The 55,771-nt window shown below is 62.5% G+C and carries 56 protein-coding genes and 4 tRNA genes (1 of these 60 running past the window's edge); 38 read left to right on the top strand and 22 right to left on the bottom strand.

Annotated elements, in window-relative coordinates:
* The first annotated feature begins 19 nt into the window (after nt 1-19).
* The 9 genes from PQV96_RS06095 (at nt 20) to PQV96_RS06055 (ending at nt 6,209) form a co-directional block, all read left to right on the top strand.
* The gene (locus PQV96_RS06095; RefSeq protein ID WP_273624822.1) at nt 20-664 is read left to right on the top strand and encodes a cation efflux transmembrane domain-containing protein; all 645 of its coding nucleotides are present in this window, start codon (nt 20-22) and stop codon (nt 662-664) included.
* Between the two features lie 159 nt (nt 665-823).
* On the top strand, nt 824-1,459 hold the full coding sequence (locus PQV96_RS06090; RefSeq protein WP_207373208.1) for a YitT family protein: 636 nt from the start codon (nt 824-826) through the stop codon (nt 1,457-1,459).
* An 84-nt stretch (nt 1,460-1,543) separates the two neighbouring features.
* On the top strand, nt 1,544-1,942 hold the full coding sequence (locus tag PQV96_RS06085; RefSeq protein ID WP_273624821.1) for a hypothetical protein: 399 nt from the start codon (nt 1,544-1,546) through the stop codon (nt 1,940-1,942).
* 178 nt (nt 1,943-2,120) lie between these two features.
* Nucleotides 2,121-2,327 (top strand): hypothetical protein, encoded by a 207-nt coding sequence (locus PQV96_RS06080; protein WP_337931728.1) that lies wholly within the window; start codon nt 2,121-2,123, stop codon nt 2,325-2,327.
* Between the two features lie 14 nt (nt 2,328-2,341).
* Entirely contained in the window at nt 2,342-2,836 is a 495-nt protein-coding gene (locus PQV96_RS06075; RefSeq protein ID WP_273624820.1) for a cupredoxin domain-containing protein, read from the top strand.
* Between the two features lie 20 nt (nt 2,837-2,856).
* Nucleotides 2,857-3,390: a DUF411 domain-containing protein gene (locus tag PQV96_RS06070; protein ID WP_273624819.1), complete on the top strand. Its 534-nt coding sequence runs from the start codon at nt 2,857-2,859 to the stop codon at nt 3,388-3,390.
* Nucleotides 3,387-3,752, top strand: a complete 366-nt coding sequence (locus PQV96_RS06065; protein WP_273624818.1) for a copper-binding protein — start codon at nt 3,387-3,389, stop codon at nt 3,750-3,752. Before PQV96_RS06070 ends, PQV96_RS06065 begins: the two co-directional genes overlap by 4 nt.
* A 52-nt stretch (nt 3,753-3,804) precedes the next feature.
* Nucleotides 3,805-4,812 (top strand): P1 family peptidase, encoded by a 1,008-nt coding sequence (locus PQV96_RS06060; RefSeq protein WP_273624817.1) that lies wholly within the window; start codon nt 3,805-3,807, stop codon nt 4,810-4,812.
* A 74-nt stretch (nt 4,813-4,886) separates the two neighbouring features.
* Nucleotides 4,887-6,209 (top strand): TAXI family TRAP transporter solute-binding subunit, encoded by a 1,323-nt coding sequence (locus tag PQV96_RS06055; RefSeq protein WP_273625229.1) that lies wholly within the window; start codon nt 4,887-4,889, stop codon nt 6,207-6,209.
* A gap of 60 nt (nt 6,210-6,269) precedes the next feature.
* On the opposite strand, the gene PQV96_RS06050 is transcribed toward PQV96_RS06055, so the two are convergent.
* On the bottom strand, nt 6,270-8,654 hold the full coding sequence (locus PQV96_RS06050) for a DUF1631 family protein (protein ID WP_273624816.1): 2,385 nt from the start codon (nt 8,652-8,654) through the stop codon (nt 6,270-6,272).
* Between the two features lie 63 nt (nt 8,655-8,717).
* Complete coding sequence (gene ettA, locus PQV96_RS06045; RefSeq protein WP_044401746.1) at nt 8,718-10,379, bottom strand: energy-dependent translational throttle protein EttA; 1,662 nt, start codon at nt 10,377-10,379, stop codon at nt 8,718-8,720.
* A 246-nt stretch (nt 10,380-10,625) separates the two neighbouring features.
* Here ettA and PQV96_RS06040 point away from each other — a divergent pair, with 246 nt between their 5' ends.
* The 23 genes from PQV96_RS06040 (at nt 10,626) to PQV96_RS05930 (ending at nt 27,147) form a co-directional block, all read left to right on the top strand.
* Nucleotides 10,626-12,374, top strand: coding sequence for a DEAD/DEAH box helicase (locus tag PQV96_RS06040; RefSeq protein ID WP_207373215.1), 1,749 nt, complete (start codon nt 10,626-10,628; stop codon nt 12,372-12,374).
* 261 nt (nt 12,375-12,635) lie between these two features.
* A complete protein-coding gene (locus tag PQV96_RS06035; RefSeq protein ID WP_066697671.1) occupies nt 12,636-14,504 on the top strand; it encodes a M14 family metallopeptidase in 1,869 nt (622 codons plus the stop codon).
* Nucleotides 14,505-14,694: 190 nt separating this feature from the next.
* A tRNA-Arg gene (locus PQV96_RS06030) sits at nt 14,695-14,771 on the top strand.
* A 528-nt stretch (nt 14,772-15,299) separates the two neighbouring features.
* Complete coding sequence (locus PQV96_RS06025) at nt 15,300-16,646, top strand: tyrosine-type recombinase/integrase (protein ID WP_207373216.1); 1,347 nt, start codon at nt 15,300-15,302, stop codon at nt 16,644-16,646.
* 56 nt (nt 16,647-16,702) lie between these two features.
* Nucleotides 16,703-16,858: a BrnT family toxin gene (locus tag PQV96_RS22315; RefSeq protein ID WP_337931724.1), complete on the top strand. Its 156-nt coding sequence runs from the start codon at nt 16,703-16,705 to the stop codon at nt 16,856-16,858.
* 109 nt (nt 16,859-16,967) lie between these two features.
* The gene (locus PQV96_RS06015) at nt 16,968-17,249 is read left to right on the top strand and encodes a BrnA antitoxin family protein (RefSeq protein WP_207373217.1); all 282 of its coding nucleotides are present in this window, start codon (nt 16,968-16,970) and stop codon (nt 17,247-17,249) included.
* 52 nt (nt 17,250-17,301) lie between these two features.
* Nucleotides 17,302-17,472, top strand: a complete 171-nt coding sequence (locus PQV96_RS06010; protein WP_273624815.1) for a hypothetical protein — start codon at nt 17,302-17,304, stop codon at nt 17,470-17,472.
* Between the two features lie 38 nt (nt 17,473-17,510).
* Nucleotides 17,511-18,551: an IS630 family transposase gene (locus tag PQV96_RS06005; RefSeq protein ID WP_044395424.1), complete on the top strand. Its 1,041-nt coding sequence runs from the start codon at nt 17,511-17,513 to the stop codon at nt 18,549-18,551.
* 236 nt (nt 18,552-18,787) lie between these two features.
* The gene (locus PQV96_RS06000; RefSeq protein ID WP_207373219.1) at nt 18,788-19,516 is read left to right on the top strand and encodes a hypothetical protein; all 729 of its coding nucleotides are present in this window, start codon (nt 18,788-18,790) and stop codon (nt 19,514-19,516) included.
* 108 nt (nt 19,517-19,624) lie between these two features.
* Nucleotides 19,625-19,885, top strand: coding sequence for a hypothetical protein (locus PQV96_RS05995; RefSeq protein ID WP_207373220.1), 261 nt, complete (start codon nt 19,625-19,627; stop codon nt 19,883-19,885).
* Nucleotides 19,882-20,283, top strand: coding sequence for a hypothetical protein (locus tag PQV96_RS05990; protein WP_207373221.1), 402 nt, complete (start codon nt 19,882-19,884; stop codon nt 20,281-20,283). Before PQV96_RS05995 ends, PQV96_RS05990 begins: the two co-directional genes overlap by 4 nt.
* Complete coding sequence (locus PQV96_RS05985) at nt 20,280-20,738, top strand: hypothetical protein (RefSeq protein WP_207373222.1); 459 nt, start codon at nt 20,280-20,282, stop codon at nt 20,736-20,738. Before PQV96_RS05990 ends, PQV96_RS05985 begins: the two co-directional genes overlap by 4 nt.
* On the top strand, nt 20,735-20,929 hold the full coding sequence (locus PQV96_RS05980) for a hypothetical protein (RefSeq protein WP_207373303.1): 195 nt from the start codon (nt 20,735-20,737) through the stop codon (nt 20,927-20,929). The genes PQV96_RS05985 and PQV96_RS05980 overlap by 4 nt, the downstream gene beginning before the upstream one ends.
* Before the next feature lies 1 nt (nt 20,930).
* On the top strand, nt 20,931-21,734 hold the full coding sequence (locus PQV96_RS05975; protein ID WP_207373223.1) for a hypothetical protein: 804 nt from the start codon (nt 20,931-20,933) through the stop codon (nt 21,732-21,734).
* A gap of 11 nt (nt 21,735-21,745) precedes the next feature.
* Nucleotides 21,746-22,195, top strand: a complete 450-nt coding sequence (locus PQV96_RS05970) for a hypothetical protein (protein ID WP_207373224.1) — start codon at nt 21,746-21,748, stop codon at nt 22,193-22,195.
* 10 nt (nt 22,196-22,205) lie between these two features.
* Nucleotides 22,206-22,517, top strand: coding sequence for an HGGxSTG domain-containing protein (locus tag PQV96_RS05965; protein ID WP_337931718.1), 312 nt, complete (start codon nt 22,206-22,208; stop codon nt 22,515-22,517).
* 139 nt (nt 22,518-22,656) lie between these two features.
* Nucleotides 22,657-23,088: a hypothetical protein gene (locus PQV96_RS05960; protein WP_207373225.1), complete on the top strand. Its 432-nt coding sequence runs from the start codon at nt 22,657-22,659 to the stop codon at nt 23,086-23,088.
* 513 nt (nt 23,089-23,601) lie between these two features.
* The gene (locus PQV96_RS05955; protein ID WP_273624814.1) at nt 23,602-23,733 is read left to right on the top strand and encodes a hypothetical protein; all 132 of its coding nucleotides are present in this window, start codon (nt 23,602-23,604) and stop codon (nt 23,731-23,733) included.
* Nucleotides 23,734-23,764: 31 nt separating this feature from the next.
* Entirely contained in the window at nt 23,765-24,805 is a 1,041-nt protein-coding gene (locus tag PQV96_RS05950; protein WP_044395424.1) for an IS630 family transposase, read from the top strand.
* Between the two features lie 121 nt (nt 24,806-24,926).
* Nucleotides 24,927-25,154 (top strand): hypothetical protein, encoded by a 228-nt coding sequence (locus PQV96_RS05945; RefSeq protein WP_207373226.1) that lies wholly within the window; start codon nt 24,927-24,929, stop codon nt 25,152-25,154.
* 127 nt (nt 25,155-25,281) lie between these two features.
* Entirely contained in the window at nt 25,282-25,464 is a 183-nt protein-coding gene (locus PQV96_RS05940) for a hypothetical protein (RefSeq protein ID WP_207373227.1), read from the top strand.
* A 3-nt stretch (nt 25,465-25,467) separates the two neighbouring features.
* On the top strand, nt 25,468-26,265 hold the full coding sequence (locus PQV96_RS05935) for a hypothetical protein (RefSeq protein WP_207373228.1): 798 nt from the start codon (nt 25,468-25,470) through the stop codon (nt 26,263-26,265).
* A 3-nt stretch (nt 26,266-26,268) separates the two neighbouring features.
* Nucleotides 26,269-27,147: a hypothetical protein gene (locus PQV96_RS05930; protein ID WP_207373229.1), complete on the top strand. Its 879-nt coding sequence runs from the start codon at nt 26,269-26,271 to the stop codon at nt 27,145-27,147.
* Nucleotides 27,148-27,780: 633 nt separating this feature from the next.
* Here PQV96_RS05930 and PQV96_RS05925 read toward each other — a convergent pair.
* From PQV96_RS05925 to PQV96_RS05880, 10 genes are all read right to left on the bottom strand, one after another.
* Nucleotides 27,781-27,856 (bottom strand) — tRNA-His (locus PQV96_RS05925).
* A gap of 60 nt (nt 27,857-27,916) precedes the next feature.
* Nucleotides 27,917-29,830, bottom strand: a complete 1,914-nt coding sequence (locus PQV96_RS05920; RefSeq protein ID WP_207373230.1) for a SurA N-terminal domain-containing protein — start codon at nt 29,828-29,830, stop codon at nt 27,917-27,919.
* 61 nt (nt 29,831-29,891) lie between these two features.
* Nucleotides 29,892-29,967: transfer RNA gene (locus PQV96_RS05915), tRNA-Val, on the bottom strand.
* Nucleotides 29,968-29,981: 14 nt separating this feature from the next.
* Nucleotides 29,982-30,254: an HU family DNA-binding protein gene (locus PQV96_RS05910; protein ID WP_044396762.1), complete on the bottom strand. Its 273-nt coding sequence runs from the start codon at nt 30,252-30,254 to the stop codon at nt 29,982-29,984.
* Nucleotides 30,255-30,569: 315 nt separating this feature from the next.
* A complete protein-coding gene (gene pgsA / locus PQV96_RS05905; protein WP_044396763.1) occupies nt 30,570-31,136 on the bottom strand; it encodes a CDP-diacylglycerol--glycerol-3-phosphate 3-phosphatidyltransferase in 567 nt (188 codons plus the stop codon).
* Nucleotides 31,137-31,334: 198 nt separating this feature from the next.
* The gene (gene uvrC / locus PQV96_RS05900) at nt 31,335-33,329 is read right to left on the bottom strand and encodes an excinuclease ABC subunit UvrC (RefSeq protein WP_273624813.1); all 1,995 of its coding nucleotides are present in this window, start codon (nt 33,327-33,329) and stop codon (nt 31,335-31,337) included.
* Nucleotides 33,330-33,440: 111 nt separating this feature from the next.
* Nucleotides 33,441-34,421, bottom strand: a complete 981-nt coding sequence (locus PQV96_RS05895; protein ID WP_273624812.1) for a Bug family tripartite tricarboxylate transporter substrate binding protein — start codon at nt 34,419-34,421, stop codon at nt 33,441-33,443.
* A gap of 50 nt (nt 34,422-34,471) precedes the next feature.
* Complete coding sequence (locus PQV96_RS05890; RefSeq protein WP_273624811.1) at nt 34,472-35,449, bottom strand: Bug family tripartite tricarboxylate transporter substrate binding protein; 978 nt, start codon at nt 35,447-35,449, stop codon at nt 34,472-34,474.
* A 42-nt stretch (nt 35,450-35,491) separates the two neighbouring features.
* Entirely contained in the window at nt 35,492-36,472 is a 981-nt protein-coding gene (locus PQV96_RS05885; protein ID WP_273624810.1) for a hydroxymethylglutaryl-CoA lyase, read from the bottom strand.
* Complete coding sequence (locus PQV96_RS05880) at nt 36,469-37,695, bottom strand: CaiB/BaiF CoA transferase family protein (protein ID WP_273624809.1); 1,227 nt, start codon at nt 37,693-37,695, stop codon at nt 36,469-36,471. The genes PQV96_RS05885 and PQV96_RS05880 overlap by 4 nt, the downstream gene beginning before the upstream one ends.
* A gap of 143 nt (nt 37,696-37,838) precedes the next feature.
* On the opposite strand from PQV96_RS05880, the gene PQV96_RS05875 reads away from it, so the two are divergent.
* From PQV96_RS05875 to efp, 3 genes are all read left to right on the top strand, one after another.
* Nucleotides 37,839-38,723, top strand: a complete 885-nt coding sequence (locus PQV96_RS05875; RefSeq protein WP_273624808.1) for a LysR family transcriptional regulator — start codon at nt 37,839-37,841, stop codon at nt 38,721-38,723.
* A gap of 121 nt (nt 38,724-38,844) precedes the next feature.
* Nucleotides 38,845-40,011 carry an elongation factor P maturation arginine rhamnosyltransferase EarP gene (gene earP / locus PQV96_RS05870; RefSeq protein WP_273624807.1) on the top strand — a complete coding sequence of 389 codons (1,167 nt, stop codon included), beginning with the start codon at nt 38,845-38,847 and terminating at the stop codon, nt 40,009-40,011.
* A 140-nt stretch (nt 40,012-40,151) separates the two neighbouring features.
* Complete coding sequence (gene efp / locus PQV96_RS05865) at nt 40,152-40,706, top strand: elongation factor P (RefSeq protein WP_066697648.1); 555 nt, start codon at nt 40,152-40,154, stop codon at nt 40,704-40,706.
* A gap of 132 nt (nt 40,707-40,838) precedes the next feature.
* Here efp and rimO read toward each other — a convergent pair whose 3' ends face one another.
* The 5 genes from rimO to PQV96_RS05840 form a co-directional block, all read right to left on the bottom strand.
* Nucleotides 40,839-42,230, bottom strand: a complete 1,392-nt coding sequence (gene rimO / locus PQV96_RS05860; RefSeq protein WP_044396771.1) for a 30S ribosomal protein S12 methylthiotransferase RimO — start codon at nt 42,228-42,230, stop codon at nt 40,839-40,841.
* 92 nt (nt 42,231-42,322) lie between these two features.
* A complete protein-coding gene (phaR, locus tag PQV96_RS05855; protein WP_044396772.1) occupies nt 42,323-42,856 on the bottom strand; it encodes a polyhydroxyalkanoate synthesis repressor PhaR in 534 nt (177 codons plus the stop codon).
* 199 nt (nt 42,857-43,055) lie between these two features.
* Nucleotides 43,056-43,132, bottom strand: a tRNA-Val gene (locus tag PQV96_RS05850).
* Nucleotides 43,133-43,209: 77 nt separating this feature from the next.
* Nucleotides 43,210-45,420 (bottom strand): RelA/SpoT family protein, encoded by a 2,211-nt coding sequence (locus PQV96_RS05845; protein WP_207373238.1) that lies wholly within the window; start codon nt 45,418-45,420, stop codon nt 43,210-43,212.
* On the bottom strand, nt 45,417-46,379 hold the full coding sequence (locus PQV96_RS05840; RefSeq protein WP_273624806.1) for an alpha/beta fold hydrolase: 963 nt from the start codon (nt 46,377-46,379) through the stop codon (nt 45,417-45,419). Before PQV96_RS05840 ends, PQV96_RS05845 begins: the two co-directional genes overlap by 4 nt.
* A 155-nt stretch (nt 46,380-46,534) precedes the next feature.
* Here PQV96_RS05840 and PQV96_RS05835 point away from each other — a divergent pair, with 155 nt between their 5' ends.
* Nucleotides 46,535-47,317: a 3-hydroxybutyrate dehydrogenase gene (locus tag PQV96_RS05835; protein WP_207373240.1), complete on the top strand. Its 783-nt coding sequence runs from the start codon at nt 46,535-46,537 to the stop codon at nt 47,315-47,317.
* Between the two features lie 123 nt (nt 47,318-47,440).
* Here PQV96_RS05835 and PQV96_RS05830 read toward each other — a convergent pair whose 3' ends face one another.
* From PQV96_RS05830 to PQV96_RS05810, 5 genes are all read right to left on the bottom strand, one after another.
* Nucleotides 47,441-50,584, bottom strand: a complete 3,144-nt coding sequence (locus tag PQV96_RS05830) for an efflux RND transporter permease subunit (protein ID WP_273624805.1) — start codon at nt 50,582-50,584, stop codon at nt 47,441-47,443.
* A gap of 33 nt (nt 50,585-50,617) precedes the next feature.
* Nucleotides 50,618-51,937: an efflux RND transporter periplasmic adaptor subunit gene (locus PQV96_RS05825; protein ID WP_207373242.1), complete on the bottom strand. Its 1,320-nt coding sequence runs from the start codon at nt 51,935-51,937 to the stop codon at nt 50,618-50,620.
* Nucleotides 51,938-51,988: 51 nt separating this feature from the next.
* Nucleotides 51,989-52,939: an IS30 family transposase gene (locus tag PQV96_RS05820; protein WP_031635932.1), complete on the bottom strand. Its 951-nt coding sequence runs from the start codon at nt 52,937-52,939 to the stop codon at nt 51,989-51,991.
* 397 nt (nt 52,940-53,336) lie between these two features.
* Nucleotides 53,337-53,783, bottom strand: a complete 447-nt coding sequence (gene rnhA / locus PQV96_RS05815; protein WP_044396814.1) for a ribonuclease HI — start codon at nt 53,781-53,783, stop codon at nt 53,337-53,339.
* 76 nt (nt 53,784-53,859) lie between these two features.
* Nucleotides 53,860-54,678: a class I SAM-dependent methyltransferase gene (locus PQV96_RS05810; RefSeq protein ID WP_207373244.1), complete on the bottom strand. Its 819-nt coding sequence runs from the start codon at nt 54,676-54,678 to the stop codon at nt 53,860-53,862.
* On the opposite strand from PQV96_RS05810, the gene gloB reads away from it, so the two are divergent.
* Both gloB and PQV96_RS05800 read left to right on the top strand, forming a co-directional pair.
* Nucleotides 54,677-55,453: a hydroxyacylglutathione hydrolase gene (gloB, locus tag PQV96_RS05805; RefSeq protein WP_207373245.1), complete on the top strand. Its 777-nt coding sequence runs from the start codon at nt 54,677-54,679 to the stop codon at nt 55,451-55,453. The two genes, PQV96_RS05810 and gloB, sit on opposite strands and share 2 nt — an antisense overlap.
* A protein-coding gene (locus tag PQV96_RS05800) for a transglycosylase SLT domain-containing protein (protein WP_207373246.1) crosses the window boundary here: on the top strand, nt 55,450-55,771 show its 5' end (the start). It continues 1,199 nt past the right edge of the window; the window shows 322 of its 1,521 coding nt (coding positions 1-322); its start codon is at nt 55,450-55,452; the stop codon falls past the right edge of the window. Before gloB ends, PQV96_RS05800 begins: the two co-directional genes overlap by 4 nt.

Below are 55,771 nucleotides of genomic sequence, written 5' to 3'. Positions count from 1 at the left end.
TCAGTTTAGAAAGACCACCATGTCTGCCCAGTGCACCGACCATTGCCACACCCCCACCGCCAGCGCAGACCCGCGCTACCGGCGCATTCTGTGGATCGCCCTGCTCGTAAACGCCGCCATGTTTGTGGTGGAGCTGGGCGCGGGGCTGAGTTCAGGCTCCGCCTCCCTGCTGGCCGACGCCATCGACTTTCTCGGCGACGCGGCCAACTACGGCGTATCGCTCCTGGTGCTGGCCATGGCGCTGCAGTGGCGCGCCAGGGCAGCGCTGCTCAAGGGCGCCAGCATGCTGGCCTTCGGGGTGTTTGTGATTGGCCGCGTCGCCTGGGGCGCGTGGCAGGGCATCACGCCCGAGGCGCTCACCATGGGCTCGGTCGGCCTGCTGGCACTGGCTGCGAATGTGGGCGTGGCCCTGCTGCTGTACGCCTGGCGCGATGGCGACGCCAACATGCGTGGCGTGTGGCTGTGCACCCGCAACGATGCGTTGAGCAACGTGGCCGTGATGCTGGCCGCGCTGGGTGTGTTTGGCACGGGCCGCAACTGGCCCGACCTGGTGGTGGCCGGTGTGATGGCAGCCCTGGCCATCTCTGGCGGGTGGAGCGTGGTGCGCCAGGCGCGCCAGGAGCTGGCCCATGCTTCGAAGCAAAATGCGCCTCAAGCGCTTTAACCACAAGCGCGAGAAGCTATACAATTAATAGCAAATAAACATTGAACCAGCAGGCTACCCAAGTGGCACACGGTGTCTGCTTGCTGGTTTTTTGACGCACCACAAGCCCAGGCATGGCGCTTGCATGGTCCAATCCGCCCTCGTTTCCCGCTTTCAGCCATGTCCCGCACCTCCGCCGCCCCCGCTGTTCCGCCCCCCGTGGCGGTGCCCCACACCCTCACTGAAGACGCCGTGGCGATCTTTACCGGGGTGCTGCTGATTTCCGTGGGCGTGGCGTTTTTCACCAGTGCGGGCCTGCTGACCGGCGGCACGGCCGGGCTGGCGTTTTTGCTGCACTACGCCACGGGCATTGGCTTCGGCAAGATTTTCTTCGTGCTGAATCTGCCCTTTTACTGGCTGGCGCTGCGCAAGCTGGGCCGGGCCTTCACGCTCAAAACCTTCATCGCCGTGCTGCTGCTGTCAGTGCTGACGGAATTGCAATCGCAGTTCCTGCAGTTTGCGCAGCTGCAGCCCGTGTATGCCGCCGTGGCGGGCGGGCTCATCACCGGCACGGGTTTTCTCGTGCTGTTTCGCCACCGCTGCAGCCTGGGGGGCGTGGGCATTTTGGCGCTGTACCTGCAAGACCGCTACGGCTGGCGCGCCGGCAAGGTGCAGATGGCTGTGGACTGCGCCATCGTGCTGCTGGCCCTGTGGACCGTAGAGCCCCTGCGCGTGGCTTGGTCTGTGGCTGGTGCCGTGGCCCTGAACCTGGTGCTGGCCATGAACCACCGCCCCGGGCGCTACATGGCGGTGTAAGAGCCGTTGCCGGTATTCACAGCGCCTGGGCACTGAATCCCCCATCGCGGGAACCTTTGTTCACCTGGCCGTATCATTCATCGCATGCGTCGCGGCTTGTTTTTTGTCCTCATGGTGGTGCTGGTCCTTCGGGGCCTCACGGGCACCGCCATGGCTGCGGGGGTGCTACCGCCCCTGGCGCTGACGCAAGCCGCTACGGCACACCAGCACGCTGCTGACACGGCGCAGCACGCCACCCACGACGACCCAAGCCACTACGGCACCGCTGCAGACCTGGGCAACCACTGCGCGGACGCATCTGCCGAATGCCACCCGCATGAGCACGCCACCTGCTCGGCCTGTGAGATTAGTCACTCGGCCATGCTTGCCGCGCCCGGCGTTTCCCCGTATGTGCCCCGGCTGCCCGGCGCGCACCTGCGCCACACCGCAGCACCCCTGCACAACGCCCCAGCGGCGTTGCTCATCAAACCGCCCATCGCCTGATCTCCGACGCCCGAAGTGCGTCTGCCGCAGCCCTGCTGTACGCCAGCCGGGCTGGCTGCGCAACGCCATTGCCTTTGTTCGTTGTCTGGAGACCGCCATGCGCGCCCCTGATTTATCGCCTCTTTTTGCGCCAGCCCTGCCGCGCATTTCGCCCCCACTGCGCCGATGGACTGCCTGCATGTTCACCACCTTCAAGGTGCGCGCCAACCAGCCGGCGGGCGACTACCGCGACCCCGGCGACTACGCGCAGCCCCCTGGCACCCAGGCCTACGAATGGCAAGGTGCCCCCGCCCACACCCCACGCCCCGCGCGTGCCGACACCCCCGGCACAGTGCCCGGCGCGGCCACCGCCCGCAAGCCCGCTGCCAGCAGCCACCAACATTGAACCCTGAACACACCATGAAAACTATCAAATTAATAGCTGCCTGCGCTTTATTCATGGGCGCTACAGCCAGTTTTGGTCATGAAAGCATGCCCCATGCTGCCAAACCGGCCGCGATCAAGGAACAAAAAGAATGGGGCATTGCCGGCGACGCCAAGGCCGTGACCCGCACCATCACCCTGCGCATGGGCGACGACATGCGCTTTACCCCAAGCCATATCGAAGTGCGCGAGGGTGAAACCGTGCGCCTGCGGGCCCAAAACAAGGGCAAGGTGATGCACGAAATCGTCATCGGCACCAAGGCCGAGCTGGACCAGCACGCCGAGATGATGGTGAAACACCCCGGCATGGAGCACGATGAGCCGTACATGGCCCACGTCAAACCCGGCCAGCGCGGCGACATCGTGTGGCACTTCAACCGCCCAGGCACTTTTGACTTTGCCTGCCTGATCGCGGGCCACTACCAGGCGGGCATGACCGGCACCATCACCGTGCTGCCCCGCGCCCATTGAATAATCCTCCGGAGATCCTCATGCAACCCATCAGTACCCCCTCCCGCACTGCTCCCGCCCTCAGCCGCCGCCAGTGGCTGACCACCACGCTGACGCTGCTCGGCGCTGGTACGGTGGCGGCCCTGGCCCCGTCCTTGGCACGCGCTGCCGGGCCTGCCCCCACGCCGGTCGAAGTGTGGAAAGACCCCAACTGCGGCTGCTGCAAGGATTGGGTGGACCACATGCAGGCCAATGGCTTCAAGGTGACGGTGCACGAAACCGGCAACAACGCCGTGCGCGCACGGCTGGGCCTGCCGCAAAAGCTGGGCTCGTGCCACACCGCCCTGGTGGGCGGCTACGTGGTGGAAGGCCATGTGCCCGCCAGCGATGTGCGCGCCTTGCTGCAGCAAAAGCCCAAGGCTCTGGGCATCGCTGTGCCTGGCATGCCCGTGGGCTCGCCCGGCATGGACGGCGCCGTGTATGGCGACCGCCGCGACCCCTACGACGTGCTGCTGGTGGCGCACGATGGCAGCACCCGTGTTTTCAAGAGCTACAACAAAAAGGCTTCCACATGACCCTCGTGCCCAAGCTCCTCCCACAGTGGCCTGCGCTGCTGGCAGCGGCACTCCTCGCCGGTGGCCAGGCATGGGCCCAGGCACCCGCCGCCGACAGCCACGCAGCACATCACACAGCTGCCGCCAACGAACAGCAGGCCGACTTGAGCGAAGGCGAGGTCACCCGCGTGGACGCTGCCGCCCTCAAAGTCACGCTGCGCCACGGCGAGCTCAAGAACCTCAACATGCCGCCCATGACCATGGTGTTCCGCGTGCAGGACGCCGCCCTGCTCGCGCCGCTCAAGGCGGGTGACAAAGTGCGTTTTCGGGCAGAGCAGGTCAAGGGCGCCTACTACGCCACACGCATCGAAAAGGCCCAGTGAATGGCTGCGGCGGTAAGGTGCAGGTAGAAGCGGGCCACCATAATCGGGGCCCATGAACGCCCTCTTCCCCGCTGGCGATGCCGGCAGCATCACCCGCGTGGCCGGCATTGAAGTCGGCCATTTCACCGACACCCGCCGGCCCACCGGCTGCACCGTGGTCATGGCGCGCGAGGGCGCCGTGGCCGGGGTGGACGTGCGTGGCGCCGCTCCCGGCACGCGCGAAACCGACTTGCTGCACCCGTCCAACCTGGTGGACAAGGTGCACGCCATCATGCTCGCTGGCGGCAGCGCCTGGGGGCTGGAAGCCGCCACGGGTGCGGTGCGCTGGCTGGAAGAGCGCGGTGTGGGCCTGGACGTGGCCGTGGGCCGCCTTCCCATCGTGCCCGCGGCGGTGCTGTTTGACCTGCTGGTGGGCGACATGCGCATTCGCCCCGATGCCGCAGCGGGCTATGCCGCGTGCGCCGCAGCGTCTGGCGCCGACCCGGCCGAAGGCAATGTGGGCGCTGGGGCAGGAGCCGTGGTGGGCAAGGTCTTTGGCATCCAGCACGCCATGAAGGGCGGCGTGGGCACGGCGTCCGTCACGGTGGATGGTGTGACGGTGGGAGCCTTGATCGCCTGCAACGCCCTGGGCGATGTGATCGACCCCGACACCGCCCAGGTGATGGCCGGCGCACGCACCGACGATGGCCGGGCACTGCGCGACACGCGCCGCGCCCTGCTGCGCGGCCAGCCGCCCCAGCCCTTGCTGGCCGGTACCAACACCACCATCGGCGTCGTGGCCACCGATGCCATCCTGACCAAAGTACAGGCGCACCGCCTGGCCATTGTCGCGCACGACGGTCTGGCACGCAGCATCAACCCGGTGCACACCATGTCGGACGGCGACACCCTGTTCAGCCTGGGCACGGGCCGTGCGGGCAAAAGCCTGGGCATGATGGTGCTGGCCACGATGGCGGCCGAAGCCACCGCGCGCGCAACGGCCCGGGCAGTGCAGGCGGCACGTTCTGTCACCACCGGAGACGGCCTGTACCTGCCAGCCATGGCAGACTTGCGCGGCTGATTCTGCGGCGGGCACCAGCCGGTGCACCGCCTGCTTTCTTTTTCCCATTGGTATCGCCCGTGATGTCTCCCCGCATGTCCAAGGCGCTGCGCTCTGCGTTGCTGTCGTTTCGTGATCTGGTCCTGTCTGCTGGGCCCTTGGCCTTCCTGGCAGTAGGCCTGTTGGTGCTGGCCTATTGGTGGCTCAACCCCACACCGCCCAAATCGGTCACGCTGGCCACGGGCCCCGCGCAAAGCGCCTATGAAGAGTTTGGCAAGCGCTACCAGATGGCCCTGGCCGCCGCTGGCATCGAGGTGCGGCTGCTGCCTAGCGATGGATCATCGGCCAACCTTCAGTTGCTGCGCGACGGCCAGGCAGACCTGGCCTTTGTGCAAGGCGGCACCGCCGAGCTGCTGCCGGACGACCCGGAAAACCTGGTGTCGCTGGGCAGCCTGTTTGTGGAGCCAGTGTGGGTGTTCTACCGCACCGAAGCCGCCCAGCGCATGTACGAGCGGCCCCGGCTGGACGGCTTGCGGCAATTGCGCGGCATGCGCGTGAACGTGGGCTCGGAAGGCAGTGGCGTACCCTGGCTCATGAACCAGTTGCTGGAAGCCAACCGCCTGGAGGCCGGCGCAGTGACCATGACCCGGCTGGAAGAAACGCCTGCCACTGTCGCCTTCCTGGCAGGCAAGCTGGACGCGCTGGTGTTCGCGTCAGCCCCCGAGTCGCTGATGGTGCAGATGCTGCTGCAAACCCCTGGCGTGCAGCTGCTCGACATTGCCCAGCACGAGGCGTACGCACGGCGTTTCCCCTTCCTCTCCCCGGTCACGCTACCCTGGGGTGTGGTGGACCTGGCCAGCAATGTGCCAGCGCGGGACGTGCGCATGGTGGCGTCCACCACCTCGCTGCTGGCGCGGGAATCCACGCACCCGGCCTTGCTCACGCTGTTTGCGCAGCGCGCCCAGCAGGTGCACAGCACAGCGGGCTGGTTCAACCGCGCACGGGAGTTTCCCAACATGCGCAACAGCGAGTTGCCCATTGCCAAAGAGGGTGAGCGGGCCATGAACGAGCCGGTGCCCATGCTGCAGCGCTACCTGCCGTTCTGGCTGGCCAACCTGATTGAGCGGATGTGGCTGGTGCTGGGGATTTTGCTGGCGGCCCTGCTGCCCCTGTCACGCGTTGTGCCACCGCTGTACCAGTTCAGGGTGCGCTCGCGCGTCTTCCGCTGGTACGGCCGCTTGCGCGAGATCGAAGACACGGTGGAGTCTGAGCCAGACAAGGCCCCGCAAATGCTGCAGGCGCTCGATGCGCTGGAAGCCCAGGTTGAAAAGGTGACCGTGCCGCTGTCATACGCCGACGAGTTGTACGCCTTGCGCAACCATATCCACCTGATCCGCAAGAAGCTCATGCGGCCCTGAGGGCTTGGCCTGACTCCAAGCCCCCTGCGGCTGGCGTGCCTTGCGTGCGGCCCAGTTGAATCAGCGGCCTTTGGAAACCTTGGGGGGCGTGCGGGACAGGTCGGCCGGTGCCGAATTGGCACTGCGAGACGAGGGTTTGTAGCGAATCACGCGCAGCGTACCTTCGCTGGCGAGTTTGTCCCGCATGCGGCGCGTCATCGACTGCGTGCTGCCATCGGGCGAGGTGAACAGGAACAGCGTTCCGTTGGGACTGGTCCAGGTAAGCTGCGTGCGCACCGGGCGCTGGTTGGAGATCAATTCCACCCACGCACCCACCACAAAATTGGCAAAGGGGTCTTCAGCCAGGGCTGCCACTTGGCTGGCGGTGGGCTCCAGCAGCGCCTGGCTGCTGTCCTCTTCCGCCGGAAGTTCCGAGCCCATGCTGTCGCCAGGCTCAGCTACTGCATCACCCTGCGGCAATGGAATCGAGATGCCAGGCGCTGGGGGAGCTTCAAAGGCCGCCTGGTGCAATGCGACCAACCTCGCAATGAAAGCGCTGGCCTTGTCGGCCGGGTAATCAATGGAGCGCAGACCTTGGCGCAACTTTGCCAGCATGTCAGGGATGGCGTGGGTCAGGCGCTCCGGCTCCAGCCGGGTCAGTTCGGGCTGGGCACTCCAAAGAAGCAAGGGCACCAGCGCCAGGTATCCCGAGGGGTCATCTTGCTGCCCTTCGGCGCTCACCTGCGCCAGAGCCACCACGTCTGCCCAAGGGCCCGCAGCAAAATCCAGAATATCGGCAGGCACATTGCCTATGTCGTGCAGCTTGCGAATATCAGCCGCCACCCGTTCAGCCAGCATGGTTCGTTGCTCGGCCCGCTGACGTGCCTGCTGCTCTGCTACTTCCTGGGCTTTCTTGCGCTGCTCCTGGGTGTCCCACGCGGAGTACAGTGCCCGCAGAACGGTCTCGAAAGGCGTGGAGTCTTTGATCTGGCTGGCCGCCAAATGGGCCACGCCTTCATTCACCAAGCGCACAAACTGGGCAAAGCCCGGCGCATCTTCGGTAGTGAACGCCAGACTGCGCTGCGTGATCTCATCCAGCAGGCGCCGCGCCGGATGGCCTGCATCCGTGAAGAAACGAGGGTCAAAGCGCACCAATTGTTTGAGCGGCTCCTCCAGCTTCTTTACCGCGAGCTGCATGGGAGGCAGCAGCCGCGCGTCTTGCGCCAGCGTCGCCATCATGTTGGCCACCACGTCGGCCGCCACCGCAGGGGATTCCGTGGGCGCCACAAAAGGAACCGTGTAGATGGGTTGTGCCAACTGCACTGGCGCACGCCAGGCGGACAACGGCGCCGCTGCCTGGGCTCCGCCCGCCAGGCGGTTCACCAGCCGTTCCAGCTGGGCCATGTCTTCCATGGCGTCCACGGCCACGGCAGGAATTGCGGCGTAAGCAGATCCCAATGGGCCAGGTACGCTGGGCACGGCGGCGGGGACATTCTCCCAGCGGCTGGCCGGTTGCGCGATCATCTGGGGGGCAACAGCCGCGTAACCGGGCGGATTGAACGGGTCTGCCCCCGCCAGCATCTGGCGCAGAATGCCCACGGTCAGAATGGCTTCCTCCGCCTCTGCCGCCAGGGGGGACTGCTGGGAATCGCCCTGCCACCCGGTAGGCGCACCCATGCCGCGGCTGTTGTACCCGGAAGCCCCACCGTATCCACTGGTGTGCCCGTAGCCCGTGGCATAGCCACCACCGTAACCCGTGGCCATAGCCTGCTGGGGAGCGCCGTAGCCTGATCGGCCCACCGCACCGCCGGGAGTGCCCAGCACCGCGTACCCCACAGGCTGCACGCCCTGGTCTCGCAGCATTTTGGCCATGCGCTGGTACTCACCCTCCAGCAACTTGCCCAATAGGCCTCGCATGTGCTGCATCCACAGCTGGCGCACTTCAGACGTGGCGCCCGTTTCAGACACAACCCGCTGCAATGCGCGGATGTAATTCTCGGGACGCAAGGGGTTGCGCTCGGGCTGCACGCTGCGCAAACCCTGAGCAGAGCTGACCAGCGTATTGAGTTCAGATAGCACGCCCTCGGTCGCATGGGCCGCCAGTTGCTGAGCGCGTGCAAGCTCCACCTGGTCTTGCACTTCGCTGTCGTCCATCAGCGAGAGCTCGCCGAAGTCCATGCCAGAGGCATCTGCCGGGCGAACCTTGGCGTTGGCAGGTCCCTCCGCAAAGATCTCCAGCAGCGCCATGGGGTAGCCCTTGAGCAATGCGGCCTCATGCAGCTTAAGCGCATTCAGCGCATCACTCAGATTGTTGCGCTGCTGGATATTGCGAACCGACGACTCTTCCTGAGTCAACGCATTGCGCGTGACTTCCACCAGTTTGCCCATGAGCGGCTCGCCTTCGCGCACCGCACTGACAACGCAGGCGCGGAAGACGGTTCTCAGATCGAGCGCTGCCTGGGACATGGTAAGTGAAAGAAAGAGGAGTTTTCGGCTGCAATCCTACTTGACCTGCGAGCGTTGGAGCGCTTACTTGAGCGCCTTGTAACGCATGCGCTTGGGCTTCGCACCCTCTTCGCCCAGGCGCTTTTTCTTGTCGGCTTCGTACTCTTGGTAATTGCCGTCAAAAAACGTCCATTGGCTGTCACCTTCAGCGGCCAGGATATGCGTGGCAATCCGGTCCAGAAACCATCGATCGTGGCTGATGACCAACACCGTACCCGCGTATTCCAGCAGGGCATCTTCCAGGGCGCGCAAGGTTTCCACGTCCAAGTCGTTCGATGGCTCGTCCAGCAGCAGCACGTTGCCGCCCTGGATCAGCGTTTTGGCCAAGTGCAGACGACCGCGCTCACCACCGGAGAGCATGCCCACCTTCTTTTGCTGATCTCCACCGTTGAAGTTGAAGCGGCCCGCGTAAGCACGGCTGGCCATCTGGAACTTGCCGATGTTGATGATGTCCAGACCACCGGAGATGTCTTCCCAGACGGTTTTATCGTCCGACAATGAATCACGCGACTGGTCTACGTAGGCCATTTTCACGGTGGAGCCAATGATGACTTCGCCTGCGTCAGGCTGCTCACGGCCTGCAATCAGCTTGAACAGCGTGGATTTACCGGCACCGTTGGGGCCGATGATGCCGACGATGGCGCCTGCAGGGATGTTCATGCTCAGGTTGTCGATCAGGACGCGATCACCAAACGACTTGGTGACGTTCTTGAATTCGATGACCTGGGTGCCCAAGCGGTCGGCCACAGGAATGAAGATTTCCTGCGTTTCGTTGCGCTTTTGGTATTCGAAATCGCTCAATTCCTCGAAGCGGGCAATACGAGCCTTGCTCTTGGCCTGGCGGCCCTTGGCGTTCTGGCGCACCCATTCCAGTTCCTTCTTCAGAGCCTTGGCGCGGGCTTCTTCACCCTTTTGCTCAGACTCCAAACGGGCCTGCTTCTGGTCCAGCCAGGTGCTGTAGTTGCCCTTGTACGGAATGCCATGACCACGGTCCAGTTCCAGAATCCACTCGGCGGCGTTGTCCAGGAAGTAGCGATCGTGGGTGATGGCCACCACGGTGCCGGGGAAGCGGTGCAGGAACTGTTCCAGCCAGTCCACCGACTCAGCGTCCAAGTGGTTGGTGGGTTCGTCGAGCAGCAGCATGTCAGGCTTGGACAGCAACAGGCGGCACAGCGCAATGCGGCGCTTTTCACCGCCGGAAAGCACGCCCACCTTGGCATCCCATGGAGGCAGGCGCAGGGCGTCAGCAGCGATTTCCAGTTGGTGCTCGGAATCTGTGCCAGCGGTGGCAATGATGGCCTCCAGACGGGCCTGCTCTGCAGCCAGCGCGTCAAAGTCAGCATCGGGCTCGGCATAGGCGGCGTACACCTCTTCGAGCTTGGCCTTGGCGGCAAAGACCTCACCCATGGCCTCTTCCACGCTTTCACGCACGGTGTGCTCGGGGTTGAGTTGAGGTTCCTGGGGCAGATAGCCAATCTTGATGCCAGGCATCGGGATGGCTTCACCCTCGATCTCCTTGTCCACGCCAGCCATGATCTTGAGCAGCGTTGACTTGCCCGAGCCATTCAGGCCCAGCACACCAATCTTGGCGCCCGGGAAAAAGCTCAGGGAAATGTCTTTCAAGATCTGGCGCTTGGGGGGCACCGTCTTGCTGACGCGATTCATCGAATAAACGTATTGGGCCATTGCTTGTCTAACCTGCGAAAGTGGGCAAAAATTCTGCGTTCAAACCGAGATTATCGGCCCATGCGACAATAGATGCCGTAATGGGCTCCAGTTGCTCATCACATCAGCAGTTTGCTGGGGACGATGGAATCTCTATTTCCGGGCTCCCACCTTTGAACCTCATCTGCCTGAGACTGGCTCGGCAACCCTCTCGCGGTTGCGACGACAGGCTGATACCCCGCGCCCCGGACGGGTGCAATCAACGACATGAAATTTGAAGAACTGAATCTGGCCCCCGCCATCCTGAAGGCTGTGCTCGAACAAGGCTATGAGACGCCTACCCCCATTCAGGCGCAGGCAATCCCCGCCGTGCTTGAAGGGCATGACCTTCTGGCCGGGGCACAGACCGGCACCGGCAAGACGGCTGCGTTCACCCTGCCGATGCTGCATCGCCTGAGCCAGGGCGCAGCCCCCAAGAGCAAATTTGGCGGCAAGGGCATTCGTGCTCTGGTACTCACACCCACCCGTGAACTGGCCGCTCAGGTCGAAGAGTCGGTGCGCGATTACGGTAAATATCTGGATATCAACTCGACCGTGGTGTTTGGCGGTGTGGGCATGAACCCACAGATCGACCGCATCAAGCGCGGGGTGGATGTATTGGTTGCCACGCCCGGGCGTTTGCTCGACCTGCAGCAGCAAGGTTTCCTGGACCTTTCCACAGTTGAAATTCTGGTGCTGGACGAAGCCGACCGCATGCTCGACATGGGGTTCATCCATGACGTCAAAAAGGTGCTCGCCTTAGTACCCAAAGACAAGCAGAGTCTGCTTTTCTCTGCCACGTTCAGCGATGAAATCCGCGAGCTGGCCAATACGCTGCTCAAGAACCCCCAAAGCATCCAGGTCACGCCCAGCAACACCACGGTGCAGCGCATCACCCAGGTGATTCACCCCGTGGGCCGTGGCAAGAAAAAGCAAGTGCTGTTGCACATCATCCAACAGCACAACTGGAGCCAGGTACTGGTGTTCACCCGCACCAAATTCGGCGCCAACAATGTGGCTGAGTTCCTCACCAAGAATGGCGTGAGCGCGATGGCACTGCACGGCAACAAGAGCCAGAGCGCCCGCACCCAGGCATTGGCAGGCTTCAAGAGTGGCGAGATCCGCGCTCTGGTAGCCACAGACATTGCGGCCCGCGGCATCGACATCGACGACCTGCCACACGTCGTCAACTACGAGATTCCCAACGTGTCCGAGGACTACGTTCACCGCATCGGCCGCACGGGCCGTGCAGGCGCCACTGGCGAAGCCGTCAGCCTCGTCTGCATGGACGAGGAAGGCTTCATGATGGACATCGAGCGCTTTACCAAGCAGCAAATTCCCGTCCAGGTCATTGAAGGCTTTGGCCCTGAGCCAGGCGAAAAGGCCGAGCCTATCGCCATGGGCCGCCAGACCATCTGGGGCGGTGCAGGCAAGCCACCGAGCCGCGAAGTGATGCAGGCTGCCGCCAAGGCCGCTCGCTCCGAAATGATGGACCGCATTCGTACCAACAAGGCAGCCCAGGGCCAAGGCGAACGCAGCCCTCGCCAAGGCAATGGCGGCGGTGGACGGTCTGGAAACGGCAGCGGCTCACGCGGCCAAGGCCCGAACGCAGGTGGAAGCCGTGCTGGCCAGGGTGGTGGTGCAGGTCGCGGCAACGCTCAACCGGCATCTGCACGCAGCCGTGGCCCACGCGCCGACAATTCCTCTCGCTACGACGATGCACAGCCTCCACGGGCCAATGCCCATCTGGGAACCCACCTCGGACACAGCAACCCCGTCCATCGCAATGGAGGCCACGGCGCGGGTGGACAACCCGACCCCATGCGTACCAGCGTAGACAGCATGGCCGAACGTGGTCGCCGCGGCGGTGGTGGTGGATACCGTAGCGGCGGAGGCGGATACGGCGGCGGTGGTGGTGGCGGCCGAGGCAATGGACCACGTGGCTCTGGCGGCCCTCGCGGTTCATTCAATCGCTAACCACTCCTCCTGATCAACGCGCCCAGCTCCCATTTTTGTGTGGGAGTTGGGCGCAGTTACATTGGGAGTGGCTTTCACACCAGTGCACTCAGAGCCTGCCTTCGTTCCACAGCAATCAAATGAAGCCATCCAAACCATGAGGCTCATAGCTGATTGGAGGAGCACAAGATAGTGAAGAGGCGCAGCGAGGGCGCGCCCAGCGCCAACAGGTAACATCCACAAAACCATGACGACACCAGCGCCAACAACGGCCCTTGAACCATGACCTTGCGTGATCCCTCCCCCGCCCTCAGCCAACAACCCGTCACCAAGGCTCCCTATCGCCTCAGCGCTCGGCGACTCAATGTCATGGCCGCGCTGCTCGGGGCGGCGACACTCCTTGGTGCATGCAGCAGTACCCCGCTACCGCCCTGGCCTGCAAACCCTTCGTCGGCTCCGCAAGCCCAGCCCCCCGCACCGCTTCCACGAACAGCAGCGAAGCCCGTCCCACAGCCCTTGGGCGCACCTGCCCGCGTTGCAGAGCCAGTCGCAACGCCCGTTGCAGCCACGCCAGTCATCGTCAGCCGCAACGAAGATTCGCTGACGCCGCCGTACAACGCGGCAGTAGCGGCTCGTTTTCCTGAACCTACCATCCAATACAGCACCCCTGGCCTGGGCAAAGACCGCCGCGCTTTCACAACCAATGCCGAATTGGCCCAATGGCTGAACGACTTGGCTGGCATGCGCCCAGCCAATGAGGCCCGCCCTCACCTGATCAATCTAGGTACCTCCCAACGCGGCACACCCATCCTTGGATTGCTGCTGACGCGAGCGAAAAGTCCCACCCCAGCGGTCCTGGAATCCGCCGGTCGCCCTACGGTGGTACTGGTGGGGCAGCAACACGGCGATGAACCCGCAAGCGCCGAAGCGCTGCTAGTTCTGGCCAGAGAGTTGGCACCAGGCGGTCTGATGGAAACACTGCTGGACAAAATCAATGTGATTGTTGCGCCACGAGCCAACCCTGACGGAAGTGAAGCGGGCACACGCGTCACCGCCAATGGGATCGACATGAACAGAGACCATCTGCTCTTGCACACACCAGAAGCCAGAGCCATCGCGCGTCTGGTACGTGACTATCGCCCCATCCTGGTCATCGACTCGCACGAATACACGGTGGTCGGCCGATTCCTTGAAAAATTCAATGGTATCCAGAAGTACGACGCACTCCTGCAGCACACAACCACAGCCAACTATCCAGAATTCCTGACCAAGGCTTCGCTGGAGTGGTTTCATGGCCCCATGGTTGCTGCATTGAAGGACCAGGGCCTGAGCAGTGAGTGGTACTACACAACATCCACCAACCGGGACGATAAATCCATCTCCATGGGTGGTACCCAGCCAGACACCGGGCGCAATGTGCATGGTCTGAAAAATACCGTCAGTCTGCTGGTGGAAACACGGGGAGTAGGCATCGGTCGCCTGCATGCCCAAAGACGTGTGCACGCCCAGGTCGTGGCCATGACCAGTGCTCTGCGCATTGCTTCAGAAAAAGTGGGCCCCTTGGAGCAGGTTCGCTCCTTTGTCGTGAAAGACACATCTGCCCAGGCTTGCCGCGACCAAATCATCGTGAATGCGGCGGCAACACCCACTCAACGAGATCTCACCTTTCTGGATCCCACGTCGGGCGAAGACCGAACTACACGCGTCGATTGGAACTCGTCGCTGACGCTGCGAACCCTTCAAGCCAGAGCTCGGCCCTGTGGATACTGGCTCGACGCCAGTGCGACTTCAGCAGTAGAACGCTTCAAGCTTCTGGGCATTCAGGTCATGCGCGTGGCAGAAGCAGGCTCACTTTTAGTTGAAAAATACGAAGAAACTGCCCGTGAAGTGAGCGAACGGCGCGATGTGCGTGGAGGTATCGCTGGAAACGGCGAAATCATCCGAGTCAAGGTCAACCCGGTGCGCGCAGCGATGGATGTTCCTGCGCAGAGCTATTACATTCCTCTGAATCAGCCCCTTGCAAACCTCGCTGTCGCGGCACTGGAGCCCGACACGCAAAACAGCTATTTCGCCAACCGCCTGGTGGACGACTTGAACCACACTGCCCGCGTGATGGCGACGCCAGCATTGGTGTTTGAGGAAATCGACTGAACGCAAGACTACCAGGCGCAGGTTCAACAACCTGGTGATCCATTGACGGATTGTTTAGGGCTGCGCTTACCGCTGGGCTTGCTTCGGTAGTGCCTGTAGCGGGTTATCATCGCAGCTTACGGCGGCAGAGCAAACTTGCTCCATCTTGGATGGGCTTGGATTATTCCCAAGTCCACCGCCACATCCCAAACTGCCCGTAGCTCAACCGGATAGAGCAATTGCCTTCTAAGCAATAGGTCGGGGGTTCGAGTCCCTCCGGGCAGGCCAAGAGCCTCCAACGCTTCAAACCAAAACCCGCACACCTCAGGCGTAGCGGGTTTTTTGTTGCGTCTCACCATGTTCAATCCGATTACCGTTGGCAAAGCATGGAGAGACAACACACAGAGCCAAAGCACTGTGGCGTCGCAATTGGAACAACTTATGAAGCACAGTCAGGCCAGTCGAGATGCCAGAAATCACGTCGCGCCAACACCCGACGATGCGATGAACTCATAAAGCGAAGCCAAAAACAAAAAAGCCTCCGTGGCATACCACAGAGGCTTTTGATCGCTTGTTATCACATTTTAGTGATAACAACATATTTGGGGTGGCTGATGGGGCTCGAACCCACGACAACAGGAATCACAATCCTGACTTTTTAGTATTTCACCCCGTTGATTGGTGCTGATAGAATCAATACAAATCAACAACTTAGGCGTAAAGCACTGGACAAGTGAACAGCCTTATCGTTGATTGAAATTCGGCAATTTCTACTGAATTTGCCTACAGATTGCCTACAGATTTCAAGGGGGCACCATGAGCAAGCCACAAAACCGCGTGAGGCTTACCGCTGGCAGGGTTGACGCCTTCACCTGCCCGGCTGGTAAATCCCAGGCTTTTCTATGGGACACCGAAGCCCCAGCACTGGCGCTGCGTGTGACGCCTACGGGCCGTAAAACCTACGTGTTTGAATCGCGCTTGAACGGGGCAACCTTGCGCCTGAGCATCGGCACTGCCGCCGACTGGCCGCTTGAAAAGGCCAGAGGCGAGGCACAGCGTCTAAAGGTGCTGGTGGACAGTGGTACAGACCCCCGAGAGCTAGAGCGCCAGCAACAGGCCGCCCAGGCCGCCGAAAGGGCCGCAGCCGTTGCAAAGGTGAAAGCCGACAAAGTGGCCGCCGTAACCGTGGGCGAAGTCTGGGCGGACTACCTAGAAAAGCGCCGCCCGTTTTGGGGCGAACTGCACTACCGTGACCATATCGACAAGGCAAAGGCCGGGGGCCTGCCATCGGGCCGCCGTGGTGGCGGAAAGCAACTGACCAAGCCGGGGCCGCTGGCCGCCCTGATGCCGCTGGCGCTGAAAGACCTTGACCAAGCCACGATAGAGCGATGGGCCGCCAATGAAGGCAAGACCCGCCCCTCATCGGCCCGGCTGGCATGGCGACTGCTGACGGTGTTTTTGACGTGGTGCGCAGAACAGCCGGAATATGCCAACCTGCTGCCCGACAAGAACCCGGCCAAGACAAAGAAGGCCCGCGAGGCATTGGGCAAGGCCGGGACGAAATCGGACGTGCTACAGCGTGAGCAACTGGCCGCATGGTTTGCCGCTGTGCAGCAGATACAGAACCCGGTTATTGCCGCCTGCCTGCAAATGATGCTTCTGACGGGTGCCCGCCCTGGCGAAGTGCTGGCGCTGCGCTGGGAGGACGTGAACACGCAATGGAAGGGAATCAGCATCCGCGACAAGGTGGAAGGCACACGCGAGATTCCCGCAACGCCTTATATGCTGCATTTGCTGGCCGCCCTGCCCCGCCGCAATGAATGGGTGTTCTCCAGCCCCACAAGCGCCAGCGGGTGCCTGACCGAACCAAACAACCCGCACACACGCGCCTGTGCCGCCGCTGGCCTGGAGGGCTTGACCCTGCATGGCCTGCGCCGCTCCTTTGCCAGTCTGACCGAGTGGCTGGAGGTGCCCGCCGGAGTGGTGGCGCAGATTCAGGGCCACAAGCCCAGCGCAACCGCTGAAAAGCACTACAAGGTGCGACCGCTGGAACTGCTGCGCGTACACCATGAGCGCATCGAGGCGTGGATTCTGGAACAGGCCGGGATTGTGTTTGATGCCCAGGCCGAACCGGGCAAGCTGCGCGTAGTAGGTGCTGCTTGAAATAACGCAACTACAAATAATCCTTGAACTTCAAATAAACGTAGCTACACTAAACCATGAAGGTGACGTTCGACCCGGCAAAAGATGCCGCCAATATGGCAAAGCATGGCGTCTCACTGACCGAGGCAGCAGGCTTTGAATGGGGAACCGCCGTAGTGTGGCCGGACACGCGCCGGGACTATGGCGAGGCCCGCATGGTGGCGCTGGGGTAAATCGGCCTGCGCATCATGGCGCTGGTGTTTGTTGACCGGCCCCCAGAGCAGCCGACCGAGCGCCGCATCATCAGTTTGAGAAAGGCCAACAGCCGAGAGGTGAAACACTATGCCGAAACTTAAAGCCGGAACCATCCTGCCAACACCTACCGAGGATGCCGCTATTACCGCCGCTGCACTGGCAGACCCTGATGCTGTGCCGTTCACAGAAGCCGAATGGGAGAAGGTCAAGCCACTGGTACGCCGTGGCCGCCCGCTGGGCAGTGGCACCAAAGCCCAGGTCACGTTGCGGCTGGACGTGGAGGTGTTGGAGAAGTTCAAAGCATCGGGCGATGGCTGGCAAACCCGCATCAATGAGGCCCTGAAAAGCTGGGTTCAGACGCACGCCTGACCGTTTCGCCCCAGCTACCCCTACCAGACGAAACCATGCAAGAGGTGTATTGATGACTCCAACCAAGGAACAGAAAGCAAAAGGCACCATCTTGGCCTGTTTGCTGGAAGTAAACGATTTGCCGGAATGGACAATGAATTTTCAGCGCGACAAGCTATACGAGGCACTGACGCAAATACATGCAGGTGAAATTGAGCGCGCAGTTATTGATCGGGCCCCATAAAGATTGAACTTTCTGCTGATTTTCGCGTTCGAAGCAGCATGGACAAAGAAGACGCGAGATACCAAACCCTGGAGCAGCTTCACGAGCGGCGCAAGCAAGTCATCCGACTGCACAAACGGGGCATCAAAGTCATGGAACTGGTGCAGATGTCGGGCTTGAGCTACCCGGCTGTGCGCAAGGTGCTTGATCTGTTCGAGCAAGGCGGCTGGCCAGCCATCAAACCAGCCGGTCGTGGTCGCACGAAAGGCGATGCCCGATTGCTCACGCCCGAGCAAGAAGTCCACATCCAAAAGACCATCTGCGACAAACGTCCCGAGCAATTGAAGATGGACTTCTTCCTGTGGAGTCGCGCCGCCGTGATGCAGCTTATCGAACAGGAATGTGGCTTGAAATTGGGTGTGCGCACCGTGGGCAAATACCTGGCACGCTGGGGTTTCACCCCACAAAAGCCCATCAAGAAGGCATACGAACAACGCCCCGAAGCCGTCAAGGCCTGGCTAGATGAACACTACCCGGCCATCGAGGCCAAGGCCAAGGCTGAGGGCGGCGAAATCCACTGGGGCGATGAGACCGCACTGGTCAACACCGATGTACGCGGCAGGAGCTATGCACCAGCAGGTGAGACACCCGTGGCGTTCACGGTGGGCAGCACACGCCAGAAGCTGTCGATGATCGCCACGGTGACCAACCGGGGCAAGGCACGCTGGATGATCATTGACGAGGCCTTCAACAGCGACAAGTTGATTGAGTTCCTGGAGGCCTTGATCAAGGACGCGGGCAAGAAGGTGTTCCTGATCCTTGACAACCTGCGTGTACATCACAGCAAACCGGTCAAGGCGTGGCTGGCAGAGAGAAAGGAACAGATCGAGGTGTTCTACCTGCCCAGCTACAGCCCGGAACTCAACCCAGAAGAGCGTTTGAACGCCGACCTCAAGCAGGCCATGGGCAAGCGGGTCCCGGTCAGAACAAAGGCAAAACTGCGCGATGCGGCCAACGAACACATGGCCATGCTGGAGAAGTCACCCGAGCGGGTGATGAGCTACTTTCAGGATCCCCGCGTCAAATATGCCGCCGCTTGAGACTTCATGGGGCCGGAGCAATAGTACGCTTGGGCAGGGCGTGGAACACGCCTACCGTGAGGAATACACCGAAGCTAGGCCAGAGGCCCAAGCCTGCAAAAAAGCATTTGACTGCTTGACGCAAAAAGATTGACCGTTTCGCCCCAGCTAGGCCGGGCCGCAATCCTGCCGAAAAGCCAGTCCCCCCGCTGGCCTGCTGGGGCTCCTGATACCGGGGTGCATCGGGGGATGCAAGGATGAATGAACCAAAGAAGGCTTACAGCTACGGCCATCTCATCACCATAGCCACGATTGCAGATGAGATTGCCATCGCACGGGGAACAGTCGGGCATGATGAGTTGCGTGACTTGGCCAAGCGTTTTGCAAGTGGTGAGCTGAAGACCCCGCCGCTCTTTCCGCCGCACCAACTCTGGCAGCACGGCGGAGATGCAAGTCGCATCGGAGCAGCAACACCAGACCCAGACGGGGTTTGGCGCATTTTGTTCAAGAAGACGAGCAAGCCGCACCAGAGCGACAAGGACGCATTCAACCACCCTCCCTCCGCATACACATGGCACATGCTGGCCGCCGATGTGTACGAACTTGGGCAGCAGCCCGTGTGGAAAACACAAACAGCCGCAGCCTTGCGTAACCTAGCCTGCCGCTACAACTCGGATTTGCTGGATGAGATGCCGGAGCCAGCAGCGCAACAGCCCAAGCCTGCCGCAGTAGAGGCTTTTCCAGCCCAGGCCCAGGCCGCGAAGCCTTTGCAGAGAGGTTCTGCGCAAGACGCCATGATTCTCACTGCAATACGGAAGGCTGGGCATAACCCACTCGCACTGCCCGTAAATGAACCGGGCAAGGCTGGGGTGAAGGCCGAAATTCGTAACGCCTTGAGAAACGAAAAGCTGTTCACTAGTTCAAGAGTTTTTGACAAGGCATGGGAACGTCTGCGCAAGCAGGGAGACATAGCTGATACAGACTAACCCCACCCCAGGTAGTGCCCCCCAAGCTGGGGGATACCGGGATACTTGCGGGGGAGGATAGACGCCCGAAAAACATCGCTGCATCCCAACTCTACGGAATGCAAAGCGATGAATCCCATCATCACCCAACACAGCGCAGATACCCGCCGCGCTGCACTTGAGCCCCAGCAATTCCCCCCGCTGGAACTGGTCAACCGCCCCACCGTACCCACCGAGCAGGCAGCCCATTACCTTCTGCGTCGCCCGCAAACCCTTCGCGGCTGGCACAGCCAAGGCACCTATCCTGATGGCCTGCGCCCCGTGCGCCTCAATGGCCGCTTGGGCTGGCCGGTAGCTGGCATCCGCCGCGTGCTGGGGGTGGCAGCATGAGCACCACCACCATCTACACCCACCCGGACGGGCACGAAATCACCGTGGGCCATGGCCTGCTGACCACCTGCACAAGCGACGGTTTTGCACTGTCTATGCCCATTGGCCCCGCTGGCCTGCGCGATGTAGCTGCAAAGCTGCTGGCGCTGGCCGATGCAGACGATGCCGATGCGGCTGAACGTGCCGGTGCTGCATTGGGCGGCGAGTTGCTGGCCGAACTGCTGGCGCTGCGTTGCAGCCCCCAGGCCGATGCGCTACGCCACGTTCACGGCAAGCTGCTGGCCCTGCACAAGCTGGAGTACTTCGACCGCGCCGCTGGTGGCTTTGCCGTGGCACTGGTTGCCGTGCTGGTGCTGGGCATTGCGAACCTGCCGAAGTTTGAAGGGGCGAAGCAATGAAAAAAGCCCCCGCTATGAAGCAAGGGGCCGCCGTGGCAGGCACTCCGATTTTCCCTCAAAGAACCAACACCGTTATCGCCGAAGTTTTGGCCCGGCTGCTGCGTGGCGAAGTGCTCACGTCACTGGATTCTGTTTTTGATTCCAGCACCACGCGCCTGAGCGCATTCATTTTCACCCTCAACGGGAACGGCTGGGAGATTGAATCGGAGCCCTTCGCCGCCGGTTGCAAAGATGGCCGGGTTTCGTGGCCGCACAAGTACTACCTGCGCACAGAGGTGATTGCGAAGGCTGGCCCAGGCGCTGCCGCATGGTGCGCCGCCGTGTTCAAAGCCCGGCGCGATTTACGTCGCAAGGCCGCCCAGGCCGAGCGCGAGGCCGCACGGCTGAACGCCATGCGACGCGCAAGCCGTGTGCATCCGGGGCAATTGGGGCTGGACTTGGGAGGTGCAGCATGAGTGAATCAATGCACCCGACCATGCAGGAACTGGCCGACCGCGCTGGCGTGTCGCGCCGCCCGGCGTTCCAAGCGCCTGCCGTAAACCGCTATGGCTACCCCGAACTAGTCAAGCCCGCCCCCAAAGGCCCGCTGCCAGTTATCAAAGGCGACCCTATGCACCGACAGGGTAAATGCAAGGGAGGCTGCTGATATGGGCCGCGACCACAGGCCATTCAGAGACCCTCGCGGGCACAGCCTGCGCATCTACAGCGATGTGTACGACAGCCCCGCATTCGCGGCCTTGTCGCCGCATGACGTGCTGGCCTATCTGGCGCTGCTGCGCGAACTGAAGGGCCACAACAACGGCGACCTGTCTCTACCGCTGACCCGGGCCAAGAAGTGTGGCCTCAGCCATCCTAAGACCCTGGCTCGCAGTCTTCGGGCCTTGTGCGCCGTGGGGCTCATTGCAGTCACGCGCAAGGGTGGCTCAACCAAAGGAGGCCAGCGACTGCCAACGCTGTACCGCATGACAGACCGCGAGTGCTATGCCATTCCAGCAAAGCACCTGGAGGCCATGAAGGAAACCAACGAATGGAAGCGAGTCACTACCATGCAGCATGGGCTTGACCTGATTGCAGCCGCTGAAGTTGCCGCGAAAACCAGCCCCGAAAAATTAAAAACCCAAGGGCACGCCGTGACAGATACCGTATCACCGCGTGCCCTGGTCGGGGCCGAAATTAGGGCACCGCGTGATTCATGGAGCGAAGGACTAGGGCACGTAGTGAACATGGCCAAAAAGGCCGAAAACCTAGCAACCATGAGGGTTCCAGCCGGTTTTGTGCCTGCTGCTGAAAAAGCAAGCCATAGGGCACCGCATAGCACTCCTTTATATATTGCCACCCCTACAGGGGAAACAGCCTGCATTCATGGGCATGGCAGCTACCGGCGACTGACAGCAAAGCCCGCGCACCTTTTCGCCCGCCTGCTGAATCGCCAGCACATCACCACACATTGAAAGACACCACCATGACCACCAAACTGACTCACCACCACCTGAGTGCCGAGCAGGTAAACGACGAGCACGGCACGGCCATCATGCTGACCCAGCAAGACGGGATTGAAGAACCGCAATCCGTGCTGGTGCATCCGTTCCAGCTTCGGGCAGTCTGCGAACAGTTCGGCATCATCGCCAGTGCCCCCCGTGCGGCAAAGACCATCGCCACATTGCAGCGCCGCATGGTGGGACTGCGCGACCGTATCGACAACTTGGCCGACTGGATGGCAAAGCACAGCGACCACGCACACGCCGACCTGAGCTATGAGACGACCCAGCTCCGGGCGCTGCAAGACCTGGCGGGTGAGTGGTGCGCAGATTTTGAGGAAGGCTTGACCGAAGGCTTTGGCGAAGGCTTGCAGCATCAGGCCGCACCACCCGAGCGCGAGGCCGCACCCGCTGCCCAGGCTTCATTGCTCTGAGGAACCGGATATGACCGATGCAGAACGCCGCCGACTCTGGCGCAACTACGTTGATGCGTACTGGCGGGCACATGGGGCATGGGAGGCCGCAGGAAGGCCAATGCCGCGCCCACCAATGCCTACCCAGCCCGAAGCAGTGCTGGGGCTCCAATGCGGTGCTACGACACGGGCAGGCACCCCATGCAAACTGACCGGGCTCTACAAGTCCGGGCGCTGCAAGCTTCATGGCGGTATGTCCACCGGGCCGAAAACCGATGCAGGCCGGGAGCAATCGCGCATCAACGGGGCCAAGGGCGGCAGGCCGCGCAACCCGACCCCATGAGAGGATATGGAAACATCACTTTGGCGTCACTGATGGGTCACTGATGGGTTGCCACTGGGTTTACAGGCTGCACAAAGCCTAAGCAGAGAATCCTGCTTTGCTTAAAATTTAGGCAGCCAAACCAACCCGAAGCAAAGAGATGCGACTGAACCTGTCCGATGCTGTGGATGACCTGGCACCGCCGCCGCCGCCGTGCTTTTTCAACCGCAGCAGTTGGATGCTGTACCTCAAGAGCGCAGCAGCAGCGCAGAACCACAAGGGAAGCCAGCCGGTCATCATCGTGGCCGCTGACGGCGAACCGGCATTCAATACCCGCCTGAGCTACTGCGCGGACTGCACCCAGGCAAAGAGCCTGGAGATGCAGGGCAAGGGCCGGTGCAACCCCTACCACCTGAGCGATGACCCCGAGCCGGTGCACGCTGGAGGGTGGCAGGCCAGCGACACGGCAGCACCACCGCGCACCAAAACGCAACGTCCCGAAGACCTACCAGTGAGCCGCGTACTGCGCTGGCAGGATGCCTTTGACCGGCTGGTGGCGCACCTACTGGCGCTGGGTGCCCGCACGGCGTGAAGCGTGAGGAAGGGGGGGGCTGCTGGGCTGCTAGTGCCGCTGCGCCTTCATTGCGCGCAAATGCTTGAGGTAGTCCCCGATTACCTCCATCGACTCTTTCGCTTCCTGCCGCAAGGATGCGATTTCTGACGGACTCAGCATTGTTCTGCTTGAACAAGTATCGGACTTCTGATTCTGTGAGTTCCACACTGCTTTTAGGTCGTTGGGCGCTGGCTCAGAGGGCGGTTCATCTGTCTTCATGCGAGTTGATTGTGCTACATTGGCATCAAGCCGAAAGGCCCGGTGCTAGACACACCACATCCGAAGCGGTAGCAACCCCCACCGACAAGCGGGGTTTTGTCACGCCCAAATTCTGGGGCTGGTGCTCTCGCATCGCCCTCATGGTTTCGGGCGGGGTGCGTCTATCCGCAAGGACGGCGGCACGGCTTCGGACGTGTGTCTAACACCCCGCCCACCTTATGCGCTACACACGCAAACGGTGGATTCCTTGCCACTCCCGAAGGAGCCAAGACCATGACCGCAATCACCGCGCGCAAACCCGCGCCCGCCCCGTCCACCCCGGACACCATCCCCACCGCCAACCTGACCGCCGTTCTGGCCGCCTTCAATGCGGCAAACCTATTGATCGGGCCCCATAAAGATTGAACTTTCTGCTGATTTTCGCGTTCGAAGCAGCATGGACAAAGAAGACGCGAGATACCAAACCCTGGAGCAGCTTCACGAGCGGCGCAAGCAAGTCATCCGACTGCACAAACGGGGCATCAAAGTCATGGAACTGGTGCAGATGTCGGGCTTGAGCTACCCGGCTGTGCGCAAGGTGCTTGATCTGTTCGAGCAAGGCGGCTGGCCAGCCATCAAACCAGCCGGTCGTGGTCGCACGAAAGGCGATGCCCGATTGCTCACGCCCGAGCAAGAAGTCCACATCCAAAAGACCATCTGCGACAAACGTCCCGAGCAATTGAAGATGGACTTCTTCCTGTGGAGTCGCGCCGCCGTGATGCAGCTTATCGAACAGGAATGTGGCTTGAAATTGGGTGTGCGCACCGTGGGCAAATACCTGGCACGCTGGGGTTTCACCCCACAAAAGCCCATCAAGAAGGCATACGAACAACGCCCCGAAGCCGTCAAGGCCTGGCTAGATGAACACTACCCGGCCATCGAGGCCAAGGCCAAGGCTGAGGGCGGCGAAATCCACTGGGGCGATGAGACCGCACTGGTCAACACCGATGTACGCGGCAGGAGCTATGCACCAGCAGGTGAGACACCCGTGGCGTTCACGGTGGGCAGCACACGCCAGAAGCTGTCGATGATCGCCACGGTGACCAACCGGGGCAAGGCACGCTGGATGATCATTGACGAGGCCTTCAACAGCGACAAGTTGATTGAGTTCCTGGAGGCCTTGATCAAGGACGCGGGCAAGAAGGTGTTCCTGATCCTTGACAACCTGCGTGTACATCACAGCAAACCGGTCAAGGCGTGGCTGGCAGAGAGAAAGGAACAGATCGAGGTGTTCTACCTGCCCAGCTACAGCCCGGAACTCAACCCAGAAGAGCGTTTGAACGCCGACCTCAAGCAGGCCATGGGCAAGCGGGTCCCGGTCAGAACAAAGGCAAAACTGCGCGATGCGGCCAACGAACACATGGCCATGCTGGAGAAGTCACCCGAGCGGGTGATGAGCTACTTTCAGGATCCCCGCGTCAAATATGCCGCCGCTTGAGACTTCATGGGGCCGGAGCAATAGCATCCAACTACATCGAGCGCGGAAACTTCACCGCTGCCCGGCGCAAGCTGGTGCAGGCCCTGGCATCCATCGGCCAACTGCAAGCGGAGGGCTGCCCATGAGCAGCACCCACCACACCGCCCACCCCCAGGGCGAGGCCGCCGCATTGCGCGAGGCCCTGCGCCTGGCACTGGCTGCGCTGGAAAAGGCCATCGATGACGGCTGCGCCACTGAGGCACACGACCGGATGACCATTGACGGCGACACCTGGACCATCGGCGGCATCTGCGCCCTGGCCCATGACGCCCTGACCAACGAGAGCAACACCACAACGGGGGCCGCATGATGGACAAGGTATTGATCCGGCACGGTTTATTGCAGAGTCCAGATGCCGTTCAACTTGAGCCCGTCGAGGGGCTTCGACACCTCAGCCCGAGCAAGGTTTACGAATAAAGCCTGCCGGATCAATAGTGATGTGGCAGGCAGTCGTTTACACCCAAGACCCGCTATCTGGTAACGCTGGCGTCAATGAAATGCTGCTGGGCCTGCACCCGACAAACCGCGAAGCGATGGCCGAGGCTCAAGCCGTGATGGATGACCTGGCCGACGCACACAGCGCCGCCGCCCGCCGCGTGGTGCTGCCTGCGAACATCTGAGCCATGGCGAACGGACGCAACAAGCTACGCCGGGGCGATGCGGGCCGGGATGCTGGCGGGTTCGTGGCCCTGCCGTGGGCCGTGCTGGATAGCCCCGCATATCTCAGCCTGTCCATGCACGCCCGTGCCCTGCTGCTGGAGGTGGCGAGGCAGTTCACGCGGGACAACAACGGCTGGCTACTGCTGTCACGGGCCCACATGGCGGGCCGGGGTTGGAAGTCTTGCGACATGCTGGACAAGTCCAAGCGCGAGCTGCTGGCTGCCGGGTTCATCTTCGAGACGGTGAAGGGACGCCGACCGAACAAGGCCGCCCGGTATGCAGTGACATGGCGAGCCCTCGACCGGCACCCAGGGTATGACGTGGGCACCGTGGAGGTGTTCCAGCGTGGCGCGTACCGGCTGAAAGAGCCCGTGCAAAATGCATCCCTTGTTCCGCCACGCGGACACATAGAGCGCCCTATTGCACCGCCCCACGGAACAGAGAGGGCTTCAACTGTTCCGCCACACGGAGCTATCCGGGGTGTTTTTGGGGTTCCGCCTGTTCCGCCACACGGACACCATCTAGAGAACCATCTACAGCACAGCGCAGCGAAGGATGTTCAGGATGTTGAAGGGGTGCAAGAGAGGTGGGCCAACATTGAGCAGGATGACGACGCCGCCAGCAGCAGGCGCGAGGCAGCGCCGCGACCCACCAGACCCAGGCGAAGGCCAAAGGGGCCGGGGCTGGATGATGCCCCGCACGTACCGCAACCGCCCGACCCAACTGCGCAGCTTGAGTTGCTGCTGAACCGACAGGACTGACGCATGGTTACACAACCAATGATGCAAAAAGAGCAAGCTGACAAACTCGCTTTCGACATGGAGCGCCTGCCGTCACCAGACGAGCATTTGAATTCATTTAGCCCCGATGAGCTTGCCGCGCTGGATTGGCGGGAAATTCTGGAAATGCGCAAAGATTGGGCGGGCAGACAATCGAACCGCCTGTTGATGGCAGTACACGGGCAAAGCCCTGGCAGCATGGCGCATGTGCTCTCTGGCTTGGTTACGCCGAGTGCCGGAGAGAACCTTCGCAATGCGTTCGCAGGCAATTTGGAGGCAGCAGAGGTACTTTTGTCTTTGCTTGAGACCTGCGAGAGCGGGGTTGTGGCTTATGCGATGTGGAAAGCAAAGGTGCCCAGCGATGTTTTTCTGGCGTATCTTGGCGATGCTTGGGCACATGCGCACCGTTACGTAATCATGGCTGCGCGTACCCGTCGCAGACTAGCCGCAATGTTCCGCTATGCCGACTTCCCCAAACCGCCATGCCTGCCTGACAGCGTGAGGGTGTGGCGCGGAGCATCTCATATGACGAAGAAAAGAGCACAAGCAGGGTATTCATGGACGACTGATAGGGACGTGGCGTGCTGGTTCGCCTGCAATGGTGGGCCGCCCGGTCGAGTTTTTGTGCTGGCAGCAGATGTGCCAAAACAGGATATATCGCTCTTTTTCGATGGGAGATACGAAAGCGAAGTTGTGCTACTCAAACCGCCTGAATCTTGGATTGATGGCAATCTGGCGGACTGGGAAGCTGCGAGCGAAAGGCATATGCGCGAGAAAGAGAAGCGACACCGGACAGCCAACGCGCTGACGGACGAAGGGAGACAAGCGCGTAGTGCAACTGACCGCGCCGACCCAACAGCATGACCTACCTTGGGCCGCGTGAGGCATGGTTACGGCGATGGTTACACCCTGGCGCTGCACCCGGTGAAGCATCGTGAGTCCGCCGCTCACCCCCCCCTGTTTCCGGGTATTCGAAACGCATGAGGTGCGGGTTTCAAAAAAATCCACACCACCCCAAGCCCCCGCCGTGGGGCTTTTTCTTTTTTGGGCGAGGTGAAGTGAAATTTCCTCACTTCGGGCATGTGCCTTGGTGACGGCTGGCACTGGTGAGGGGCCTGAGCAGCACCACCCCACCGGCAAGGGGCCTGCAAGCCCGCGCAGCAGCCTGCACGCCCAAGAAGGGGGAAGGTACTGGCCGGGCCATCGAGCGGCAACGTTGCCGGTTGAAACCGTTGCGACCCGAGTTGCGCAGTCCGGTGTTTGCCGGACTGGTGGCCGACCGCAAGAGCAGCGCCAGCAAACCCCCGCAGAGGTGCGGTCGTCTGTCACGACCGCACCAAAACTGGTGCCCAGGCCCGCCCGAGCCAGACCAGGACAAGTGCCCGCCGCCTGCTGGCGCTGGGTGGCATTCGGGCAAGTTGCCTACAGATTGCCTACAAGCGACGGAAAAGAAAAAACCCCGCTACCAAATTGATAGCGGGGTTTCCTTTGTTTACTTGGGGTGGCTGATGGGGCTCGAACCCACGACAACAGGAATCACAATCCTGGACTCTACCAACTGAGCTACAGCCACCGTAGACATAAATTATAACCTAAATTCCCGCACTAAATTCAATTCAAGACGCTTAAAAGATCAAATACTGGAAGACTGAGGCCGGGTAGGTTTGATTTGAACCTTGAACCGCTCTTTGAGCATTTCGTAGTATGCAAACCCTTCGGCTGTGGCCCACCATTGCTGCAACTGCTGGCGCTGCTGAGCAGCTTGTTGGGCATCCACCCCTTCGCGAGGAATGATCCGCAAAACCTTCACCACTGCGGTTCCCTGCGATCCCAGATCTGCACTCACCCAAGAAGGCAGACTATCGGGCGAGGCACGCAGGGCTGCATCCACCACAGCACGGGGCAGGTTCTGCGTCTGATCGCGGGACACAACTACCGCCGGGCCCAGCCCTGCAGCAGGTGCCGCATTGCCCGTCCACTCGGCCTTCTTGGCTTCTGCGTCCTTGCGGGCCAACTCTGCGGACTTTTCTGCGATCAGCAAAAGACGTGCGCGATCGCTGACCTCTTGCAGGGGAAGCGTACGTGTAGGGGTGTAAGTCGAGATGCGCCCGGCCACCAGCTGGCTTGGACCGACTTCGATCGCACTGGTGTTGCGCTTACCTTCCACGGAATCGTTGGCAAACAATGCTTCCAAAAACTTGGGGTTGGCCAGCGGGCCACTGGCGCCAGGACCAGGAACGCGCGTGACACCTTCAGCCGTCTGAATTTTGAGCTTCAGGCTGTCAGCCACAGGCTTGAGGCTGTCTGGTTGCTCGTACACGCTGTTGGTGAAAGCCTCAGCCACTTCAGCAAACTTGCGCTGCGCTTGCTGCTGCTTGAGCTCAGCCTCCAAAGAGGGGCGCAGTTCTTCAAACGAAGGCTGGCGTGGTGTCTTGATATCCGTCAGCAAAATGATGTGGTATCCAAAATCGGACTCCACCACGTCGCTGATCTCACCCTTTTTCATCGCAAATACAGCATCTTCAAAAGGCTTCACCATCGCACCGCGGCCAAAGAAGTTGAGATCTCCACCCGCTGGCGCCGACCCGGAGTCCTGCGATGACTTCTTGGCAACCTCCGCAAATGACGCTGGAGACTTACGCACTTGCGCCAGCAACTCTTGCGCACGTGCCTTGGCTTGCTCGCGGTCAGCAGCCGGTGCGTCTTTAGCGGCGTTGATCAAGATGTGGCTGGCACGGCGCTCTTCTTTCGCGGCCAGACGCGTCAGATTTTCCTTGTAGTAAGTACGCAGGTCATCTTCGTTCACACGGATGCCCGAGCGGACGCTGTCCAGGTCGAGAACGACATATTCCACGGCAGCTTGCTCCTGCTGCTGGAAACGCTGGGCATTGGCCTTGTAGAAGGCTTCGATGTCCGCCTCGGTAGGGTTGACCTGCTTCGCGTAGTCGGTGGCATTGAAGCGAGCCACTTGAATTTCGCGGCGCTGGTAGAGCGAATCGAATGCCAGCTTGGCGGCAGCGTCGGTAGCGAACGCCGTACTCATCACGCCACCCATCACTTGGCTCACCGACAATTCGCGGCGGACGTTTGCTTCGAACCCTTCAGGTGTCAGGCCTTGGGCGCCGACCAATGAACGATAGGCTTCGGTATCGAGCGAGCCGTCGGGACGCTTCAACGCGGCGATGGCTGGGATATCTTGAAGGGCACGGGCCAGACGAGCGTCGCTGGTGATCAGGTGCGAGCTCTGCGCTGCCGCGTCAAACACGCGGTCACGAACCAGCCGCTCCAGCGTGGCATAACGCGCTTGGGGGGTGTCCAGCTGCTTGGGATCCACATTGGGGGATTGGGCGCGGATGCGGTCCGTTTCTTCCCTGTGGGCGTTATCCCAGTCCGCCTGCGTGATCTTGTGCCCATCAACGCGCGCCACCACTGGGCTCTTTTCAGAGAAGTAGTTGCTGTCGATACCCACCAGGACAAACGAAGGAATGACCAGCAAGAACAACAAGAACATCACGATCTTGGAATGCTTGCGGATGGCTTCAAACATGGTCTCGATCTTTCAGTGACAAAAACAAAAGGCGAACTTTCGTTCGCCTTTGTTTGTATGGTGGTGGGTCCTGACGGTCTCGAACCGCCGACCTACTCCGTGTAAAGGAGCCGCTCTACCAACTGAGCTAAGGACCCGCCTAAAACAATTTTCAGTTCACAGCATCTTTCAATGCTTTGCCTGGACGGAACTTCGGAACTTTAGCAGCTTTGATTTTAATCGCAGCGCCGGTACGGGGATTGCGACCTGTGCGAGCTGCGCGCTTGCCCACTGCGAACGTACCAAAACCAACCAGAGAGACAGTGCCACCCTTCTTCAGGGTCTTCTTGACGGCTTCAATGGTCGACTCCAGAGCGCGTGCAGCGGCTGCCTTGGAGATGTCGGCATTGTTAGCGATGTGCTCGATCAGTTCGGTTTTGTTCACAAGAAGCCTCTCGGGAATAGCGTTGATGGAATGTCTCGGGTATCTGGCCTTCACACGTCAAAGCGCTTCGCTCAAGAGCGTTAGCTTAGGACGGGGGAATGACTGGGGTACGCAGCAGGGTCTGCTGCGTCAGATTAAAGCCATCGACTTCCGGGGTGTCAATACAACACGCCGTTTTGCGGCGGCGTTGGATGAATTCTAGTCTCATTTCTGCGCCCCGCCGGGCATGCAGCGCGTTTTTGTCGCCCCCATGCCGCATGAGCGGCTTCACCGATTGACACCGGCCAGACACTGTGAAGCTGCGCCAGATCGCGCTCAGCGAACCCGGGCGCGAATTTCAGGAAGGGCTTTTTGCAGGTAGTAAACCATGGACCAGACAGTGAGTACTGCCGAAGCCCAGATCAGCCAAGTGCCCCACACGCCCGTGTCGATCACGCCAAACAAGCGCCCGTCGTACAGCAGGAAGGGGATCGCCAGCATCTGCACCGTGGTTTTGACCTTGCCGATCATGTGCACGGCCACACTCTTGCTTGCGCCGATTTGGGCCATCCATTCGCGCAGGGCCGAGATCGCAATTTCACGGCCAATGATGATGAGCGCCACGAACACATCGGCGCGCTGCAAATGCACCAAAACAAGCAAGGAGGCGCACACCAGAAACTTGTCAGCGACCGGATCCAGAAACGCACCAAACGACGAGGTTTGGTTGAGCTTGCGGGCCAGAAATCCGTCCAGCCAATCGGTGGCGGCAAACACCACAAACATCACCGTGGCGATGAGATTGCGGGTGGCCGGATCGATGGGTGCGTAGAACACCCCCACGATCAAAGGTATCGCGACAATGCGCGTCCAAGTCATCAGGGTGGGGATAGTCCAAAACATGGGCGCAATTGTGTCATGCACCCGACGTCCCGGGCGTGATCTCTGGCGAGCGCTGGCTTTTTGCAAAGGTGGTGCCTGCGGGCGTCAAAGTCTCAACGCGGGCAAATCCACAGGAGGCGCATAGCCCAAGCCACTGACGGAACCAGCCCACCCCTCTGTGGCGACGGCGCCACGGCCTCGACGACAGAAGAATCAACCCTAGCGCAAGGCGCGGTAAATCTCTTCCGCCAGCTCGCGCGAAATGCCTTCCACCGTGGCGATGTCTTCCACGCTGGCGGCCGCCACGCCGCGCACACCACCGAAGCGCTGCAGGAGGCGGGCGCGCTTCTTGGGGCCAATGCCGGGGATTTCTTCCAGCTGCCCTCCGCCCACGCGCACCTTGGCACGCGCGGCGCGCATGCCGGTGATGGCGAAGCGGTGGGCCTCGTCACGGATCTGGGCGACCAGCATCAGCGCGGCCGAGTCCTTGCCCAGGTACACCTTCTCGCGCCCATCGGCAAACACCAGTTCTTCCAGACCCACCTTGCGGCCCTCACCCTTCTCCACACCCACGATGCGGGTCAGGTCCAGCCCCAGCGCGGTGAACACCTCGCGCGCCACCCCCACCTGGCCCTTGCCGCCGTCGATGAGCACCAGGTCGGGCAAGCGCGCCTGGCCCTTGGGCCGGGCTGCGGCTTGCGCCTCTGGAGACTTCGCATAGTCAATGCCGCCCTCTTCGCGCTGGGCCTCCACCACCTTGCTGTAGCGGCGTGTGAGCACCTGGCGCATGGCGGCATAGTCGTCGCCGCCGGTGATGCCCTCGATCTTGTAGCGGCGGTATTCGCTGCTTTGCATCTTGTGGTGGTGGAACACCACACACGACGCTTGCGTAGATTCGCCGGCCGTGTGCGAGATGTCGAAACACTCGATGGTGAGCTGGTCCAGGTCTTCGGGCGGCAAATCCAGCGCCTCGGCCAGGGCCCGCGTGCGGGCCTGCTGCGAGCCCTCTTCCGCCAACAGGCGTGCCAGTTGCAAGTCGGCGTTCTTTTGCGCCATGTCCAGCCACGCGCGGCGTTGCTCGCGCGGCTGGTGGATGGCGTTGACGCGCAGGCCGGCCTGATCCGACAACGCCTCCATCAGCGCCTTGTCCACGGGCACGCTGGTCACCAGCACCGGCGGCGGGGGCACGCCGATGTAGTGCTGGGCGATGAAGGCTTCCAGCACCTGGGCCTCCACCGGGCGGGCAGGCCTGCTGCTGTTCTCGGCGTGCGCCTCGTCGCCCTCTTCCTCAAACACCGCTGCTGCGTCTTCCACATGCACCGGGAAATAAGGTCGGTCCCCCAGGTGGCGGCCGCCGCGCACCATGGCAAGGTTCACGCAGGCGCGGCCGCCTTGCACGCGCACCGCGAGGATGTCCACATCCTTGTCATCCACCGTCTCGATGGACTGCTGGTGCAGCACGCGCGACAGCGCCTGGATCTGGTTGCGCACCTCGGCCGCCTGCTCAAATTCGAGCTTGTCGGAGTGCGCCATCATGCGCGCCTCCAGCGCCTGCAACAGCTCCTGCGTTTCGCCGCGCAGCAGCGCCTCGGCATGCTGCACGTCGGCGGCATAGGCCTCCGGCGAAATCAAGTCCACGCAGGGCCCGGTGCAGCGCTTGATCTGGTACAGCAGGCAGGGCCGGGTGCGGTTGGCAAACACCGTGTCTTCGCAGGTGCGCAGCCGAAAGACCTTTTGCAGCAGCTGGATGGTTTCTTTCACCGCCCAGGCGCTGGGGTACGGGCCAAAGTAGCGGTGCTTTTTGTCCACCGCCCCACGGTAGTACGCCATGCGCGGAAAGACCTGCCCTGGCGCATCGCCGCGCGTGTGGGCGCCCGGCGTGCCGGTGATCTTGAGGTAGGGGTAGCTCTTGTCGTCGCGGAACAGGATGTTGAACTTGGGATTCAACGTCTTGATGAGGTTGTTCTCTAGCAGCAATGCCTCGGCCTCGGAGCGCACCACCGTGGTCTCCATGCGCACGATCTTGCTGACCATGTGACCGATGCGTGTGCCGCCATGGTTCTTCTGGAAGTAGCTGGACACCCGGCGCTTGAGGTTAAGCGCCTTGCCTACGTATAGCAGCGCATCCTGCGCGTCGAAATAGCGGTATACGCCCGGCAGCGCAGGCAGCGCAGCCACCTGGGCCAGGAGTTCTTCGGAATGCACATCAGACATGCCGCATATTGTGGCCGCGCCACAACGGTACAGCAGCGATGTGATTGCTATAGCTATCTTTTTTATAGCTTGCCGCGCTTATCCGATAAGCGCCACAAGCCATTTTGATGCTTATTCCGCCTCGATCTTCGAGGTTTTCACCACCGTGGCCCAGTTGGCCAGGTCAGCACGCACCTTGTCACCCAGCTGCGCGGGCGTGTGGTAATCGGCCGTGGCGCCCTGCTCCTGCGCCTTTTGCTGGAAGGTGGGGTTTTGCACCACGGTGCGGATGTCCGCTGTCAGCTTGTCCACCACGGCCTTGGGCACGCCGGCTGGGGCAAACACCGCAAACCAGGAAGTGGCATCGACCTTGGGGTAGCCCGCCTCGGCCGTGGTCGGCACATCCGGCAGGCTGGGTAGGCGCTGCTTGCCCGTCACGGCCAGCACGCGCAGCTTGCCGCTGGCGATGTGGGGCATGAACGGCGGTGCAGTGCCAAAGGTCAGGTCCACCTGGCCGCCCAGCAGGTCTTGCAGCGCGGGGCCCGTGCCCTTGTAGGGCACGTGCACCATCTTGATGGCGCCCTGCTGCTCCAGCATGGCGCCGGTCACATGCTGCAGCGAGCCGTTACCCGACGAGGCGTAGTTGAGCTTGCCGGGGTTGGCCTTGGCGTAGGCGATCAGCTCGGGCAGCGTCTTCACCGGCAGGTCGGCCCGTACCACGATGATCTGCGGGGCCGAGATGATGTTGGCCACAGGCTGGAAGTCGCCCTGGTCCCACTGCTTTTGCTTGGTGATGTGGGGCGAGATGACGTGGTAGCCCGAGTACTGCATCAGCAGCGTGTAGCCATCGGCCTCGGCGCGCTTGACGATGCTGGCGGCAATGTTGCCGTTGCCACCGCCCTTGTTGTCCACCACCACCGTCTGGCCCAGCACGGGGCCCAGGGCCTGCGCCAGCATGCGGGCCGACAGGTCGGTGGTGCCGCCAGCGGCGGTGGGCACCACCATGGTCACGGTCTTGCTGGGGTAGGCAGATTGCGCTGTGGCGCTGCCCAGAAAGCCTGTGGCCAGGGCCGCCAGGGCGAGGGTGGTGAATTGCTTGCGATGTAGCTTCATGGGGTCTCCGTCGTTGATGTTGTGAATGGGGGACTGTGGTGCGGCAGGGTTCAGTCCACCGTGGCGCCGGTGTCTTTCACCACCAGGCTCCACTTGGGCAGGTCTGCCTGCACCAGGGCCGCCAACTGCGCCGCCGTGCCCTTGAAGGGCTCGCAGCCCACGGTGGCCAGTTTCTCGACCACGTCCTTGTGCTCCAGCGCGCGGGCCACTTCGGTTTGCAACTGCGCCACGATGGCGGCAGGCGTGCCCGCGGGCGCAAACAGCGCATACCAGGGCGCCTGGCCAAAGCCTTTCAGGGTTTCGCCAATCGTGGGCGCATCGGGCAGCGCGGCCACGCGCTTTTCGTTGACCACGCCCAGCACCTTGAGCTTGCCCGCCTTGATGAACGCAATGGCCGACGGCAGGCTTTGCACCGACAGCGGCACCTGCCCGCCCACCACGTCGGTGGCGGCTGCGGCCGAGCCCTTGTAGGGGATGTGTTGCAGCTGGATGCCGGCAGCCTTTTGCAGCATCTCGCCAATCAGGTGGTTCAGCGTGCCATTGCCCGCCGAGGCAATCGAATACTTGCCAGGGCTGGCCTTGGCCAGGGCCACCATTTCGGCCACGGTGTTGGCAGGGAACGATGGGTGCGCCACCAGAACATAGCCCGCTGTGGCCACCGGGGCCACGGGTGCAAAGTCTTTCACCGGATCAAAGCCGGGGTTCTTGTACAGCGCGGGGCCAATCACATGGGCGCTGTCGGCCGTCAGCAGCAGGGTGTAGCCGTCGTTGCGCGCGCGGGCCGTGGTGCCTGTGGCCAGCGTGCCACCCGCGCCAGGGCGGTTTTCCACGATCACGCTCTGGCCCAGTTGCTCGCCCAGCTTTTGCGCCACCACCCGCGCAATCGCGTCATTGGCACCACCAGCCGCCTGCGGCACCACCAGGGTGATGGGCTTGGAAGGGTATTTGTCCTGCGCGCCCGCGGTGAAAGCAGCAGAGCACAGCACGGCCGCTGTGAAGATGCGGCGTGACAGAGTGGGGAAAGTCATGGCGTTGTCTCCTGGTGTTATGGGTGGGAAAAAAGGTGCAGGTCAGCGCGCCAGTGCCCGCTGGCGAATCGCCTCAAAGTCTGCCGGGACCGGGTGCAAGGCCAGGCGCGGCCCAGCCTTGGCGATCTGGCTGGGGATGTCGTGGCCGATCAGTGCGGGTAACTGCTGCGCCGCCGCCACCAGCTGGGCCAGGTCCACCCCCGTGTCATAGCCCATGCAATCGAGCGCATGCACGATTTCTTCGCTGCACACGTTGCCGCTGGCGCCCGGCGCGTAGGGGCAACCGCCCAGGCCACCCAGCGACGCGTCAAACCGGTCTGCCCCCGCGTCTATGGCGGCCAGCACATTGGCCAGCCCCATGCCGCGCGTGTTGTGGAAATGCAGGGTGAACTCCACCCCCGCCCAGCGCGCACGGGCCGCCGCCGTGAGCCGGTGCACCTGCGTGGGGTAGGCCATGCCCGTGGTGTCGCACAGCGTGATGCCGCGCACGCCCACATCCACAAAACGCTGCACCCAGCCGAACACATCGGCCTCGGGTACATCGCCTTCCATGGGGCAGCCGAACACGCACGACAGCGACACATTCACCGCTACCTTGGCGCCCTGCGCCAGGGCCACTACCTGCGACAGTGCGGCGAACGACTGTTCCTGCGTCATGCGCAGGTTGGCCAGGTTGTGGGTGGCACTGACGGACATGACCAGGTTCAGCTCGTCCGTGCCCGACTCAATGGCGCGCTCCGCACCGCGCAGGTTGGGCACCAGTGCGGTGTAGACCGTGCCAGGGCGGCGCGTGATCTCGCGCATCACGATTTCGGCGTCTTTCAGTGCCGGAATGGCCGTGGGCGATGTGAACGAAGTCACCTCGATCTTGGACAGACCGGCGGCAGACAGCGCATTGCACAGCGCGATCTTGTCGGCCGTGGGCACGAAGGCCTTCTCCATCTGCAGGCCATCGCGCAGGCCGACCTCCTGCATGTGGATGCGGCGGCCCGCGCCTTGCCAAACGGTGCTGGGTGCGTTCATTGCACAACTCCTTTGCTGCGCAGCAACGCAATCTGCTCGGCATTGAGCCCCATTTCTGCCAGCACGGCATCGGTGTCATCACCCAGGTGCGGTGCACTGCTGCGAATGGTGCCGGGCGTGGCCGAGAGCTTGGGCACGATGCCCGGCACTTCCACGCTGTAGCCGTCGCGCGTCTCTTGCGTCAGCAGCATGTCGCGGGCTCGGTAGTGCGGGTCTTCGGCAATGTCCTTGGCGGTGTAGACCTTGCCAGCGGGGACGCGGGCAGCGCCCAGCGCGTCCAGCACCTGCTGCACGGTGCGCTGCGCGCTCCAGGCGCCAATGGCCGCGTCGATTTCCTCCACACGCGCCACGCGGCCGGTGTTGTTGGCCAGGTCGGGCGCCGCGCCCAGGTCCGGCCGGCCGATGGCGTCCATCAACCGCTTGAAGATGCTGTCGCCATTGCCCGCCACCAGCACCCAGCCGTCCGTGCAGGGGTAGGCGTTGCTCGGTGCAATGCCCGGCAGCGCACTGCCAGCCGCCTCGCGCACCACACCGAAGGCGCTGTATTCGGGGATCAGGCTTTCCATCACGTTGAACACCGCCTCGTGCAGCGCCACATCAATCACCTGGCCTTTGCCGCCGTTGACCTTGCGGTGGTACAGCGCCGTGAGCACGCCGATGGTGCCGTGCAGCGCCGCCAGCGTGTCGCCAATCGAGACACCGACACGCACCGGCACGCGGCCGGGCTCGCCCGTCAGGTGACGCAGGCCGCCCATGGCCTCGCCAATCGCGCCAAAGCCCGGCAGATCGCGGTAAGGCCCTGTCTGGCCGTAGCCAGAAATGCGCAGCATCACCAGGCCGGGGTTGAGCTGGTGCAGCTCCTCAGGCGACATGCCCCAGCCTTCGAGCGTGCCGGGGCGAAAGTTTTCGACCAGCACATCGGCCTCGGCAATCAGCTGGCGGGCTATTGTCTGCCCTTCGGTCTGGCGCAAGTCCAGCGCCACCGAGCGCTTGTTGCGCGACTGCACTTGCCACCACACCGAGGTGCCTTCCTTGATCAGGCGCCAGTTGCGCAGCGGGTCGCCAGTCTCGGGGGCTTCGATCTTGATCACATCGGCGCCAAACTCGCCCAGCGTCTTGCCGCAAAACGGCCCGGCGATCAGCTGGCCCATTTCAATGACGCGCACGCCTTGCAGTGCAGCGGGGCTGGATGGAAGGGGCGGTGCGGCGGGCGGCAAAGCCATGCGGTGGTTCTCCTGCAAACAATCAATGCGTTGGGGTTGGCGGGGATCATGCGCAAGGGCGGGCGCACCGCAAAACGCTGATGCACGAAGCCGCCATCGCAAACGGGCATGGCTGGGTCGCTCGGCAGTACCATCGGCAGACCATGAAACTTGATCCCGTGTCCCTGCGGCTTTTCGTAGCCGTGATGGAAGAAAGCACCATCGCTGCCGCGGCAGAGCGCGAACACCTGGCGGCATCGGCCGTCAGCCGCCGCCTGGCCGACCTGGAAGACGCCCTGCGCGTGGACCTGTTCACCCGCAGCAACCGCGGCGCCACCCCCACGGCCGCCGCCTTTGCCTTGCTGCACCTGGCGCGGGGCGTGCTCAACGATCTGGACGGCATTGCCAGCCAGATGCGCGAATACGGCACCGGCGTGCGCGGCCATGTGCGGGTGGTGGCCAACATCTCGGCCATCACGCAGTTTCTGCCGGCCCAGCCGCAAAGCTTCATGGCGCTGCACCCTCAGGTAGATGTGCGGCTGCAGGAACAGATCAGCACAGCCATTGCCAATTCGGTGGCCGAAAACGCGGCAGACATTGGCATCCTGAACGATGGCGACTACGGCGACCGGGTGGCCCTGCTGCCTTACCGCACCGATGAGCTGGTGCTGGTCATCCCCTCTGAACACCCCTTGGCGCGGCGCAAGGCCGTGAAGCTGCGCGAGGCGCTGGCCTACGACTTTGTGGGCGCTCACCCTGGCAGCGCCATCAACAACCAGCTCACCCAGGCCGCCGCACAGGCCGGGCTGCCGCTGAAGCTGCGCATCCAGGTCACCAGCTACGACGCGCTGTGCCTCATGGTCAACGCCGGGCTGGGCGTGGGGATCATGCCCCGGGGCAGCGCGGCGCTGTACAAAGGCACGCTTGGCATCCGCACCATCACCCTGAATGAGCCGTGGGCCCACCGCCACCTCAAGCTGTGCGTGCGCTCGGAAGAGTCTCTCTCCAGCGTGGCGCGCCTGCTGGTGGACCACCTGCGCATGCCATGAAACGCCCCCCTGAGGCCCTGCGGGCCTTCCCCCCGCTGTCGCAGCGCCTTGCGCGGCGGCCCTGGCGTGGGCAGCACCAGTTTCATGGGCCATGGGTGTGCTCGCAACTTTAACCACTGATATGAGCCGAACCCACTTCCCCACTTGGACCACCCAGCCCACACTGCAGTGGGACGTGTTCTGCCGCGTGATCGACAACTTTGGCGACATTGGCGTGTGCTGGCGCCTGGCAACCCAGCTGGCCGGCCAAGGCCAGCGCGTGCGCCTGTGGGTGGACGACGCCTCGGCCCTGGCCTGGATGGCACCACAGGGCTGCCCCGGCGTGGAGCTGCGCGACTGGCACGCCCCGCCCCCCGGCGCGCAAGAAGCGCCCACCGATGTGATGGTGGAGGCCTTCGGCTGCGAAATTACTCCTGAATTCATAGCTAGTGCCGCTTACCAGGCAAGCGTCAGAGGCCAAAAACCTGTATGGATCAACCTGGAGTACCTGTCGGCAGAGCGCTATGTGGAACGCAACCACCGCCTGCCCTCGCTCCTATCCAGCGGGCCCGCCCAGGGCTGGACGCGGTGGTTCTTTTACCCAGGCTTTACCGCCGCCGCCGGCGGCCTGCTGCGTGAACCCGACTTGATGCAGCGGCAAGAAGCCTTCGACGTGGCCGCATGGCGCAACGCCCACGCGCACCCCAGCCTGCCAGTGCCAGCCGGCGCCGCCGGTGCGGCCGTGCGATGGATGTCGCTGTTCTGCTACGAGCCCGCCGCCCTGCCCCAATGGCTGCAGCTTTGCGAGGCCGCCAGCACGCCCACCCACCTGCTGGTAGCCCCTGGTCGCCCCGCGCACGCGGTGCGGCAGGCGCTGGGAATTTCAAGCAAAAATGTGCTCCAGGGCACGACAGATAAGCGCGGGCAGCTATATATTTCATACCGCACGCCGTGCCCCCAGGCGGTTTTTGATGAAATGCTCTGGGCTTGCGACCTCAATGCCGTGCGCGGAGAAGACTCCCTGGTGCGCGGCCTGTGGGCCGGCAAGGCGCTGATCTGGCACATCTACCCGCAGGACGACGATGCGCACCATGCCAAGCTGCAGGCGTTTCTGGACTGGCTGCAAGCCCCCGCATCGCTGCGCCAGTTTCACCACACCTGGAACGGCCTGGATGACTTGCCCCTGCAGTGGCCCGATGACGGCACGCTGCGCGAATGGACGGCCTGTGTGCAGGCAGCCAGGGCCCGACTGCTGATGCAGGACAACCTTGTTGCACAGCTTTTAGGCTTCGTAATGGAAAAACGGTAAAATCCAAGGCTTTGCGCAATTCCTACGCGGCACTCCCGTGCCCCGCAACAGCGCACTTCCGCCGCGGAACATGCACCGGCGGGCCCCGCCTTCATCAGCAGCCCGTCCGCATTGAGCGGCCCCAACCCAAGCAATCAGCTATGAAAATCGCTCAAGAAATCCGCGCCGGCAACGTCATCATGCACGGCAAGGACCCCATGGTCGTCCTGAAGACCGAATACGCCCGTGGCGGCCGCGGTGCAGCCACCGTGCGCATGAAGCTCAAGAGCCTGATCGGCAACTTCGGCACCGAAAACGTGTTCAAGGCCGACGACAAGATCGACAACGTGATCCTGGACAAGAAAGAGTGCACCTACTCTTACTTTGCCGACCCCATGTACGTTTGCATGGACGCTGACTACAACCAGTACGAAGTCGAAGCCGAAAACATGGGCGACGCACTGAACTACCTGGAAGACGGCATGGCCCTGGAAGTCGTGTTCTACGACGGCAAGGCCATCTCGGTGGAACTGCCCACCAGCGTCGAACGCGAAATCACCTGGACAGAACCCGCCGTCAAGGGCGATACCTCTGGCAAGGTTCTGAAGCCCGCCAAGATCGCTACCGGCTTCGAAGTGGCCGTGCCCCTGTTCGTGTCGCAAGGCGACAAGATCGAAATCGACACCCGCACTGGCGAATACCGCAAGCGCGTCTAAGGTCTCGCTGGCCGCTGTGCCAGCCACCTCACTTGCGAGGTGGCGCAGACCATAAAAAAGGAGCCTTCGAGGCTCCTTTTTTATGTCCTGCTTGCTTTGACTGGAGGCCATCGCCCCCAGCCAAAGCAGTCATCAAATCGGCAAGGCCACCAGGTCGTGCCCCTGCACCGCCACGATGCGGGCCTTGGTGAATTCGCCCACCTTGAGCTGTTTGCTGATCTTCTCGGGCGGCAGCAACTGCACGGTACCGTCGATCTCGGGCGCATCGGCGTAAGTGCGGCCCACGCCACCCTTGCGCCCCATGGCCGGGGCATGGTCCACCAGCACCTGCATGGTGGCGCCCACGCGGCGTTGCAGCTTGGCAATCGACACTTCTTCGGCCACGGCCATGAAGCGCGCACGGCGCTCCTCGCGCACTTCCAGGGGCAGCATGCCGGGTAGCTCGTTGGCCACAGCGCCCGTCACGTCGCTGTAGGCAAAGCAGCCCGCACGGTCGATCTGCGCTTCGCGCACAAAGTCCAGCAGGTGCTGGAACTCTTCTTCCGTTTCGCCAGGGAAGCCTGCAATGAAAGTGCTGCGGATCACGATCTCGGGGCAGGCCTCGCGCCAGCGCTGGATGCGCTCCAGATTGCGCTCGCCGCTGGCAGGGCGCTTCATGCGCTTGAGCACATCGGGGTGGCTGTGCTGGAACGGTACATCCAGGTAAGGCAGCACGCGGCCTGTGGCCATGAGCGGAATCACTTCATCCACGCTGGGGTACGGATACACGTAATGCAGACGCACCCAGGCGCCGTAGGGCTCGGCAATCTCGCCCAGGGTCTGCACCAGTTCCAGCATGCGGGTCTTGACGGGCTTGCCATCCCAGAAGCCGGTGCGGTACTTCACGTCCACGCCATAGGCCGAGGTGTCCTGGCTGATGACCAGCAGCTCCTTCACGCCGCCTTCAAACAGGGCCTTGGCTTCCTTGAGCACATCACCCACAGGGCGCGAAACGAGGTCGCCGCGCATGGAAGGGATGATGCAGAAGGTGCAGCGGTGGTTACAGCCTTCGCTGATCTTCAGGTACGCATAGTGGCGCGGCGTGAGCTTGATGCCCGCCTCGCCAAAAGCGCCGGGCACCAGATCGAGGAACGGGTCGTGCGGCTTGGGCAGGTGGGCGTGTACCGCCTCCATCACCTCTTGCGTGGCGTGTGGGCCGGTGACGGCGAGCACGCTGGGGTGCACGTCTTTGACCAGATTGCCGCCGCTTTCGCCAGCGCGTGCACCCAGGCAGCCCGTGACGATGACCTTGCCGTTTTCGGCCAGGGCCTCGCCAATCGTGTCCAGGCTTTCCTTCACAGCGTCGTCAATGAACCCGCAGGTGTTGACGATGACGAGGTCCGCGCCCTCGAAGGTCTTGGAGGTTTCGTAGCCCTCGGCGCTGAGTTGCGTGAGGATGAGTTCGGAGTCCGTCAGCGCCTTGGGGCAGCCCAGGCTGACGAATCCGACTTTGGGTGTTTTTGTGGGGGAGAGTGCTTCGCTCATCCCCCTATTGTCCCAGTTCCGCGAGGCAGACGCCTATTGCCACCCCACATCGGGCCAGAAAGCACTGGATGCAGGTGCAAAAAATCGTGCGATCAGCGCTTGAGCCCGAATGCGCCCAGCATCTGCTCGGTCTGCTTTTGCATCTGCTCCTGCATTTGCGTGAGCATGGACTGGGACTGCTCGACATAGTTGCCCATCATGCCCTTGAGCATGGGCGACTGCAGGTTCATGAACTGCGCCCACATTTCGGGCGTCACGCTCTGGGATTGCTCTGCCAGCTTCTTTTGCACATCCGTGAACGCCTGCACGTTCTTTTCGAGGTACGCCCCCATGAAGCCCTGCATGGCATGGCCGTAGAAACGGATGATGTTGGCAAGGACTGCCTCGCTGAACATCGGCGCCCCGCCCGCTTCCTCTTCCAGAATGATTTGCAGCAGGATGCTGCGGGTGAGGTCTTCACCCGTCTTGGCATCGCGCACCACCACGTTCTGGTTGTCGATCACCAGCTGCCGCACTTCGGACAGGGTGATGTAGGTGGAAGTGTCGGTGTCGTACAGGCGACGGTTGGGGTATTTTTTGATCACGCGCTGCGTAGTCTTGTGAGCGGCGCTGGTGGATTCGGGCAAAACGGAACTCCTCGGGCAGAACACCCATGTGTGTATTGCAGTGCAACACATTCTAGAGAGCCGCAGGCAAGGCCCTCTCCGAGGAATACCCTGATGAATCGCCTGAATGCAAATTCTCCGGCATGCCACAAAGCGAACCGGAAAATAAAAAAAGCCTTCCAAGCGATTTGCTTTGGAAGGCTTTTTACCAATGGTTAGTTGGTAGGCGCGATTGGACTCGAACCAACGACCCCCACCATGTCAAGGTGGTGCTCTAACCAGCTGAGCTACGCGCCTGTTTGTATTCGAGAAAGCGATTATAGCATCAGTTTTTACGCCGAATCAATAAATCCAAGTTCAAGATCGCCCGAAGCTCAGCGCCTGCGCGCTGAACGCACGCCGGCCACGCTGGCCACAATGCCCAGCACCTTGTTGAGGCGGCCTGAATCCGCCACCTCCACGGTGAATGTCATCCACGCCGTGCCCTTGACCGACTGGGTCTGCACCCCGATCACGTTGGTCTTCTCGCGGGCAAACACTTCGGAGATGTCGCGCAACAGCCCCTGGCGGTCTGCGGCTTCCACTGCCACATCCACCGGGTACACCGCAGCGGCAGCGGCTTTGGGGGTACCCCACTCGACATCGATCACACGCTCGGCACTGCGGGCCGCCATTTCGCGGAAGTTGCTGCAGTCGGCGCGGTGCACGCTTACGCCTTTGCCCCGGGTGACAAAACCCCGAATGACGTCAGGTGGCGCGGGCTTGCAGCATTTGGCCAGCTGGGTCATCAGCGAATCGATACCCACCACCAGCACCCCACCTTTGGGCGCGGATTCATTGGTGCGGGTTTTCTTGAGCAGAAGGTAGTCGTCCGGCTGTAGCACAGGCTCGGGCGGGCGCAACAGGTTTTCGATGTTGCGCAGCGAAAACTCGTCCTTGCCCACCACTTCAAACAGCGCATCAGCCGACTTGAAGCCCAGCTGGGTCGCCAGGTCATCGAGCTTCATCGCCGTCTTGCCCTCGCGCTGCAGCAGCTTTTCCACGGCCTCGCGGCCACGGGCCACGGTTTCATGCGTGGCCTGGGCGTTGAACCAGGCGCGTACCTTGGCCTTGGCCCGGTTGCTGGTGAGGTAGCCCAGATCGGGATTGAGCCAGTCGCGCGAGGGGCGACCTTCTTTGACGGTGGTGATCTCCACCGTCTGGCCGTTTTGCAGCGGGGTGTTGAGCGGCACCATGGCGCCATCCACGCGCGCGCCCCGGCAGCGGTGGCCCACGCTGGTGTGCACGGCGTAGGCAAAGTCCACCGGGGTGGAGCCTTGCGAGAGTTCAATCACCGCTGCGTCGGGCGTCAGCACGTAGATGCGGTCTTCAAACAGGCCCCGGTTGGGCACGGCGCCTGCCAGGTCACGCTCCCACGCCAGCAGCTGGCGCAGCACGGCGATCTTGGCGTCGTACTCTCCTGCGGCAGACACGCCCGCGTAGCCCTTGCTGCCCGCCTCTTTGTAAGCCCAGTGCGCGGCCACGCCATGCTCGGCATGTTCGTGCATGGCCTGGGTACGGATCTGGATTTCCACCGGGCGGCCCTGCTCGTCGCGCACGATGGTGTGCAGCGACTGGTAACCGTTGGGCTTGGGCTTGGCGATGTAGTCGTCAAACTCTTCCACGATGGGGGTGAACTGCTCATGCACCCAGCTCAGGGCGGCGTAGCAGTCCTTCACGGTGGGTACCACCACGCGCAGGGCGCGCAGGTCCAGCACCTGGTCAAAGTTCAGCGACTTACCCCGCATCTTCTTGACGATGCTGTAGATGTGCTTGGGCCGGCCCTGCACGGTGGCGCTGATGCTGCGGCTGCGCAGTTCAGACTCCAGCCGCAGGCGCAGCTGCTGCATGTACATCTCGCGCTCGCCGCGCTTTTCATCGAGCAGGCGGGCCACTTCCTTGTAGGTGTCCGGCTCCAGAAAGCGGAAGGACAAGTCCTCCAGCTCCCACTTCATCTGCCAGATGCCCAGGCGGTTGGCCAGCGGCGCAAACACCTGCAGTGACTCGCGGGCCAGGCTGGGCGACACAGGCCGCTTGCTGGCCGCATGAAAACGCAGCGTTTGCAGGCGCGACGCCAGGCGCAGCATGACCACCCGCAGGTCGCGCGAGAAGGCCAGCAGCATCTTGCGCACGTTCTCGGTCTGCACGGCAGGGTCGTCCACCTGCTCGGCTGCCAGGGCCTGGCGCTGCACGCGCATGAGCTTGGTGGTCTCGACGGCCAGGGCCGCAAAGCTGTCACCAAAAGCCTTCGCAATCACCTCTTCAGGCTTGTTCAAATGCACGCAGGCGTAGACCAGATAACTGGCGGCCTGCATGGCTTCAGACCCGCCAATGCCTTTGAGGATGGCGGCCACGGCATCGGCATGGACCAGGGTGTTCTCGCCCGAATCCAGCGTCTCGCAGGCCAGCAACGGCTCGGCAAACGCGCGGGCGCGGGCCAAGGCGTCAACCTGCTCGGGCAAGGCGTTGGCGGTGGCCGCAATCAGTTGCGGCAGCGGCTCGGTCTGCGTGAGGGCGGGGACTTGGGTAGCGGGGTTTGTCTTCATCCTGCCAATGCACTTTCTGCGACAGGGGCAGCCAATAGGAAATTCTGGACGACGGCCACCTGGTCGGCAGCGATCAAGGTGGGGGCGTGTCCCACACCTTCAAACTCCACGCAACGCGCCTTGGGCCCACGGACCTGCATGGCCTGGGCCGTTTCGCGCGACAGCAGGTCGGACTGCGCCCCGCGCAGCAACAGCGTTTGGGCCTGGATCTGGTCGTACAGCTGCCACAGCACAGATTCGCCGGCGGCTGCGGCTTCCTGGGTCAAGGCCCGGAACGGCACGGCAATCGCTGGGTCGTAGTGCAGCGTCAAGCCGCCATCGGGCAAGCTGCGCAGCATGGGCCTGGAAAGCTCCAGCCACTGCTGCTGCGTGTGCGGACCAAAGCTGGTGGAGATGGCCCACATCGCATCGGCCGCCTGCTGCAGCGAATCAAATCGCGCCGGGTAGCCCAGGTACTGGCCAATACGCTGCAGCGCCTCCCACTGGATGACGGGGCCCACATCGTTCAACACCAGCCGACGCACAGGTGCGGGCAGCGGCAGGCCAGGCTGCCCCGCCACCGCCATGCCGATGAGCCCGCCCATGCTGGTGCCCACCCAGTCCAGGGTGGTGATGGGCGCTTGCTGGTGCACTTGCGCCAGCAGGGCCAGCATGTCGGCAGCGTAGACGGGCAATTGGTAACCCAGGGAGTCGGCCAGCCAGTCGCTTTGGCCACGCCCCACCACATCAGGGCATATCACGCGTGCGTGGGCACTCAGGCTGCGCGCCAAGGTGTCAAAGTCCCGCCCCTGTCGCGAAAGGCCGTGCACACACACCACCACATGGGGGTGGGCAGGGTTGCCCGTGGCATTCCATTCCCAATAAGCCATGCGGTGCTGCGCAGCAGCGGCATGGGTTGCTGGTGCCGAGGCGGCTGCAGGGCCTGGGCACGGTACGTAGTTCAGCGTAGGTTCAATCATGGGTGCGAAATCCGGGAGCAGCGCTTGATAATGGCCGCGTTGCATCGTAATTCATTCGGACTTGCGCAAATCAGGATGCAACCAAAGCTTTTGCCCTGCCAAGGGGTGTCTGGCCCCCACGCTGCGCAAGTCATGCTCATTACGGAGAGACTCTCATGCTGAAAGGCAAAACGGCCCTCGTCACCGGCTCGACCAGCGGCATTGGTTTGGGCATTGCAAAAGCGCTGGCGCGCCAGGGGGCCAACATTGTGCTCAATGGCTTTGGCGATGTGGACACCCCCCGCGCTGAAGTGCTGGCCGCCGGCCAGGCCAGCGGGGCACAAGTGGCGTACCACGGTGCCGACATGAGTCGCACCGCAGACATTGAAGACCTGATGCGCTACAGCGAGGCACAGTTTGGCCAGGTGGATATTCTGGTGAACAACGCAGGCATCCAGCATGTGGCCAATGTGGAAGATTTTCCCGTCGAGCGGTGGGACGCCATCATCGCCATCAACCTGACCAGTGCCTTCCACACCTCGCGCCTGGCCCTGCCCGCCATGCGCCGCGCCAACTGGGGCCGCATCATCAACGTGGCTTCGGTGCATGGCTTGGTAGGGTCTGCGCAAAAGTCGGCCTATGTGGCTGCCAAGCACGGCATCGTGGGGTTGACCAAGGTGACGGCGCTGGAGACCGCCACCACCGGCATCACCGCCAACGCCATCTGCCCCGGCTGGGTGCTGACCCCGCTGGTACAAAAGCAGGTGGACGCCAAGGCTGCCGCCCATGGCCTGACCAACGAAGAAGCCACGAAGCTGCTGCTGGGCGAGAAGGAACCCTCCATGCAGTTCACCACCCCCGACGAGCTGGGCGAGCTGGCGGTGTTTTTCTGCTCAGCCGCCGCCAACAACGTGCGCGGCGTGGCATGGAACATGGACGGTGGCTGGGCTGCGCAGTAAGCCCAAACGCTATTAATTTAATAGCTACTGGCGCTTACCCATAAAGCGCCAGAGGCCAATTTCATCAAAAAGGCCCGTTGCCTTGCGCAAAGGGCCTTTCTCATTCTGGAGGCAGCGCGGCGGTCAACCGTGCGCCGGGGCGGACCCGTCGGCATGCGGGGTTGCCGAATCCACCGCCACCGCGGTCTTGGCACCCGGTACGGCTTTGCGGGCAAACAGCGTGTACATGGTGGGCACCACAAAAATGGTGAGCAAGGTGCCCAGCGACATGCCGCCCACAATCACCCAGCCAATCTGCGAACGGGTCTCGGCCCCGGCGCCGGAGGCCAGGGCCAGGGGCACTGCGCCCAGCACCATGGCGCCCGTGGTCATCAGGATGGGGCGCAGGCGCTGGGCAGAGGCCTTGACCAGCGCATCCACCATCTCCATGCCCTCTTCGCGCAGCTGGTTGGTGAACTCCACGATCAAGATGCCGTGCTTGGTGATGAGCCCCACCAGCGTGATGAGCCCGATCTGCGAATACACGTTGAGCGAGCCCCCGCTCCACTGCAGCGCCAGCAGCGCGCCAATCATGGACAGCGGCACCGACACCATGATGACCAGAGGGTCGATGAAGCTCTCGAACTGCGCGGCCAGCACCAGGAAGATGAACACCAGTGCCAGCACGAAGACCACGCCCAAGGCCCCTTGCGAGCTCTTGAACTCGCGCGAGGTGCCATTCAAGTCGGTGGTGTAGCCGGGCTTGAGCACCTTGGCGGCAGTGTCATCCATGAATTTCAGCGCCTCGCCCAGCGAATAGTCGGGCGACAGGTTGGCAGTGATGGTGACCGAGCGGCGCTGGCCGAAGTGGTTCAGCTCGCGCGGGCTCACGCTTTCCTTCACGTTCACCAGGCTGGAGAGCGGAATCATCGCGTCATTGCGGCCCCGCACGTAGATGCTGTCGATGTTCTCGGGCGTGGTGCGGCCCCGGGCCTCGGTTTGCACGATCACGTCGTACTGCTCGGCATCGCGCTTGTAGCGCGTCACGGTGCGCCCGCCCAGCATGGTCTCAATCGCCCGGGCCACCACGTCCACGCCCACACCCAGGTCGGCTGCGCGCTCGCGGTTCACGCTGATGCGCAGCTCGGGCTTGTTCAGGCGCAGGTCTGCATCAGGTGCGACGATGCCGGGGTTCTTGGCCATCTCGGCCAACATCTGCCGGGTCACGGCGTTGAGGTTTTCGTAGCTGTCCGAGGTCTGGATCACATACGTCAGTGGCCGCGACCGAAAGCCCTGGCCCAAGGACGGCGGCGTGATCAAAAAGGCATTCACCCCCGGCAGCGCGCCCACTTTGGGCTGCAGCTCGCGGGCCATATCCAGGATGCTGCGCTCGCGCTGCTCCCAGTCCACCGTGCGGTAAATCACACTGCCCTGCGCCACCGTGGGGTTGCCGATGTTGGCGAAGATGCGGTCAAACTCGGGGTAGTCGCGCCCGATCTTCTCCAGCTCCAGCGCATAGCGGTTGGTGTAGTCCAGCGTGGCGCCATCGGGCGCGGTGACGTTGACGAGAATCGTGCCCCGGTCTTCCAGCGGCGACAGCTCTTGCTTCATCTTGGGGTACACCAGCGCCAGCCCCACTGCGCTGGCCAGCATCACACCCACCACCAGCCAGCGGCCCTGGAACAGCGCGCCACGCAGTCCGCCACCACCGCCCCAACGGGCCGTGACCACCCAGCGCAGCAGCCGGCCATAAGCGTCCGACATGGCGGTGAGCCAGCGCTCCATGGATCGGTCGAACCAGTTGGGCTTGGGGTTGTGCTTGAGCAGCAGCGAGCACATCATGGGCGACAGCGTCAGCGCCACAAAGCCCGACACCACCACCGCACCTGCCAGAGCCAGCGCAAATTCCACAAACAGCCGCCCGGTGCGGCCGGGCGTGAAGGCCAGCGGCGCATACACGGCCACCAGCGTGAGTGTCATGGCAACGATGGCGAAGCCGATTTCCTTGGCACCCTTGATGGCGGCAGAGAATGGATCGAGCCCCTCTTCGATGTGCCGGTAGATGTTCTCCAGCATCACGATGGCATCGTCCACCACCAGCCCAATCGCCAGCACCAGCGCCAGCAAGGTAAGCGTGTTGATGGAAAAGCCGGCCAAGGCCATCAGCGCAAAAGTGCCCACCAGACTCACCGGAATGGTGATGATGGGAATGATGGACGCGCGCAGGGTGCGCAGGAACACAAAAATCACCAGCGCCACCAGCACCACCGCCTCGGCAATGGTCTGGTACACGCTCTTGACCGAGCGGTCGATGAACACCGAGTTGTCGTTGGCGATGTCGATGGTGATGTCGGCAGGCAAGTCAGCCTTCAGGGTGGGCAGCATCGCGCGCACACCGGCAGACAGCTCCAGCGGGTTGGCCGTGGCCTGGCGGATCACGCCCATCGAAATGGCATCGCGGCCATTGAGGCGCACGCGGCTGCGGTCGCTGGCGGCGCTTTCTTCCACGCGTGCGACATCGCGCATGCGCACGGGAAAGCCGTTCACGGTGCGGATCACGATGTCGGAGAACTGCGCCGGGCGGGCCAGTTCGGTCTGCGAAGTCACGCTGAACTCGCGCTGCTGCGATTCGATGCGGCCCGCGGGCAGTTCCAGGTTGTTGCGGCGAATGGCGTCTTCCACGTCCTGCGTGGTGAGACGGTAGCCGGCCATGCGCTCAGGGTCCAGCCAGATGCGCATGGCGTAGCGGCGCTCGCCGTAAATGGGCACATCGGCAACGCCGGTCACCGTCTGCAACCGGGGCTTGACGATGCGGTTGAGCAGGTCGTTGATTTCCAGCGGGCTCCGCGTGTCGCTACTAAAAGCCAGCCACATCACGGGCGAGGCATCGGCCTCCACCTTGGCAATCACCGGCTCGTCCACCGCATCGGGCAGGCGGTTGCGCACCCGCGCCGTGCGGTCGCGCACCTCGGCGGCGGCGTTGTCGGCATCTTTCTCCAGCCGGAATCGCACGCTGATCTGGCTTTGCTCGGCACGGCTGATGGAGGTGATGACGTCCACTGCGTCGATCCCGGCAATCGAATCTTCGAGGGGCTTGGTCACCTGCGACTCGATCACCTCCGCCGAGGCCCCGGCGTAGCGCACGCTCACCGTGACCACGGGCTCGTCGATCTTGGGGTACTCACGCACCGTCAGGCGGGTAAAACTCACGGCCCCTACCAGCAAGACCAGCAGGGACAGGACGGTGGCGAACACCGGCCGGCGGATGGAGATTTCAGCAAGTTGCATGGCGAGCGTCGGGCAATGTCAGAAATGCAGAACTCAGGAAGACTGGCCGCCGCGCACCGGCGTCGGCTGCGTGGTGGCGCTCAGCGGACTCTGGCACGGATTGGCGCCCGGCAAAGGTAGCAAAGCGGCTGGGGCGGCTGCCGTGGCCGCACCAGATACTGGCTGGGACGCAGCGGAAGATGCCGTGGCAGGAGGTTCCGCGCCTGCGGCAGAGCGCCCAGCAGAAGGCTGGCCCAGCTCCACCACGCGCACCGCCATGCCATCGCGTTGCAGGCGCTGCTGCCCCGCCGTGACCACCACATCACCCGGTGCAAGCCCTTCCACCACCTCCACAAACCCTGGGGTGCGTGCGCCCAGCCGCACGGGGGTGCGCTTGGCCACCTGGCTGCCCTCTTCCGGGCCTGCCACCACCCGCAACACATAAGGCGCTGCACCATCGGGAACGATGGCCTCCTCAGGCACCACAGTGGCGTCTGAGCGTTCACCAAACACCGCCGTGACGCGTGCAAACATGCCGGGGCGCAACTGCAGGCGGCGGTTGTCGATGCAGCCGCGCACGGCCAGCGAGCGGCCGTCGGCGTCGATCTGCGGGTTGATGGCCAGCACCACGGCCGAATACTGCACGCCCGGCAGCGCGTCGAAGGCCACGCGGGCCGTCTGGCCGGTTTTCACCTTGTTCTGCAACCGCTCGGGCAGGCGGAAGTCCACATACACCACGTCCAGGTCTTCCACGTTGACGATGTCAGCCCCGTCCTTGAGGTAGTCGCCCACGTTCACACCACGAATGCCTGCAATACCATCAAACGGCGCCACGATGCGCAGGCGCTGGGCTGTGGCTTCGGCCAGGGCGAGCTTGGCCTCAGCCACTTCAAGATTGGCAGCACTTTCGTCCACCGAGCGCTGGCTGATGAATCCCTGGGCCACCAGCACCTGGTTGCGCTTGTGGTTGGCGCGGGCGATCGACAACTCGGCACGGCTTTGCTGCACCTGGGAGCGGGGCAGCTGGTCGTCGAGCTGCACCAGCAGCTGCCCCTTGCGCACACGCTGCCCATCGCTGAAATTGAGCTGCGTGATGCGCCCGCTGATTTCAGGCCGCAGCACCACGCTGCGCCGCGAACGCAAGCTGCCCACAGCCTCTGCATCGTCGCGCATGGTCATCTGGCGCACCTTGGTCGCTTCCACCATCACGGGTTTTGCAGGGCCTTGCGCACCGGGCTTGGCCGCTGCATTACCCTGCGGTGCGGGAGCACCGGCGCGAGCAGACCGTGCAGGCGATTGAAACCACCAGGCGGCGCCGGAAGCAACAGCCAAACCGAGAACAGCAAAAACGACGTATTTGTTCTTGAGCGCCATGAAATCACAGACCTGGGATGAGCGAAATGCAGCCGAACAATGTAGGCGGATTCAAGTACGAGGTGCAACACGGTTTAACGAGGCGTGAAACACCTCGTGGGGTGTCTTGAATCCGAGCCGCTTTCGAGGTCTGTGATTCAATCTGTTTTGGATCATAGCCAGCTCTTCATCCGTCACGGTTTCCATGCGCCGCTTCTTTGGGATGTACTGGCGCAGCAGCCCATTGAAGTTCTCGTTGCTTCCGCGCTGCCAGCTGCAATACGGATCGGCAAAGTAGGTCTGGATGCCCAAGGCCTGATCGATGGCCTGGTGGTTGGCAAACTCCTTTCCGTTGTCCACCGTCAACGTCTTCACCCGCGCAGCCAAGGGCCCCAGTTTGTCCTCAATGGCTTGGCCCACCAGATCAGCGGTCTTGTTGCTGACCTTGGCCAAAACGGCATAGCCGCTCTTGCGCTCTACCAAAGTCACGATGGCCTGCTTGTGTGCTGCGCCAATGACGGTGTCGCCCTCCCAGTGGCCTACCTGCTTGCGCTCTTCAATATGGCCTGGCCGCTCGCTGATCGGGCGTCTGTTGGGGATTTGCCCGCGTCTGTCGCGGCCGTGTAGATAGCGTTTGCGCCGAGGTTTTTGACTGCGCAGGTTCTGGTGCAGCTTGCCACCAGCGGCCTTGTCCGCATAGACACGCAGGTACACGCTCTCGTGGCTGACTGCAACCTTCTGGGCAATCTGCTCAGGACTCCATTGCAGTCCAAGGTAGAACACTACATCGCCCCAGACCTGAGCACTCACGCGTCGGGCGTTGCGGCTGCGCTGCGCTCGTTGGGCTGCCTTGCGGCACGCCTGCTCAGCGCGGTACCCGCGCTGACCACGACCGCGGTTCAATTCGCGGCTGATGGTGCTGCGGCTTCGACCCAGCAGGCGGGCAATCTCGCTGATGGTGTGATTGGCTTTCAAGAGACTGTGGATTTGGTATCGTTCTTCTCGGCTGAGGTGCTTGTACATCGGGCAACTTGGACTTGGCGGTTTGAGCGGCCATGATGCCTTGGCATCCTCAGCCACCCGTCACCGGGTTCATCTTTGTTGCGCTTCGTACTTGAATCCGCCGTATCAGCGCGCTGTGGCCTGCGCAGGCCACAGCGCTTAACCCCGCAAGCCATTCCCTGAGATTTACGCAAGCTTTACACGAACGCTGTACGAAAACACTGCGCCGTCGCCTGGACATCACCATGGGGACGGAAGGCGGGAGTGAGCGGTCGTCAGAAAGAGGGTGAGGGGAGTCTGCACAAAGGCAGCCTCATCGCCATCAGCTGCCAATGAAAGCCGCAGCCAAGCAACCATGCCCACAGCCTTTCAGGCGGGCTTGGCACCGTGGCGAGATGCCAGGCAGGCCAGAGGCCTCTCAGCGCCCCATCGCCTTGTCAACGCCCAGGTTGGCCAGCGCGTCAGCGCGCTCGTTGCCAGGGTGACCCGAGTGGCCCTTCACCCATCGCCATTCAATGCGGTGCCCGCCCGTGTTCACCAGAGTGTCCAGCCGCTTCCACAGCTCCACGTTTTTCACAGGCTGGTTGGACGCGGTACGCCAGCCCTTGGCCTTCCAGCCGTGAATCCACTCGGTAATGCCCTTGCGGACATATTCACTGTCCAGAAATAGCGTCACGGCACAAGGGCGCTTGAGGGCCGACAAAGCCTCGATCACGGCCATCAGTTCCATGCGGTTGTTCGTGGTGCCCAGTTCGCCGCCAAACAATTCTTTTTCCAGCGCGCCAGAACGCAACAGCACGCCCCAGCCGCCGGGGCCGGGATTGCCTTTGCACGCACCATCTGTGTAGATCTCAACCTGATTCAAACCGGATTCCTGCCAATTGATTAAAAAGAGTCGCGAGCCAATGCTTGAGCGCGACGCGCAGCGCCGCCCGGGGTGATCATCGCGGCGGCATGGGGCCATGTGGCCCAGACTTGCGCGCCACTGGCACCGTGGCAGCCACCCGCTTGCGGCCCGAGCGCCATGCGGGCTCCAGCAGACGCATGCCATGCACACGCTTGACGGCCACCAAAAAGTAACCAGCCCCAAGAATGGGCCACCACTTCTCGCCCAGGGGATCAACCCACGAAAAGCGCTCCAGCCATTCGGCACTGCGCACTGCTGGACGATAACAGCCAAAGCGGACGGTCTCGACCTCGAAGCTCAACAAACGCAGCCAGTCGCGCATGCGCCGAACACCGATGAACTCCCCCACATCGGGCAAATACAGGGGTTCCTGTGTCCAGCGCTGGCACAGCCGTACACGCATCTGCCGCAGGCCCCACAGGCTCAGCGGGTTGAGCCCGGCAATCACCACCCGGCCCTCGGGCACCAGCACACGCTCCACTTCACGTAGCGCCATGTGCGGGTCCACGCTCAATTCCAGGGTGTGGGGCAACACCACCAAATCCAGACTGGCATTGGGAAACGGCAGAGCCTCGGGCTCAGCCCACAGGGCCGCCGCACGCGGTGCATGGGACGTGCCAGCATCTGAAGATTCTTCCGTGCGCGAGAGCATGGCATCCGCACCCAGCGCCAGCCACTGGTGCGGCATACGGTTGGTGCGCAGACCTTCAATGCGCGGCATGCCCAGTTGCAGAGCGTGGTAGCCGAAGATGTCGGATACGGCGTCGTCCATGCAAGCCTGCTCCCAGGCAAGCAGGTAGCGGCCTGGGGCAGAGTCGAACCACTGGTGCAAATCTATAATTTCAGAGCTCATGAAACTGCTGCCGCTACCCGCCTTCACCGACAACTACATCTGGATGCTGCATGACGGAACGCATGCCGTGGTGGTGGACCCTGGGGATGCAACCCCGGTGCAGCACGCATTGCAGTCGCTAGGGTTGACGCTGCAGGCAATTCTAGTCACCCACCACCATGCGGATCATGTCGGTGGCGTAGGGGTTTTGCAGCAACAAACGGGGGCGGCCGTCTACGGCCCTGCAGCCGAGAAAATCACGCCCCAACCCATCGGGCTCACCGAAGGCCAGCAGGTGCAAGTGCTGGGTCTCACCCTGCAGGTGCTGGACGTGCCGGGGCACACTGCTGGGCACATTGCCTATTACTGCGCAAATTCGCCCGAAGGCCCCCTGCTGTTCTGCGGCGATACACTGTTCTCCGGCGGGTGTGGCCGCCTGTTTGAGGGCACGCCTGCGCAGATGCATGCATCGCTGCAGAAACTCAGCGCATTGCCCGACCACACCCAGGTGTGTTGTGCGCATGAATACACACTCTCTAACCTGAAATTTGCCTTGGCGGTGGAACCCACCAACGAGGCATTGCTCAACTACAACGTCTGGTGCGCGGCACAGCGCGCCAGTGGGCGCCCCACGCTGCCATCCCGCATGGCGCAGGAGCGCGCCATCAATCCGTTTTTGCGGGTTCAGCAACCGGCAGTCGCACAAGCCGCCCAGGCTTATGCACCGCAGACCGATGTCAACGACGCAATTGCCGTACTGGCGGCCTTGCGCAATTGGAAGAACGAGTTTCGATGAAATTTCTGCACATTGTCAGCCTGGTAGGCATGCTCTGGTTGACGGGCTGTGCCACCACCGGCGGAGCCCCTGGAGTGGCCAGCAACGCCCCTGACGACACACCCGCCAGCAGTCGCCCCGCGCACACCCCCATCATCCCCAAGGGGCCCCTGCGGCCCATCACGGCGGCCAATGCCAGCAGCCAGGGGGTGGCATCGCTCTCCACCCCGGCAGACCTCTGGGACCGCATCCGGCGTGGCTTTGCCATGCCCGACCTGCAGCATGAACTGGTGCAAGACCGCGAGCAGTGGTACGCCAGCCGCCCCGACTACATGCAGC

It is taken from the genome of Acidovorax temperans, assembly GCF_028596105.1.
GTDB lineage: Bacteria > Pseudomonadota > Gammaproteobacteria > Burkholderiales > Burkholderiaceae_C > Acidovorax > Acidovorax temperans.
The sequence above is the reverse complement of the archived record's forward strand: the minus strand, read 5'-3'. Positions and strand labels throughout refer to the sequence as shown.

Excerpts from the sequence above, each read along its gene's own strand:
- ettA (WP_044401746.1), bottom strand. The coding sequence starts at position 10,379 with ATGGCCCAATACGTTTATTCGATGAATCGCGTCAGCAAGACGGTGCCC.
- pgsA (WP_044396763.1), bottom strand. The coding sequence starts at position 31,136 with ATGTTTTGGACTATCCCCACCCTGATGACTTGGACGCGCATTGTCGCG.
- rimO (WP_044396771.1), bottom strand. The coding sequence starts at position 42,230 with ATGAGCGAAGCACTCTCCCCCACAAAAACACCCAAAGTCGGATTCGTC.
- gloB (WP_207373245.1), top strand. The coding sequence starts at position 54,677 with ATGAAACTGCTGCCGCTACCCGCCTTCACCGACAACTACATCTGGATG.
- PQV96_RS05895 (WP_273624812.1), bottom strand. The coding sequence starts at position 34,421 with ATGAAGCTACATCGCAAGCAATTCACCACCCTCGCCCTGGCGGCCCTG.
- PQV96_RS05835 (WP_207373240.1), top strand. The coding sequence starts at position 46,535 with ATGCTGAAAGGCAAAACGGCCCTCGTCACCGGCTCGACCAGCGGCATT.
- PQV96_RS05990 (WP_207373221.1), top strand. The coding sequence starts at position 19,882 with ATGAGCACCACCACCATCTACACCCACCCGGACGGGCACGAAATCACC.
- PQV96_RS05885 (WP_273624810.1), bottom strand. The coding sequence starts at position 36,472 with ATGAACGCACCCAGCACCGTTTGGCAAGGCGCGGGCCGCCGCATCCAC.
- PQV96_RS06005 (WP_044395424.1), top strand. The coding sequence starts at position 17,511 with ATGGACAAAGAAGACGCGAGATACCAAACCCTGGAGCAGCTTCACGAG.
- PQV96_RS06040 (WP_207373215.1), top strand. The coding sequence starts at position 10,626 with ATGAAATTTGAAGAACTGAATCTGGCCCCCGCCATCCTGAAGGCTGTG.
- PQV96_RS06000 (WP_207373219.1), top strand. The coding sequence starts at position 18,788 with ATGAATGAACCAAAGAAGGCTTACAGCTACGGCCATCTCATCACCATA.
- PQV96_RS06025 (WP_207373216.1), top strand. The coding sequence starts at position 15,300 with ATGAGCAAGCCACAAAACCGCGTGAGGCTTACCGCTGGCAGGGTTGAC.
- PQV96_RS05985 (WP_207373222.1), top strand. The coding sequence starts at position 20,280 with ATGAAAAAAGCCCCCGCTATGAAGCAAGGGGCCGCCGTGGCAGGCACT.
- PQV96_RS05825 (WP_207373242.1), bottom strand. The coding sequence starts at position 51,937 with ATGGCGCTCAAGAACAAATACGTCGTTTTTGCTGTTCTCGGTTTGGCT.
- PQV96_RS06015 (WP_207373217.1), top strand. The coding sequence starts at position 16,968 with ATGCCGAAACTTAAAGCCGGAACCATCCTGCCAACACCTACCGAGGAT.
- PQV96_RS06010 (WP_273624815.1), top strand. The coding sequence starts at position 17,302 with ATGACTCCAACCAAGGAACAGAAAGCAAAAGGCACCATCTTGGCCTGT.
- efp (WP_066697648.1), top strand. The coding sequence starts at position 40,152 with ATGAAAATCGCTCAAGAAATCCGCGCCGGCAACGTCATCATGCACGGC.
- PQV96_RS05970 (WP_207373224.1), top strand. The coding sequence starts at position 21,746 with ATGACCACCAAACTGACTCACCACCACCTGAGTGCCGAGCAGGTAAAC.
- PQV96_RS05940 (WP_207373227.1), top strand. The coding sequence starts at position 25,282 with ATGTGGCAGGCAGTCGTTTACACCCAAGACCCGCTATCTGGTAACGCT.
- PQV96_RS06035 (WP_066697671.1), top strand. The coding sequence starts at position 12,636 with ATGACCTTGCGTGATCCCTCCCCCGCCCTCAGCCAACAACCCGTCACC.
- PQV96_RS05965 (WP_337931718.1), top strand. The coding sequence starts at position 22,206 with ATGACCGATGCAGAACGCCGCCGACTCTGGCGCAACTACGTTGATGCG.
- PQV96_RS05845 (WP_207373238.1), bottom strand. The coding sequence starts at position 45,420 with ATGAAGACAAACCCCGCTACCCAAGTCCCCGCCCTCACGCAGACCGAG.
- PQV96_RS05840 (WP_273624806.1), bottom strand. The coding sequence starts at position 46,379 with ATGATTGAACCTACGCTGAACTACGTACCGTGCCCAGGCCCTGCAGCC.
- PQV96_RS05875 (WP_273624808.1), top strand. The coding sequence starts at position 37,839 with ATGAAACTTGATCCCGTGTCCCTGCGGCTTTTCGTAGCCGTGATGGAA.
- PQV96_RS05830 (WP_273624805.1), bottom strand. The coding sequence starts at position 50,584 with ATGCAACTTGCTGAAATCTCCATCCGCCGGCCGGTGTTCGCCACCGTC.
- PQV96_RS05975 (WP_207373223.1), top strand. The coding sequence starts at position 20,931 with ATGGGCCGCGACCACAGGCCATTCAGAGACCCTCGCGGGCACAGCCTG.
- PQV96_RS05810 (WP_207373244.1), bottom strand. The coding sequence starts at position 54,678 with ATGAGCTCTGAAATTATAGATTTGCACCAGTGGTTCGACTCTGCCCCA.
- PQV96_RS05890 (WP_273624811.1), bottom strand. The coding sequence starts at position 35,449 with ATGACTTTCCCCACTCTGTCACGCCGCATCTTCACAGCGGCCGTGCTG.
- PQV96_RS06075 (WP_273624820.1), top strand. The coding sequence starts at position 2,342 with ATGAAAACTATCAAATTAATAGCTGCCTGCGCTTTATTCATGGGCGCT.
- PQV96_RS05980 (WP_207373303.1), top strand. The coding sequence starts at position 20,735 with ATGAGTGAATCAATGCACCCGACCATGCAGGAACTGGCCGACCGCGCT.
- PQV96_RS06080 (WP_337931728.1), top strand. The coding sequence starts at position 2,121 with ATGTTCACCACCTTCAAGGTGCGCGCCAACCAGCCGGCGGGCGACTAC.
- PQV96_RS06095 (WP_273624822.1), top strand. The coding sequence starts at position 20 with ATGTCTGCCCAGTGCACCGACCATTGCCACACCCCCACCGCCAGCGCA.
- PQV96_RS05955 (WP_273624814.1), top strand. The coding sequence starts at position 23,602 with ATGACCGCAATCACCGCGCGCAAACCCGCGCCCGCCCCGTCCACCCCG.
- PQV96_RS05995 (WP_207373220.1), top strand. The coding sequence starts at position 19,625 with ATGAATCCCATCATCACCCAACACAGCGCAGATACCCGCCGCGCTGCA.
- PQV96_RS06090 (WP_207373208.1), top strand. The coding sequence starts at position 824 with ATGTCCCGCACCTCCGCCGCCCCCGCTGTTCCGCCCCCCGTGGCGGTG.
- PQV96_RS06055 (WP_273625229.1), top strand. The coding sequence starts at position 4,887 with ATGTCCAAGGCGCTGCGCTCTGCGTTGCTGTCGTTTCGTGATCTGGTC.
- PQV96_RS06070 (WP_273624819.1), top strand. The coding sequence starts at position 2,857 with ATGCAACCCATCAGTACCCCCTCCCGCACTGCTCCCGCCCTCAGCCGC.
- PQV96_RS06065 (WP_273624818.1), top strand. The coding sequence starts at position 3,387 with ATGACCCTCGTGCCCAAGCTCCTCCCACAGTGGCCTGCGCTGCTGGCA.
- PQV96_RS05930 (WP_207373229.1), top strand. The coding sequence starts at position 26,269 with ATGGTTACACAACCAATGATGCAAAAAGAGCAAGCTGACAAACTCGCT.
- PQV96_RS05920 (WP_207373230.1), bottom strand. The coding sequence starts at position 29,830 with ATGTTTGAAGCCATCCGCAAGCATTCCAAGATCGTGATGTTCTTGTTG.
- PQV96_RS06085 (WP_273624821.1), top strand. The coding sequence starts at position 1,544 with ATGCGTCGCGGCTTGTTTTTTGTCCTCATGGTGGTGCTGGTCCTTCGG.
- PQV96_RS05945 (WP_207373226.1), top strand. The coding sequence starts at position 24,927 with ATGAGCAGCACCCACCACACCGCCCACCCCCAGGGCGAGGCCGCCGCA.
- earP (WP_273624807.1), top strand. The coding sequence starts at position 38,845 with ATGAGCCGAACCCACTTCCCCACTTGGACCACCCAGCCCACACTGCAG.
- PQV96_RS05950 (WP_044395424.1), top strand. The coding sequence starts at position 23,765 with ATGGACAAAGAAGACGCGAGATACCAAACCCTGGAGCAGCTTCACGAG.
- PQV96_RS05820 (WP_031635932.1), bottom strand. The coding sequence starts at position 52,939 with ATGTACAAGCACCTCAGCCGAGAAGAACGATACCAAATCCACAGTCTC.
- PQV96_RS05880 (WP_273624809.1), bottom strand. The coding sequence starts at position 37,695 with ATGGCTTTGCCGCCCGCCGCACCGCCCCTTCCATCCAGCCCCGCTGCA.
- PQV96_RS05935 (WP_207373228.1), top strand. The coding sequence starts at position 25,468 with ATGGCGAACGGACGCAACAAGCTACGCCGGGGCGATGCGGGCCGGGAT.
- uvrC (WP_273624813.1), bottom strand. The coding sequence starts at position 33,329 with ATGTCTGATGTGCATTCCGAAGAACTCCTGGCCCAGGTGGCTGCGCTG.
- PQV96_RS05960 (WP_207373225.1), top strand. The coding sequence starts at position 22,657 with ATGCGACTGAACCTGTCCGATGCTGTGGATGACCTGGCACCGCCGCCG.
- PQV96_RS06050 (WP_273624816.1), bottom strand. The coding sequence starts at position 8,654 with ATGTCCCAGGCAGCGCTCGATCTGAGAACCGTCTTCCGCGCCTGCGTT.
- PQV96_RS22315 (WP_337931724.1), top strand. The coding sequence starts at position 16,703 with ATGAAGGTGACGTTCGACCCGGCAAAAGATGCCGCCAATATGGCAAAG.
- PQV96_RS06060 (WP_273624817.1), top strand. The coding sequence starts at position 3,805 with ATGAACGCCCTCTTCCCCGCTGGCGATGCCGGCAGCATCACCCGCGTG.